Consider the following 57,671-nt stretch of genomic DNA (forward strand, 5'->3'; position numbering starts at 1 on the left):
TTTTTCAGAAAACTTAGAAATATTGGATTGGCTCTTGCAGCTGCAAGTGGGGCCATTTTGGCTGCCCCAATTGCATTGCCTGCTGCAGTGATTAGCATTGCAGGGTATGTAGCAGTTGCCGGAACGGTAGCCACTGCGGTCAGTCAAGCTGTGGTGTCAGATAAAAACTAAAAAGCTATGGGAAATCTTCAATTAAAATCAACTGTATTTGGAGGTACATTGTTTACCACCCTAGCGAATATCAAACTACACGATGTTTACTTCACTATCATCATGGCGGTGATTGGAGCGGTGGTCAGCTTTTTTGTCTCCCTCCTGTTACGTAAGATTTTTAAGAAGTAACTTCTAGTTGTTAGCCTTTAGCTATTGGCTTTTGGCAAAATATTAAAGTCTCCTGGTCTTTTAGATCAGGAGATTTTTTTATGTGTTTATTTCATTTTTCTTTTGAGAAAAACAAGATTGTATATAAGCTTGTTTTAGTTGGTCTATTTTAGAAAGCATTTGTGTAAGCCTGATTTGTTCTTGATTTAGGGTTTTAATGATTTGTATATGTTTAACAACCTCAGCACTCAAAGACAAACCATGTTTTAAGGTCTTAGAACAATCATTTATGCCTATAAATGGAATTACACTCCCTTTTAAATAATAGGCGAAAAAACCGCCTATTTGAAGCATTATTGATAAATGAAATAAAGTGTTTTTATCCTCTTCTGTTGTGGTGGTCACCACAAAGCAGTTCGGACAAGGATTGTAAAGCGGTTTACCGCTGTTCAGTCCTTTGTTTAAAATAAAAAAGTGTGGTTGGTCGTAGGTCATCCCTACTCGGTGGGTTTTGATTTCAAAAAAGTGCATAGCTATCCAATTAAAGTTGCTACACTGCGTTCCGCAACAATATTTTTTTGGAGAAAAAAGATGCCTATATCATTGTTGCTGTGGCAGATGCTGTCAAGGTTTTTGGTAAAAAGTTTGGTGTATTATGTTGGTTGATTAAGAAAATACTTTTCAAAGTTTTTTTCAAAACCCATAGGGCTTGACCTTGATAGTGTTGAGCGTTGGCTGGAGGAAAGCAACGATATTTGCATGCTTTTTTATTTAAATAATTTCTCTCTTTAAAAAGGCATAAAGCAAGTGGTTTGTAATGCAACGCAGTGGAGTGGAAAACCTCTTGCTGTGGGGTGCTGAGATGGGTAAATTTTAAACAATCCAATGATATTAAAAGTTAATACCGACCGCAAGCACATGGGAAATTCGAATTGTAAACTTTCGTTAAATTAAAAATGAGATTTCTTTTAATTAATGAATTTTCATTGGACTGTAATGAGGTAAAACAGCCTTGAGCCAAACGGTGGGCATTGGTTGCAATGAGAGAGGAACGAACGGTTTGCGAACACTGACCAAGCGATAGCGAGCCGCCTTGCGAGTGGAGCAACGGGTGGTGCAAAAAGAGCATGAGGTACGAATGTGGTTTGCAGCTATGTGTGGAGTTGAAAGGCAGGTTTTTGTATTTTTTCAAACAAAAACCTAGAGAGAAACGGAACAATACACAAGGGTACCGAATTCATTGCTAGAGCCTGTATGTTGGATGATGTGGTTGGCAAAAAGGCGGAGGCAACACAATCAAGTACCCGCAGCCCGTAGCGACCTGCAAGGCGAGCTAAAATTATGGCAATGGTTGGCTGTGTTGTGGCTGAACGAAATGAACCGAAGCCATGAGTGTGAATGAAGTTAAGTGACAAAAGCAGACAAAGGAATTGCCGTGAGGACTGATTGAGGAACGCAACAACCGTGACAAAGTGCCTTCAGGCACATGGAATGTAAAATAGCTCTTTTTTTAAACATTAAAATTAATAGAAGTGCTTAAAAAAAGTGCTATTTACTTTGGCGGGGTTGTTTGCTGACGATTGAAGGAGGAACACCGCTTTACCGTGTATAAATTCATCTATGTATAAAGATTATTTGACATTATTATATCTCTAATATCTTAAATTTTAATTTTTTATTAAAATACAATTGATCGATATACCTCTGTAAATGAAGGTCTTTGATTATAAAAACTTCTTCATCTGCACATAATTTTTTAAACTTCGTTTGATTTTTTAAATAAGTAGCACAAATATCTAACTCATCACTAGAAAAAACTCTTTCATTTAGTAGTTCTCGATACTCTAAATATTCTCTAAACTTCCTTTCGTGTAAATAGAGATTAAATTTTGAATCTCTTGTGATTTTTCTTCTATCTCAATTTTAATGAGTTTAAATTCTAAATATTAGGAATAACTCGATTTTAAGACTGTCTGCTATAAATAACAGGCTGTATTATTTTGAGATTTTATGAGGTTTAAATGGATGTTCCCATTTACCTGATATTAGGTATAATTCATAATAAACAAACCATTCTAAAGCCCAAGGAATAATAGTGTCATGAATGCTGTCTTTTTTTGAGTTCCAATAAAAATTATCTGTTTTGGGATGATATAAACATAAACAATTATCCTTTGGATACATATGAATGTCATCGTGATATTCTATCAAAGGATCTACAACAAACACTTTTGGACTAGATATAGCATCGTACACAATTTTAACAGTATATTCTGTTGAATACTCAGTAGGTTTTATTTTACCTATACATACTAATTTTCCTTGTTTTATTGAACAAGACAAAAAGCTATAAGCTGCTTCTATTATTTTTTTCTCTCTAATCAAAATAACTCTTAAAGGAAGGTTTTGATTTTGAGACTTAGCTCTGTTTTTATGAAACTTCATGACCTCCAAAGTTTGTATGAGGTTTGTTTTTCACCCCAGATGTATTTAAATTTAAATCCCCATCGCTTTGTGCATATACATTACCTGCTAAAATATTCGCTGAAACTGCTCTTAAAGCTGTTTCTTTAGCATTGGTATCCTCATCTGCTCCTAATGGAAAATTATCTCCTAGATGTTTTCTCCAAAGCTTGCTCGCTTTTAATTGATTTGACTCTTGATCAATAGCCTTTTTAGCATCTTCTATAAAGTTTTCTAAATTGGTTAAAAAATTATTTTTTCTAACACTATCATAACTATCAAATTAATCATCTCCTGGTGTTGCAGGAACTACACATGTAAAATCAGCTTCCAACACTTCTTGAATCTTCATCAATGTTTCTTTTAAAGAAATATCATCACGTTCATCCGTAATTAAATTTTCAGCAGCTAAAATTGTCATGGCTAAACCACTCGGCATTTTGTTTCTTTTGTGATCTCCCCAACCTTTTAGATATTTTACAATTCTATTCAATTGGTCACTTTTACTTTTCTCTTCTTTGTACCAATCCACTACCTCTTTTGGGTCACTTTCTTCAAAATCATTATTCTTAACAGCAATTGAAGGATGGTCATCCTCCTCTGGAAATATATAAACGGGAAAGTCTATATGGTAATCCTCTTTGTAAATGACTCTTAAACATTTTGCTCTATGCTCTACAGGGGTTGTTGTAGCACCGTCTAGTGCATCTTTCACCCATTTTTGAAGTGTGGTAGCAGTTACATCCGCTTCTCTTTTAAAATAGACTCCATCATCCAAATCACATTCATTGTCTTTGGTTAAAATAGTTGTCCCCATTTTGTAAGAACCTTGAATGTAAAATTCAGGTTTGTACTCTGGGTGTTTGTCTTTAAAATATTTACGAATTCTAGTCCTTAATACTTCCTTAGAATCCTTTAATTTATCACGTTTGGTCTTTTTAATCGTTAGATTTTCATTATAATCTAAAAATAGTTTGTTACAGTTTGCCATTCCTTTTTCTTTTAAAATTTATTTATTACTTAGATTTTCCTCACAAAAAAATTTCATTACCTCAGCACCTTCTATCTGAAATTTCCTTGCAGATTTTTCAGATAATGATTTTAATATCACTGGATCAGTATCATCCATTTCAACTTTAAAATTATGATTGAAGTCTATATCAATACGCTTGTATATAAAGTCTTCATGAAATTTATTTAAAATGTTCACAGAGTTATGAACCAACTGAGATTGACTTTGCATAAAAAGTTCTAAAATTCTTTTTTTATTGATCCAATACATTGTTGACCACATTTTTTTAGACTTTGCTTCTTCATACTTATATTGCCCCGTACCCAAAGACAGTAATTGGACATTTTCTAACTTTTGTTCTAGTCTAGTTGTGGCTTCAATAATTCCTAACATGCTTGGATTGTTTGCATATACCCCACCATCTACTTTATTAGAAAAATCTTCTACTATTTCTGAATCTATACGTTTAAACGTATTAGAATAGGCATTAAAATAAGTTGGTGCTGCAGCCGTTGCCATGGCTGCCATAAACATTGGTACATGTTTGTCTATCATTAAATCACTTGTATGTGGGGTTTTTAATACTTGTGTGCCACCATCTAACAAATTGTATATTGGTATTAATAATTTTACTTTTTTTAAAGCATCATTTATTCTAGGATCCTCATCCTTGTCATGGTACTTTTTAAAAATAGTTCTTATTAAATTTTCTAAAGCTCTATTATTATATTTAGGATTCTTAAAGCAATTATAGCTTTGAGAACCAAAAATTATTTTCGCATTTTCCTGATAAAGTTTTAATATTTCTTTTGCAGGAATTCCTAAAGACAATGCTAAAGCAATGATTCCTCCTGTGGATGTACCACATATTAAGTCAAAGTGTTTATGTATTTGTCCCTCACCTATTTCTTCTTCTAAACAGGTTAAAAACTTAGCAGGAAAAATTCCCTTAATACCACCTCCATCAATACTTAGTATTTTAAATTTCTTTTCAGACATCTTTGTGATTTTTTTAATTGAATAATTCCTCTGTGTTTTCTTGAACATTAAAATGTTGAATTACTTTTTGTTTGTCTAAAGCTTTGACAAATTCATCAATTTCATCCACTGAAGAGAATACCAATAAAAAACCTTTGGTATCCATAAATTGATTGCTACTAGATACCAATTCATTCTTATTTTGAATGATTAAGTACATTTGTCCATCGATAATTTTAGCTCTAAAAAGGTAATTTACGCTAAAATCGAACTGCCATTTTGAACCATAGTAAAAAGCAACAGGACTGTTGAATTTTATATGCTCCATTGTTTTGTCTAAAGAGGTAACGTTGTTCTCAATCGCTGTTTTGGACCAAGTACTCAGCTTGTCTTTGGCCATAGATAAAGAGGTAGTAAATTTATCAATGTCTTTAATGTCTATGCTTAAAGCTATACTTTTTGTATAACTCTCTCTAGAGTATACATCAATGTAGTAGGTGTAGTCTCCTTCTTTCTTCCCTTTAGAAGCGTTGATATCGAATTCTTTACCATCTAAATACGTAGAAGAATAACTACTTATTTTTTCTTGAGAAAATCCTGTGAAAGTAATTAGGATTGCTAAAATTGTCATTGTTTTTTTCATGTCAATATTTGTTTGAATTAATAATGACACAAAGAAAGGGCTTAGGTATGCAATCTATTTTCGCAACTGAAATAGACTTAAAAACCCTATACAGTAAACTGCATAGGGTTTTTAAATATCACTATTATTTTGTAATCTAAACAAACATTATTGTTATCATATTTTCAAGTAAGTCATCTCACAAGATTTACATTTTCTTCTATTTTGATCTACATCTGCTATGTTAAATCGTCCTTCTATTTTTTCAAAAATATCCAAGCCTCTACCTAAAGTAATCTTCCACCCATTATCAGCTGCAATAAAACGATCATGATGATGTTCTAATCTATATGTTAAGTGAATTCCTAATTCTTGAACCGTTTCTGCCAGTTCTTCTAAATAAGCGATTGAATCTTGTTGGTATTCTTCGTTATTCCATGTTATAACTTCTAAATTTATTTCTACTTCAGGATCTTTATTATACCCTAACATCACACAAAATTCTAATAAATTTTTAAATTGATAAGGCAATCGGATATAAGGATCTTGTAATGTAAGATTAAAAGCTCCTTTTAAATAGTTTGCAAACAATTTTTTATAAGAAATTCCCGTTTGGTTGTCCTTTAGAATTTGTTGATGTGGTTTTAAATTTAAAATAGGTTCTTGACTAGTTTCTTGTGTTGTTTGTTCTTCTTCCTCTTCTTGTACCTGGAGCTCTGCCTTATAATTTAAATTTTCTAAAGTTTCAGAAATCACTACTTTACCAGAACTATTGATTTTATAAGAAAACTCCACTGGCTCTGCCTTGAACGTTTCATCTATAATATACAATTGATCTTTGACACGTTTACGTCCTTCCATACAAAAATCAAGCACTACCAAAGCTTCTTCTTCTGAAACTTGTTTATGAGGGTACAATAACTTCATCATTCCAGAGAATGATTTACGAATAGCTGTTTTATCACGGGTTGTTAAAGAACCGTCTAAGATTACATATTCATCTAAAATGGTTGCATAATCATACTTTCTAAGTTCACGGAGCAATTCTGCTATGTAATCCACAATAAAACCATACTCATTAGAAAACACGTTACTTTTTAAAATACGCACTTCCCAACCTGGTACATACATGTGCATACGATCTAAAAAAGCTCCTTTTATATAGCCTTCAGGAATAGATTCGAACAGGTGTGAGTTTTTTAACATGTAAGGAACATTGTGTTTGGTGTTTCCTACAAAGGCCATAGAAGCTGTTGCTTGGTAGGTTTCTTTACCACGGTTAAAGCTTTGATTCGCCATGTAGTTCTGCATGATTTTTACCAAATCTCCATCCGTTCTTTTAGAACCTTTTTCTTGTTCAAACTCATCCAAGGCAACTACATCCCAATACCCCACTAAACCAATAGCTCCTCTTCCTGTATTGTTTACAAACAAACGAGCTTTGGATACATCTCCTCCAGAAACCAACACACCATGTGGAGATAATTCAGAAAAGATATGTGACTTTCCTGTACCTTTAGGTCCTAGTTCTATAAAATTGTAATTATTTTCTACATGAGGAATCAAACGAGACAATTGAATAAACTTATCTCGTTGATTGAAATATTCAGGTTTTAACCCAATACTGTGCATCAATAAATCCGTCCATTCACTTGCTGTAAAAGCTGCTCTTTTATCTATATATTCTTCCAAGTTAACATTGGCAACTTGTATTGGTTTTAAATCAACTACTAACCAACGGACAGATGCTTCTTCATCATGAGAATAAGCCATGGTTAAAATACACCATACTCCTCCTCCACTTAATAACTTAGGATTGTTGGAAACCATGTTTTCTGCAATAGGAATTTTACTAATCCCTAAATTGGCAAACTGAGCTTCATACACATTAGCAGCACCATCATTAAGATGAACATTTATTTTGTCTATAATTTTGTAGGTTCCTTGAGATCTAATTTTGTGTTTTACTGTTTCAGCATCGGAACGGTGTACGTAATTATCTTTAATTACGGTACGTACTTTATCAACCCCTTGTTTAATGATTTCTTCATCATCAATGGCACAGTACTGTCCTAATAAAAACTCTAATACATAAGCAGGCACAGGGTTATTTCCTTTGACCAATGCCGTTAAATCTTTACGTACTACCTTTCCTTCAAAATGAAGAATTATTTTTTCTTTTAATTCCATAGTCTAAAAATCTTGTGCTATCGAAGTGTTGTTTTGAACCCATTCCTCAATCAATGGATTTAGTTCATCCTCAACATCAAATACTTTTAATTTTAACATATTCGTTTCAGCTGCTACTGCCGTAATAATCAACAACACATTGAATAATCTTTCTGAAGGAGATTCTGATACTTTATTTAACTCTAAGATTATTTCGTTAGAAACTAACTGATTGTCTTTGTATAATGCTACTCTTACACTACGTTCTTTTTCTAATTTAGAAATCTCATTTTCTTGTAAAATATTAAATTTCAACACATTAGAAACTATCGATAATTTTCCTTTATTTAAAATCGTAGGCATTACTTTTTTAGCAAACTCCACGCGTTTTCTACTACTCACAATTACAGGAGTTACCAATTCCTGTAAACTAGCACCGCCATGTACAAATTGATGTCCCACTCCTGATTTTCGATATCTATTTACAGAAAAAGGTGTGGTAACATACACCTCATCATCAAAAGCTGTTGTTAATTTTAGTGGAAATGTGTACCCTAACTCCTGGTTATGATCTTCTTCGGTTATAAAAAATCTATTATGAGAACTCAAAATATTTTTAGGCAATGCTTCTAGAGCTTTGTCTTCTATTTTTTCATCTGTATATAAAAAACCATGATCTGCCGTTATTAGCACATTGGTTACATTGTAAGAACTATGAAGCATCTTTACAAATTTAGCTAGTTCATCTTTAGCACTTTCTACTGCTTCAAACGTCCTACGTTCAGATACTCGTTTGTCTCCCGTAGCATCAATTACATCGTGGTAAATATACACTAGGTTGTTTTTAAACAATTCTCTTGCTTCTTTCTGAGATAAACTATCTACTTCGGTATATTGAATTGCTATCGCTTTTTCTTTGTAAGCCTGTAAAATTTTGGTTCGATTATCTGTTCCAGATGTTGACAAATCATCACTCAACACCTCTCCATTGTTAAATGATTTGATTCCTGGTAATAATTGAGCCATACCTATATTCGTTTTAGAAGGAATTGAGGCTAATTGATATTTTATTTCTGCTGTGTTTTTAGAATCCCCATGCATTATGGCTAACAAGTCTACTGCAGCTTCGTAACGCAATGCATCTGAAATGATCACTACTAGTTTTTGATTTACAGTAGCCACTTCATTTTTATAAAAATCATACTGTTTGGGTACTTTTAATTCTTTGTAATCAAAATGTATTTGATTTAAAGATTGTAACCAAGTCCTATTTTGTAGATCTATATGTTTTTGATATGTTTCATTTACTGTTCTAAAAATATCTTCTGTTGCAACACTCTTTGGTACTTCAGCCAGGTCTATTTTTTTGTAAGCCAAAATAGATTTTCTATACAAACTGTCTATTTTGTATCCTGTTTCTGTGTATGCATGGATATAATCTTCCGTGTTATTGTAATGGTAACTTTCTATTTGTTGAATTTCTTGCGAAAATTTTAACACATGACGTAACCAAACAATAGTTTGTCTTTCAGTATTTTTAATTTCCTGCTGTAAACTTAACCTGTTGATGATTTCTAATACTTCTGATGTTTGGGTATTTAATTGCAACGTAATTACCTTTAATACTTCCCACACTAATTGTGGTGTATAATATTGAAATTTGGTTTCTACTCCATAACACTTAACCAGTTGTTGACTTTGAATATCTTTATCTAAATGCAACAACAGAGTTTTGAATGGTTTTTCTAAACTTTCATTATTCTCTATTTCTTGCCACCATTGGTTCGTCTTAATAATACTTGTAGCATCATTTATTTTTAATTTTTGGTAAGGATCTTCTTTGGCTAGGTTGCTGTTTTGAGTAGTATAATTGTACCATAAACTACATATTGCCTGTCTGCATATAGTTTTACAAAATTCTGTAGCATACAAGTTGGTATACTTATTTATTTGCTCCAAAAGGATCTCTTCTAAACCATTAGCTTTTATTTTATTCTCAACCGTTTTAAACTGCTCTTGATATTCTTCTTGAGACCAAATACCCAATTTGGTAATGATTGAATACCAATTTTCTGTTTTTTTAAACTTTAGAAATGCAGATAACAAAGCTCTTTGCAAGTCTTTTTCTTGAAAACTACCTGATGTTAACACCGGTTTGCAAATGTTTTGTACAGAACTGTATTTTAGCTCTTTGATGTATTTGCTCACCAACCTTTTTTGATTGCGTTGCAAACCAAATTCTTCCATAAACGTACCCACGTTATCTAACTGTAACTCTTTGTTAGCCAACAATAAGCCCATTAAAGGAAACGCATGATAAGCTTCTTGGGTATTGGGTTGTGCTAAAGGTACATACAAGAATATTTTTTCATGTTGCATTTCTTGAGTTAACTGATATTTTAATACAAAAGGATTGTTTTCCCAGTACACCACCTTAAACACATTGGTTGACAGTTTCTGTACTTCTTCCAAAAACTCTTTTTGTTCATCAAAAAAGAACAGAATTTTTAGATCTGGGAAATTATTAAAATAGGTAAGTGCTTTCTCTTCTATCATACTACTTTATCTTAGCCACTACAGTTTCAAACTTTTTGTAATTTACAGTTACACCATCGTCTAGATCTAAGACAATTTGTGCATCTGCCATGTCTTTTAATTCCACATCATAGTTTTCACATTCTATCAATTGTTTGCGCAACAGGTCTAACTTTTTATTTTCTGCTGTGCTTAAATTGGCTGAATTCTTTTCTAACACCGTTATTTCGGATGTTATATGATTGATGTGTTCTAACAAATAATTGGCACGTATTTTTTCTACGGTAAAAGCATTCATACGGTGCATGTATACCAATACTTGAAACGCTCCTTTGGGTGAACTAAACAACCAATAAATAGGTTTCTTTTTATATCTGCTACAATGATCTTTGTAAAAGTCTTTTACCAAATATTTTTCTAAGTCTTTGTTTAAACAATCTTGTATAAAGTTGCTGTTTTCTATACGTGTTTCTGCTCCCCACAAGGTATCTAATAAGTGGTTTATTTGTTGCAAGGCATCGTCTGGAAAATTGCAAGCGGTTCCCATTATAGGTATGATAGCATCTTCGTCTATGATGATTTCTTGCTCATTATAACTGTAACTAGCCAATTCTTCTTTGGTAGGATTTGGATGTGCAATGTTTAACCCTGGTTTGTCTAAACGGTAACGACCCATAAATACACCCATAGCATAAGAAATAAACTGAGCTATGACTTCTGCTTTATTAATAGGTAGTGCTATAGCTTCTGCACCTTGTTCTTTAAAAGTGACTTCTAACTTTTCTAAATCTTTAGCATTTAGTTCTTCTTGTAAAATGGTAATGTCTTTTAAGGCTACTTCTGGAGTTAACTCCTCTTGCAAGCCATAAATATCTATAAAAATACGGTTGAGTTCTTCTTCATTGGCATGTAACTGAAAAAAGTCTTTGGTTACATTTTTTTGCCAAGCTTTATAACTTGCTTCTAAATTGGTTTGGTTGTTTAATAAAGGAGACTGTTCAAAATCCCATGAGGTTTCTTTTGAGTCCCAGTCTTTTTTTGATACATTAATATTCTTTACTACCAAACCTTTAACCCAATTTTCTTTAAAATGTAATATTGGTATTTTCTTTAAATCACCTACTAAAAAATTAAAAGTTGGATTAAATACTAATAAAAAATATGAGACAATTTTACTATTCAAAAGTCCCATTAGATATTCATCAATTATAGATTTTGTAAACAAAGCACTACCTCCTCCTCCAAAAATAGAATTATTCATAAACCTTACTGCAAAGGATCCACTACTTATACTAGACCAAGTAATACCTTTTTTGAAATAATATTTAATATTTTGGGGACGAGATTTAATTGAGCCATCAGGATTTCTATAGTTCTTAATTTCATCTCCATTATTTTCCCATAATACTATTTCATCAAAATAGCCATACCACTTTTTCTGACCACCACCTTTCAAATACGGAAACCACTTGTAATCAGTATTATCTCCTTTTGAAAAAAAACTTATTTTATTCTTAACTACTTCATGCCATAATCTGACAAATCTTTCATTATTACATGTATCTAACCCTTTTACCGCATTTCCAGTATCATTTAATAATTTTTCATTCTTAAATTGATTATAAATATTCTCACTCACCCAATACGCAATAGGGCTGCCTGGTATTTTGGAAAAGTTGGTTTGGGGGATGTTTGGATAAAACAACTTTTTACCATCTAAAGTTCCATTTTTTGGAATCTCTGTAATACCTTCTTCACCACGGTAGAGATTGAAATCGTATTTATATTTTTCTTTTCCATTGCTATATAAAAATAGCTTTTCAATGTCTTTGTATTGAATGTGTTGAAAATTACGTTCGTGTAATCTAAAGTAACTACCCAAAGCATTTTCAGACTTAGTTTTTTTAATAGCAAACGCTACAGAACCAAAGTCAATTCCAAAAATACCACGCCCCATATGTAGTAAACTATCAAAAGTGAAATTATCTAAATAGTTCTTTCTGATTTTTTCGAAAGAAGATAAAAATAACCAAGAAGGTAAATTAATCAATGCAAAACGAGAATTATCTTTAGTCATGTTTGGTATCACCTCCATAAAAATCGTCATTAAATCAGATTTTGTTGTTGGATAATGCGTATTTACATAATTTTTTAAATCCGCATTCATACTCTTTTGTCCCATGTAAGGTGGGTTTGCTACTACAGACGTATATTTTTTTGTTAAAGCCAACAATACAGGTATGTAAGCTTTGGCTTTTTGCAAAATAGCTTCTAGGTTAAAGTCTATAAACTCTTGCTTGGTTAGTGTAACATAACGTTTTGTTATAAAGTCTCTGGCTTCTGTACTTAGGTTGAACTGCATTACAGAACCTAAGTTTTTGGCCTCTTTCATTATTTGTAAAGCTGTTGCCAACTCATCCGTATAAACCTCTCCTTGTTCCCCTAAAAAGTCACGAATTTCTTCGTAGCTAAAATTTTCAGCCTCGGGCATGGCATGCACATTGGGTAGCCATGTAGTTTCCCAAACTTTAGGATATACTTTGGCCGCTTTTAGTAAAATGGCAAAATTGGCTAGTTGGGCTGCTCTATCATCTATGTCTAAACCAAATAAATTGTTTTTAAAAATGGCTTCTACAGCCTCTTCAGGCTCGTAGTATTCCTCCATGTACATTTGGTAAATTAGGCTAAAACCTTCTACTAAAATGTGACCAGAACCACAAGCTGGGTCTATTAGGGTTAGGTCTTCTACGGAGTTTATGATTGGTGTGTTCTCGATACGCTTCGCACTCGAACTGACAATATTTTGAGATGCATTCTCTGAGTTCTCGATACGCTCCGCACTCGAACTGACATTTTGCAATTCGAGTACACTTCGACTACGCTCAGTGGCCTCAGTGTCATTACTGTTCTGAGATTCTGAAACAAGTTCAGAATGACGGGAACCGTCTACCAAATATTTCATGCTGTCCTTTAATGGACTGTTAGGGTTTTTGTCTAACCAAATTTTACCAGCTGTGTTTTCTACCATGTATTTTACAATCCAATTGGGTGTAAAAATTTGTGTGGCTGCTGGTATGTCTTTCGCTTCGGCTTTTTTGTTTTTTTTAAAAGAAGCAAAAACTTCATCTTTCTTTTCAGAAATATAAAACTGATACAACCAACCAATCAATTCTACCTTTTGGTAGTCTTCATCAGCAATGGCATCTGTGGTATTTAGTAAGTGTAAAAAACCATCGTTTTGCAACATGTTGTCTGGCAACAATAGCTCGGTATAATCATCTATTCTACCAAATACACGCTGTAATGTTGGGTGGCTGTGGCAGTAGCCTTTTAACAAAAGGGCAAAAATTTCTTGATCTTTGCTGTAGTCTGTCAATATTTTTTGCAAACGAACTTGTTCCTCAGCTTTTAAAAAACTGTATTTCCCCTGACGAGCTCTTTGTAATAATAATGGTGTATGTTCTAAACCAGGAGTGTTTTCTAATTGTGGTTCTTCGTAGCCATTTTTTGCCAAAATACGCAATGCCATGATGCGGTTGAACCAAGTATAAGCAGCTTCTTCTACCACTGCCTCTACCCCTTTTTTATCTATGGCTTTTGCCAAAGCATGCCACAAGGCAGGTACCGATGCATCATCAAAAGCTTGTCCTCTAAATATATATCCTCCAGATACTTTTTGTGGTTGTTCTAGTAGGTCTCCTTTTTCTGTAAAGCCCCAATACAACAATTGTTTGGCTACACCACGCATTAAAATTTTACGAGCTTCTTGAGCAAATGTTTTGGTATTCATAGCTTATTTAATGATGATGTTTTTATTCTTTTGTAACAACTGTAACATTTCTCTACGGAGTTTTAACAAATAAGCCTCTAGTTCTTTTTCGTTGGTAATTACTGATGCTCCTTTGCTTACATAATAGTTTTCAGTTTCTGCAACCTTATCACCTACGGCTACAGGAGTGGCTTGTACTATTTTTTTTAATTCTGTTGACTTAAAGTTATTAGCCTCTAAATATTTGTTTTTTAAGGCACCAAGACTCGTTGTATTTTGAATTCCTTTTAATATGTATTCTTCCTCAGCATAGTGTTGTGTAGACACTTTTCTTTTTTCTGCTTCAGAATGCAATTCTTTAAACAATTCTTGGTAGGCATCTATTGTTTGTTTCTGTAACTCTTGTGCTCTTTGTTCTAAAGCCGCTTTTAATTCTTCAGCAGCCTTTACAATGTGTCTAAATTCTTTACGAGGATCTTCTAAAATAAAAAAGTGGTTTATTTTTTTAACTTTTTCTATTTCCTCATTTGTCAATAATTTGAAATTTTCATTATTCTCGCGAACAAAATGTTGAATATCTATGTACTTTGCTATTTTACTTTGGGCAAATTCTTCAATGGATTTGGCCTGATCCATTTGCTCTTTTAGCAAAGTCTGCTCTTCAATTATATTTTTGAATAATTTTTTAAGATCTGTTATATGTACCCATTGCTGAAGCGTACTATTTACTTTTGAAAAGATGTTGCTAAACGGATATTTGGCATATTTGCTATATAAATTTGTATTCCTTTTTTCTTGAATTCTAAGTGCTGCAATTAGATCATCGTACAATTTATTTTGATCTGTAGTAACCTGCTCACCTCCCAATACTTGATTAAAGATGTTTTTATAAGCATTTACAACCTCTACTAAGGTTTGTTGATCTATCTCTTCACTAGAAATCACTTCACAAGAAGTTCTTTCTGCTGTTGAAACCGCTTTATTGATAAAATCTACACGATTGTAACGCTCCTGTCCCTTGTATTTAAACTCACGTTTTTTCTTTTTCTCTAAATGTACTAATATGTCTAAAACGGCTTCAAAACGCCAACCAAAAGGTTCTTTTTGAAAATAGTTGATTAGATCATATACTGTAATTTGGTTGTTGTGTTGCGTAATAAAATCATTGACCAATTGCTCTGCAGGATCTAAAGTATCAAACAAAACCTGTGCATCTGCTACTGACTTTTTTAACTCTTGCTGTGTACGTGCATACTGAGTAGATAAAAGATGTTTGTTGTATATACCCCCTAAATGTAATTGAATGACATTGCTAATACGGTCTGCAACCACAGTTCCATTTACTTCACTACTCTCTACGAGTCTATTTTGAGATACAAAACGAGTTTCTGTTAATTTATCCTTAAAAATTAAGGTTAGTTTTTTTAGCAAGTCATTGTTACGTTCCTTAAACTTTTCGTTAGTTCTGTTTCTATCTCCTGTTCCACCACCAGGGTTTGTTAAAAAGTATTTTTCAGTTTGGCAGTACCAATCAAACTCTTTACGCAAGGTTTTATCGTTGGCAAACCATTCATTTGCAGCAATAACTAAGTCTTTTTTGTTAACATCTAAGGCTTTTTGCTCTAAGGGAGTGTTGTCTAACATTAAAACGGATATGTTAAAATCTCCATTCCTCAAAAACTCTTTCCCTTCAACTCCATAACCTACTTTAAAATCATTTTGTCCAAATGTTACTTTCGCAGAAATACTCATTAACGGCCTGATCAGTTTGTCAAAAGTTGTTAAGCGATCCTCTAATACTAGAATTTGACCACTAATGATTTTTTGCACATCCATTTCGTCTTCGTTAAAAAAGAAGAAACTTCCTTTTTCTTCACGAATAATGCTTTCCTCTACCAAATGAGACAATACTTGATTGATATTTTTTTGGAGTTCTTTTTTATTTTGATCCAAAGTATCCATTAACAGCACTCCCAGGTTTTCTACATTAGAAGGGAATGTTTGTCTTTGGTTTTCTAACAAATTAGAAATCATAAACAATACTTTTACTACACGTTTGGCAAAAGGATTCTTTTGGACATACGGTAATTGCATGGCATTTTCTATTGCCTTAGCACCTCTATTGGTTAAGTTGGTTTCTAAAGATTTATTGTAAAACGCATCAAAAGGCATAAAACCACCTACAGGATCATTGGCATGTTCCTTGGCAGTAAAATGGGTAATCCCTAAAATAGAACGCTCGTTGTCTTTTACTTGTTTGATAACAAATTGTAACTGTTGAAAAGCTTCGAATACATGAGCTATCAACTTAAATTGATAAGGAATAAAAGGATAACCAATAATGAATTCATCTTCTGATCTATACCCTTTGTACAAATCGTGATTGATCTTGAATTGGTTTTCTATATAATCCTTGTTCTGATGAAACAAGTCTGTTAAATACTCAATCCCATTACTATTTTTATCTAATACCCTACGTTGTGTTATGTAAGAAGCATCGTTACTCTGTAAAGAAATACGAGTATCAAAACGACCTAAAATCTTCCCAAATTCATCATTCACATCCGTTACACCCTCAGAACTTTCAGAAACTTCGTCTAAGGTTTGTTGTGCTGTACAGGCAATCCAAACTTGGTTGTTACAGTCGTTACTTACACGCTCTATGATGTTCTGAAAATTTAACAGAATTTCTTTATTAGTTCCTACATATTGAGAAACTTCATCTACTAAAAACAGCAAACGGTAGTCTTTGTCTTTTGTTTTTAAAAACTCTTGAAGTTCTGGGATTAAACTAGCTTTGATCCCAATTTTAAATGTTTCGGGATTAGATAATTTTGTATGCAAAGCCACTTTGTCTATTTCTGGGCATAAATCTTTTGCAATGTCTAAAATATCTTCTAACTGAAAAGCAGCCGCTTGAGCAGCATCTTCCTCCCAATTAAAACCCGTTTCTTCTTCCACCTTAATTTTAAACTCCTTAAATACTCCTTTTTTGTCTAGCTGCTTTTCCAACAACAAAGCCAAAGGAATATCATTAGAATTGTAGCCTCTAAAACGATTGAACATGTTTAGGAAAATACGTGTTAAACGCTCTTGATCTCCATCGTCTGTTTCATCCTCAACATTAAACATGATATTGTCTGCACTGGTAGACAATACTTTTTTCTTTAACAAACGAAGATTGCTAACCGTAATATCTTGATTGGCATCTACAGCCATCTCATCATATTCATCATTCACCGCTTTTTCAAAAGCTGTAAATGCTATTTCTGTAGTTTCCTTATCTAACAAGTAATGTACATATTTGATAAAGTGTGATTTCCCCGAACCATAATACCCATTGATCCAAATACCAGTTTTTCCAGATTTTTGATTCAATACTGTATTGATCATTATATACAGTTTTTCAATCAACTCTTTGGTAAACACATATTCTTTGATCTCAGCATCAATAGTACTTTGATCTTTATTACTTACTACAACCGCAGGATTGATTTCTCTATCAATGCTTCTAGCATATATTTCTTTTAATAACATCTTTTTCTTATTCGTTTATTAGCTTGATTGCTCTGTATAAATTTTCATCTTTTAACAATCCAAAAAGAGAATAGTATTCTTTTGCCTCTCCGGGATAAAACATAATCAGTTTGTAACCTTTCACATATTTTTCAAAATTGTTAAAGAACCTACTTGTGCGTATGTATGGGAATGCATTTCCAAAACCTTTTAAAAAAACATAAGATCTTTGAAAATTATCTTCAATTGCTAAATGCTTTTTAATTTTAGTATTTAAATATTCTAAAAACTTGGGGTCGTAGGCATCTTTAAACAGAGACTTTTCTACAGCATCCTGTTTGTCTTTTTCACGTTGCATGTAAAATTCAAACTTGTTGGTTTTTGCCATTTTAGCCTGTTTTAAATACTCCAAAAATTCTTCATAAATATCTAAAATCATCACATCTAAATAATTTGTAGGACGATGTAATCTGTTTTTGATATCCTCTATTTCTTGATTTATATGATATTCTTCTTCAGCTTTGTACACGTACATATAGGCAGGAAAAAATAAATTTCCTGTTTCAAAATCTTTGAAACCATCATCAGCTAGCTTGTCGTATAATTCTGATATTGTCATCTATTAATTGTTAAAACAGGCTTCTATGAACCAAGATTCATTATTTGCATTAAAATAAGTCCAAAAAGATTCCGAAACTCCATAAGGTTTGATAAGCTGTTTGTCTTTTAACAACTCGGCATCTTTTAAAGCTTTTCTGTATTGAGTGTTTATTTTTTTTAACGTGGATGCAGACCAAGAAGCAACCTCTTCAGAAGTTGTTGTTAATTCGTCTAATCTCATTTGAATTTTATAATCATCTATAAATTCTCCCAACTTTTGCATACGAACTGTTGTATTAAAATGTAAGTCTAATACAATTGGATATGTTTTTAAACATACGTAAAACAATGCAAGTTTGGTTTCTTGTGTATTTAAATTTTGGAAAAACTCCCAAAAACCTTGAGGCATTGTTTTATATCTACGGATGATTTCAGAAACAATCCTTTTTCTAGCAGATAAAGTATTAACACTTAATATTTTATTCTCTTCAATATCACTCTTCAACAACTCTATAAAATCCTCATGTAGCAAATATGCTCTAAGTGAGGAAAATTCATTAAAGAATATTCCCCCAGCTGTAAAATTTGCATCAAATACTATTGTCTTGTTCACTTTTGTATTTTAATCGATATTAACTATTACTATAACTCGTAAATATACAAAGTACCTCAAAAATAAGCGCTGTTATTTGATGCTAATTACGTAGATCTAAACTCAATTCCACACAAAAACAGCTAAATAAAAGAATCCAAGAGGTTTATAAAAGAAAACCCCTTGGATTTATATATACTAATGATCTACTCAATTACTAACGTTTCCTCTGAATTCAATTCCAAAGCCGCAATACTTTGAATGGCATTCCCGGCAATCCCTTTAATAGAAGCATGCATGTTAATTGAATTGTCTGTTACTTTTTCGATTTGTTTTTCACGCTGTTTCCAAATGCGTTTCATTGCATTTTTTTCACTATCCAAATCTTTTTTCATCTGAGTAAAACCTTCAACAATTCCCTCCATTTGTAAACGGAATTCATTACTGGTTAAAAAGCTATATAACAAACTCATTTTATCACCTTTGTTTTCTTGATTTTGAAGCACTCTACTCCACTGAACTATAGATTGTCTAAGGACTGAGCACAAACCTTTAAATTCTTCAAAAGAACAAATCCAAATCCCTTCTTTCATCCCCATTCTATCCATATCTGCAGGCATTACTTCTGTAACCAATACACCTATATTGGCCCCCTTATCTCTAATATCATTTTTAAACTTTTCTATCCAAGCAGGTTGAAAAGCTTTGGTGCGTTTGCTTTCATAATAAATGGTTCCGCAATTTACTAGCTCTCTAGTATTTACGGTTTGAATACAATCTGCACCGTTTGCTCCTTTTTTAATTTCATCAATACTATCTAAAGGAAATTGGCTAGACAACCACTCCTCAATAGCTAGTTCCATGACCTCCCCTTGTAATTGCATAGATCCTTGCTCTTGCTTACGTTTCATTTCCTCCGTAAGCTTTTTTTGATCTGCTAACTGCTTTTCTAGCTCTTTCATTTTCAACTCATTTTCCTCAGAAGCCAACCTTTTAATTTTTTCTTTTTCAGCTATCAGAGTTTCAGAAAGTTGTTTTTCAGCTTCAAGCTTTGCCTGTTCTTTGGCTTCATCCTTTTCGCGTTTTAACTTTTCTATCTCTGCTTTAGAACGGTTTAGTTCTTTTACTTGTTCAGACTTTTCTGCCAATTCCTTTTGCATGCTTTTTAAACGTTCTTCATTTTCATCGGCTAGTTTTTTAGACAATTTCACTTCTAACTCCCTTCTAGTTTTCTTTTCAGCTACCTCTAAACGCTCTTTAAACAATTCGTTCTCACGTTGTTTCTTTGCTTCGAATTCATCTTTTTCTTTTTCCAAAGCCTCCTCCTTGGCTTTTTGATCTTTTACCAATTTTGCTTGCTTTTCCTGAAACTCTCCACGAATCACTTCTTCTAATTGATGTTTTAAGATGTCATTTACATCTATTTGACTCCCACAATCTGGACACTGAATACTAGTATTGTTACTCATAACATATGATTTTTAATGATTACCCTACAAAGATGAGATGTAGGCATGAAATGTAATTGCGTATCAAAACTATTTACTTTCTAAAAGTTCCTTCTTTATAAAATCAGGCTCAATAACCTCTACATCATTTCCAAAAGAAAGTAAGGTTTGATATAATTCCCGGTTAGGGATTACGTTAATAATAATGGTTCTGTTTTCAGGATCAGTTTTGTCCATTCGTTGGCTTGCACCATGTATGGGTTTTGTGGACACATATTGAATTCTTGAAGAAGAAAAACGAAGTTTGATGTCTATGGGTTCAATATCATTAGGTTTGGACACCCCTATGATTTCGTCAAAATAATCTCCCCAATCTATTGTATTTGGCAAACTATTCTCTGTAGTTTCAGTAATTGAAACAATTCGATCTAATGCTAAGTTGGTGATTCCCGTATAGTTTTCACCCTCTTCGTAACCAAACAAAAACCAACGGCTATTGTATTGTTTTAAATGATAAGGATGTACTTTTCTGATATAACTAGTTTCACTAGCAAAGGTTTTATATTCTATATTTAATATTTTTCCTTTGACTAGTTGATTGTACAATTTCCCTACCCAAGATTGTCCTGTGTAATCTCTATTAGTTTCGTAGCTAATTAGTCCACTATAATCTTCGTGCACCAACTCAAAAGCCGATTGGATTCTAGGAAATAATTCATCTAACCAGTTAAATTCTTCTCTATTTCTATACCTGGCTAAAATCGCTAAAGTGTCTTCTAATTGTTCCTGGTCTGATTTTGATAATAATTGATTTCCTAAAGCATACTCAGCTTTAGCATACCGAAAGACTTTCTTTTTCCCTTCATACAACCCTGTTTGAAAAACAGGATACTGATCTACATCTATATCTTTGGCAATGTCATTTTCTATGATATCACGAATAGAGTCGATATCATTTTGAATTGTTCTTTTAGATACTTTTATTTCTAATTTTTCTAAAATTACTTGTTCTAGTTTCTCAAGTGTATACAATCCTGTTCTACTTGCAAAACATTCGTCTAGAACCGTTATCCTTTTTTGGTAATTTTTGTTTTTTGGCATATCTCTCTACAGCTCATGTACGGAAATGTACAACTGACCACAATTTTAGCTAAATATACAAAGTCATTCCCATAGATTGATTGGTTTTGTTGATAATTGATAAGGATTTTTATGATTTGTGTGGGTAGGGTGTATTTTTGGTAGTTTGTAGTTGGTAAAAGGACTGTGAGTAGTGAGTAGTGAGTGGTGAGAAAAATTAGATTTTCTTTACACTATAATTCATCTATTATCTTCTTTTGCCTTGTATGTGAACTTGTAATTGTAAGTATTATCTCTTCATTTCGTCTTGATACTTCGTCAAGCTAGAAATGAAATGAAGAACTATCTTGTAGCTAGTATCAAGTAGTTAGTGAAAAATAGAAGGATTGAATAATTAGTAAATTCATAATATCTTTGAAAACCTATCTTCTAACAATTCTATGTATTTCTTTTTCATCTCCTCACTTAAAAAAGATTGATGAATCAAGTCTGTCGCTATAGATTTCTTTTTAGAAAAACGTTTGAATACTCCAGAGACTTGTTTGGGTGTTAGTAACAGATTTTCGCCAATTTTTTCAAAATCAGATTTATTTAAATTACTTTTTTTACCACAGATCGTTAAGGCAGATTCTTCTTTGTCTGCTGGATTTACAATGGCTACATTTAACAAATCATAAGCTGGAGCTAATTTCCAACTCCCTTGCTGCTCTATCATGGAAAAGTTTTTTAGATGCATGTCGTTGTTTCCTGTTAGGTAAGAAAATACCACCATTTCAAAAAAGAACAATTTGTCTAATTGGGTGTTGGTTGCATGGGTATGTAAAGCTTTTCCTATGCGTTCTATGGAACTTCTGTATTTATCAAAAGCTTCTGTGATTTGGAAAAAATCTAACATATGAATTTTATCTCCCTCCACAGTTCTGTCTATACGTTTTGTGATGTACGACAATTCTCCAGACTTTAAACGAATCAAACTAGAAGGTACTACCTGAATTCCGAAAGCTTCCGCTATTCGCATGGTGACATGCTCGTTTTCGGGCATTTCTTGGTAATCTTTGTTTGGAGGTTTGAATATATAATTCCCACCCAAAGCCCCTACTACTGTTAAACGAGAAGTTGTACTGTTAAAATCCATCGATAATTTAGGCTGGACTCCTGGTACGGAAATGTTTCGCTGTATAGTTTCTTTGGCTAAACTTTCCATTTCTTCAAAAGAATACTCCAATACTGGTGAAGTCTTGGTTCCGAAAAACTCAAGACTACAAGTGTTATGAAAATCTTTTTCCTCTTTGTCTAATTCTTGATAACAATACAAACACTTATTCATCTGTTTTACTGTTTAAAGGATGAATACTTACCGCTCCAATACAATTGGAACAACAAGTTAATAATAAACCCATTCTATCATTTGGATTGATTTTCCAATTCTTTGTGGCTATTTCTAACAACCAGCCTTCGGGAATTAAACCTTCGAAAAAAGGAAACAATCGTTTTTCTTTGTAAATGGTTTCTTTTACCGGAAAAGAAAAAGAAATGAATTGTTGAGGATATTGAGTTATGTAATTTTTATCGTACTCAAACCAATATTCTCCTTCGTCTGTTTCTGTTAACACACCCGCATGTATTTCTTTGTATAAAACGTTTGCTTGCCTCATGAGTTTGTTATTTTAGTTGGCGTTAGTTCATGTCCAAACATAGCCAAAACAAGGTTTACCTTGTCTAGGTTTAAATTTGTTTTCCCTTGTTCTATTTTACGAATTACCGTTAAAGCCACCCCTACTCTATCCGCAAACTCTTCTTGAGTTAACCCGACTTCTTTACGTTTCTCTTTGACAAATTCAGCAAGCATGATTATATGTTTTTAGATATACTATTGATACAAATATAATAATTATATGTAAATGAATATAATTAATATTTCAGGAGTGTTTTTATATGTAAATAAGTATAGTTTTTGAACAATTAATAATTAGCAATATGCAGTTTGCCTAAGGTTAGTGGCTATTTTCAAAAACCAATTTTCTTTATTCATTAGTAGTTATTGGCGAGTTGTTATTTATATTAATAAGGACTGTATTCTTTAAAATTAAAAAGTTTGTTGTATTTATGCCATTTGTTCAAACTTATTTTTTAATTAACTAAATCACTCTGCACTAGAAGTAAAGAGGTTTGTTTCACTAAGGATTATAAAATCCCTATTATATATCAAAATTAACTGGAGCCATTAATAACAAGCCCAAGGATATAACATTTTTTATAGCACTAAAGTGTTACAATGAAATTGCAGGGTTTTAACCCCTAATCTGAAACCTATAAACTGTTTGAATAAGATTTGTGACTTAGTAAATTGGACAAAACTCAGCATACCTTACGTTTGACGGTAAGCTATGAAGTAGTAATTACTTATCCCCATTGTTGTATACCCTTTTTATTTTTTCAATTTCTGTTATTATTTCATTTATTTCGTATCCTTTTTCAACATAAATCAAATGACATTTATGTTTCTCGCAAAGTTGTTTTTTTCTTTTATCCCTTTCTACAGTTTTTTCAAATGCTTCTTGTCCACCAAAAAACTCAATTGGTTCATAATGTTGAACACCTTGATATTCAATTCCGATATTTAATTTTGGGAAATAAATATCCAAATGTTGGCGACCAAGCCATTTTGGTGAGGCGTGATGTATAACTTCATCGTTTTTAAAATAATCCGATATTTTATAAAACAACTCTGTTTCACTTATCCAACCTTCTCCAACTTTTGGCATTCCAATAGTTTCTCTATATAAATCTTCAGCTTGTTTTAAAATTAATCTACATTGATTAAAGATTGATTTCTCAACTACGTGAGGAAATAATTTTTCATAACCTGATTCAGCTTGAAAATCATCTATTGCTTTGTAATGTTTATATTCTGCTTTTGACAAGAAAAAATCTTCGTAATATACCGAATTGTATTCCGATATGGTTTGTGTATTTGGCTTTTTAAAAAAACCAAATAATGATTTTTTGTTGGCAATCTCAACTGTTTTTGTGGTTGTTATTGGTTTGCTATTTTTAACAAATAGATTGAAAAATTTAGTTCCTTTTTCTAGTTTATATTTTTCAAGTTGTTGGTTGGCAAAAGGTTTTATTTCGTTTATGTTTTTTTGTCCAAACTCGGTTAAATGACTAAATCCACCTAGTTTTACAATTAGGTCGCCATTTAATAATTCTCGGTTTAGTTTATTTTCATATTCAATGATTTTTTGAACATTGATACAATCTTTTTGTGAAATTAAATCCCAAGCTTTTTCATAATTGCCTGACTTTTCTAATTTTTCTATTATCGCAGATTCTCCATATGTTTTTGTTTTAGGATAATATTTTGCAAGATTTTTTAAATGGATTTGCAATTCTTTTGTGTCTGAATTATGATTTTCTAACAAGTCATAAAATAGAATGTACGAATAATTATCGTTTCCTTTTATGTCAATGTATTTTTCGTTTAGAAAATGGTTTTTGTAAACTCTATAAAATGCTAATTGTGCCGAATTTGCTTCTCCAATTTCTCTAAATGAATAAACGTATTTGTGGTTCCAATGAGGGACTGGGTTATCACAATCGAAATATCCCATTTCACTTTTTGGTAAAACTTTATCTCTTGTTTTACTGTCGTTCCAAAACTTAATTTTACCTTTTACAATCAGATTAGATAGGTCAATTTCTTTTTCTACTCTTTTTGGCAAAAACAGGTCACCACCAACAAATTCTAATGAACCTAAATTCTTGATATTAGTATCTCTCAAACTTAATTTTCCGCCAACTTTTTTTAATGCACCTAAATCTTTAACGTTCGAGTATCTTAAAATTAAATCTCCACCAACAAATTCTAGGTTGTCTAACGACTTGATATTTGAGAATACAGTATTTGTGCTAATAAATAGGTTTCCTTTGACCTCTTTTAAAGTCCCAAAACTTTCAATAGTTGAATCACTAACTCCAAGGAATCCATTTACTTTTTCAACATTCTCAAGCTTTTTAATACTGTCTCCCCTAATTATTATATCAGAATGAATTTCATTTTCGGTAATGATTTTCTTTAAATCAGTAATTGTAAATATGTCTGTCGGATTATAGTTCAATGTTTTTCGTCAAATGGAGTAAAGTTAGTAATATGCTTTAAAAAGGTAATAGTTATATAAATAATAAAGGCAACCAGTACTATTTAAGTTTTTATCTCTAGTATTTGTAAAGAACAAAAGTAAGGTTTTAAGTAAAAAAAATGGCCATCACAACCTTTTATCCTTACAATTCTTATCAAAAGCTACTAAATTAAAAAGCTCTCTCATTCTAGAGCGGACTCTAGAACCGTAACGTTCATCAATTTCTTCTGCGTTGAGGTTGGTTGTAGCAAATGTTAGTTTTTTGTTTTGGAGGAATAAATCGTACCTGGAGAGTAAAACTTCTCCCATGACATTGCAATCTTGTCCAAAGTGTTTTCCATCAGGTTCAACACCAATATCATCAAAACAATAGGAGTTTGTAGAACCATACAATTCAATAATCGGATATCCTTTTCCGTTGAATTGAAAAGTAACATATCTGCTTGGGACTACCTGATAAGAATTTGTTGAAGGTGTAATGTTTTTTAATAATTTCATCCAACTTGTTTTTCCACAACCTACGGGACCAGAAAGTAAAATTCCTTTGTGGGGATCTAGCCCGTATTTTTCACAGTTTTTATAATCTCTGATAAAATACAAGCAAAGCTTGTAAAGTAAAAACATGTCATCTTCGTAGATTTTAAAGTTTTTTCCAAAGGTTAATCTGCCTTTATAGTTGAGGTAGGCTACAACTTTATCAAAATCGTAGTGAATGATGTTGTTTTCTATGGTTCCTAATTCGAATAGGGTTTCTTTTTCGTGTATGATGTGTGGGTGCATGGAGTTTTATTTTTTTTATTCCCATACTTTTTCTTGATAAAAAGTATGCAAAAATCAAGAAGATTCCTATGAAATTACTTCGTACCAGTCACTACATCATTCCATGCTCCTTTTCTTCGAAACGCACTTCCATGATTACATGACTTATTTCTTGGAACTTTCAAATTCTTTTTATTTTTTGAGTTTTAAAATCGGCAGGAACTTATATTATTTTCATCTCGACTCCGCTCGATGACCATCAAAGTGGTTGGCTATAATCCTTGTCATTTTCAACTTTTAAATAATCAGAATTTTGATTTTCCTGTTTATAATGTTTATTACGTTTTATATGTTTATTATGTTTATAATAAGATACCAGTGCTTGTCCCACAGGTTGTTCCACTACTTGTCCCACATCTTGTCCCAGTACTTGTCCATTACTAGTCCAAAAATTGTACATGTTGACTTCGCTACTTTTAAATGGATTTTGTGAAGGTTTGTATTTTATGAATTTCCATTTATTTAGATCACGAATACATTTGTGATAAGTTGTTTTTGAACCTATTTTGGCCATAATCATGACTTCGTTTCTGTTTACATAAAAAGGAGTTTGAAACCTATTCACATTCCATAATTGAAACAAAGCCATGTAGAGACTAATGTGGGTTGGATTAAAGCGTTGGTCATCAATTATTTTATCATAAAAAACTTTTAAGTGTTTTATATAATTGACTTCTGACATAAACTCTAGTGTTTCACTTTGTTTTCTTCCATTACTTTTTGAATTTCTTCAGCATCGTAATAAATAATACCTCCAATTTTGGTGTAGGGTAACGTTCCGTTGATGCGTAATGTTTGAAGTGTTCCTGGACTCACTTGGAGTAATTCCATAATCTCATTAGATTTTAAATACTTCTTTGATTTAGGAGAAGTATGAGATTTAAATATTTTTTTAAACTCTTCTAACATTTCTAATTTAAACTCTCTTAAATCATCTGTGGTAATAATTTCTTTTGGCATAATTTGCAATTTTAATGGTTCACTAATAGTTTGATTTGACTTTCGTTTTTCAAAATTGCAATGCTTTGATGGATTTTATTCGGTAGTTGTTCGTACTACCGAAAAATATTTTTGTGAAATTAAAAACCTCAACGTTTATATGGGTTGAGGTTTTTTAAATAAGAATATTTCTAAATAAATATTTTAGAAATGCCGTTTTCGGTAGTTCCATCAACTACCGATTTTAGATATCATCGATTTCTATTTTTTTAACAAGATTTAATGCTAATTTATTAATGAATTTAGTTTGGTTGTTAGCTCTGTTTCTTATTTCAGAAAATGTTTTATAAAAATTACCTAATTCAATATTAAATATGTCACTTAAAACCTCTATTAATTCCTTAATTTGATAATCTCCATTATTGATAACACCAGAAGTTTTAAGAGCATAAATTAACTCTACTAAATCTGTTTTGGAGCCTGTCCAATGCAAATGATTATTAGTAGCTGGTCTATTTAATGACGTATCATAAAAACCTGCTTCCACATTTGAAATACAATGAAGTTCTTGTTTGTAGAACTCACATAAAACATCATAGGTTTTTACTTCACATGCTAATTGATCATGTGAAGTTGTAAAGTCAATATCTGTATCATTAAAATCCGAAAAAGGAAACAATTCTAGACGTTCTTTTTCTCTTGAGAAATACAATTCATCATAAGCTGTTTCCTCCAGTTTCATATACCTGTAAAACTTTAGATGTTTCTTCTTTTTGACTTCTAATTCTCGTAGCTTTTTTTGGATGTATTTTTTCTGTTTTTCTAGACTTATGAATGGCTTTTCTTGATTATAAGCCAATTGATGATTGTAGAGTTTTATGTCTGCTGTAATTTTAGGTTTGATGGTTTTAAAAAAGGTGATTTCTTCGTTCAAATCTTTGAATTTCATGTCACGAACATAGACCCTTATTTGATGTGAATATCTTTTTGAAGCTTCTATTTTGTACTTTAATTGTTTGTGTTTGGCAAGATTTTTAGATTCAATTTTTTTTAGTGATGCATGATATGCCTCAATTAATTTAGTAATGTTTTTCATAATAACTTTTTAAAAATAGCAGTCATGAATGTATGGAAACACCTTTATTTGTAATATCTACCTACGTATAAACACAGTCGTATAGGTGTACTGAAACTAAAAAAACACTCAAGATGAGTGTTTTAAAATCAGTGAATTACGAGATTTAGAACTGAATTTGTTTTTCAAAATCCGCATATCTTCACTTACTTTTTTATCTACAATTTTTGCATAAATCTGGGTAGTGGTAAGTTTGGTATGTCCTAACATTTTTGATACAGTTTCAATAGGAATTCCATTAGACAAAGTAACCGTTGTAGCAAAAGTATGACGTGCCATGTGAAAAGTTAAATTCTTTGTAATTCCACAAGCATCAGCAATTTCTTTTAAGTAGCTATTTACCTTTTGATTAGAGATGGTTGGAAAGATTTTATTGAAATCAATTTTTCGGTAGTTCTCGGTAGTAGAAAAAATCAGGTTTTCGGCAGGTTCCAACAACGGAACTTTTACAGAAGTTCCTGTTTTTTGTCTTTTGGTCATAATCCAATTCTCTCCATCAATTCCTTTTACAATATTATCTGGAGATAAATTTCTGATATCGATGTAAGATAAACCTGTATAACAACTAAATAAAAACAAGTCTTTTACCAAACGTAATCTTGGAATGTTTGAATAATAGTTTTGAATTTTATCCAATTCGTTTTCTGTTAAATATTCTCTATTTGTTTTTTCTAATGATAGTTTATAATTGACAAAAGGATTTTTAAGGAGCCAATCTAGGTTGATGGCTATATTGATCATTTTATTAATACGTTGTATGTGTTTTACAATCGTATTATTTCCTATGGGTTTATTATTCCCTTTTGAAATATAATTTCGCAAGAACAATTCAAAACCAGAGATGAACTTATAATCTAATTCTTTTAAAAAGACATCTGTGGTTTTATACCTACTTTCAATATACTCAAGTATATAGTTTTGTGTTGTGAGATAGTGATTTAAAGTGTCTTTGGTTACTTTGTCTTTGGTAATAAGATTGTGATATTTAAAGAGGTCAGTAAAAGAATAGTTTTGAGTATCTAAACCTAAATATCTTGCTTTTACTAGTTGTGAAGTGATTAATTTTCCTTCAAGCTCTAACTCTCTATAAGCATTGGCTACTTTAGCTTCTTCTTCTTTTATAAACTGATTAAGAATTCTAGCTTCGTTGGAATTTCCTTTGATTTTAGACTTAGAATTATCCCAAGAATCAATTTTAATTTTCTTATTTAAACTAATGTTAGCTCGTTTAGAATTGATGGTAATTCTAAAATAAATAATTGCGAATCCTGGTTCAACTTTTTGTGTGTACAACCAGGTAAGTAATGAATAAGTATTTGATGATACCATAGTAATCGTCTTTTGTGGTGAAACATTGGACGAAAGTCAAATCAAACTATAAGTATCTATAAATTGTAAATAGGTTAGTAAAATTGGCTTAAAAAAAGTACTAACCGAATTACTGACCTAATATATGAAATATTTTGGTTTTCATTCAAATCAACACAAATAAAAAAACCTTATAAACATAGCGTTTATAAGGTTTTGGGCACTTTTGTGATAAAAGTTGCGGAGAAATTGGGGATCAAACTTTTACGACCCATATTACAATTGGGGGTGGAATTATCCTTTTTACGGATACATAAATCCTTATAATAGTTGGTATGGTTACGGATATTATAACTGGAACTGGGGAAGACCTATTTATTACGGAAATAGCCAAAGAAATCAAACCTATAGAAACAATAGTAATTCCTATAGAACAAATCGTTCATCTAACAACAAATACTACAATACAAACAGTAATAACTCCAACAACAGTAATAGCAAATATTACAATAATAACAATACAAATTCAACAAGATCATACAGAAGAACTAGTAGTTCACAAAACTCAAACAATACCCAAGCAAAAAGATCTTACACCCCAACACAAACAAGTACTCCTAGTTACAACAGAAGCTCAAATTCATCAAGCAACAATCGTAGTAACAGCTCAAGTGGATCATACAGAAGCAATAGCAATAGCTATAGGAGACGTTAAAAACAAATCTTATGAAAAAACACTTATACTTTTGCCTGCTTTGCCTTTTAGGTTATCAAGCACAGGCACAGACCTATAATTATACGGATTTAGGAGTTTTATTCTCCCAAGACAATAATACCGGAACAGCAAGAGCTACAGGACTAAACGGAGCTTTAGGAGCTGTAGGTGGTGATTTGAGTAGTATCAACATCAACCCAGCAGGAATAGCCATTTATAACAATAATGAATTAAACTTCACTTTAGGATCGTACAATTACGACAACAGTACAGATTATTATAATTCAAGTATGAATAATAAATCTACCGTTTTTAACACAGACCAAGTAGGAGCTGTTTTTGTTTTTAGAGATGCCATCACCACTAATGATTGGTCTAAAGTTAGCTTTGCTGTGAATTATCAAAAAACAGCAAATTTTCATACTCGAAATTCTTTTTATGGAAATAGCGGATTTGCTAGTTTTAACAAACACCCTAACGACCCTGACACTAATAACGAATACAATAATGCTATAAGTCAAGACTTCTATAATTATATAGACGGTAAAGCTTCTAAAATTAATTTGGCTTTGGCAGGACAATATGGACATAATTTTTATGCTGGATTTAGCATCAACATTCATCATATTGATTTTTCGCAATCCACCACATTAAATGAATTAAGTACCGACAACAACAATAATACACTAGATGTATTGGCTACTGAAGATTTAAATGAAAATGCCGATGGTTTTTCTATCAACCTTGGATTTATTTATAAACCTATCCAATCAGTTCGTTTAGGGTTAGCCTATCAATCACCTACTTGGTATCGTTTTGCGGAGAACTTTAGTTCTAAAGAATTAATCGCTAGCATTCCCTCAGAAAACATTGATGCAGCAGATCCATTCATAGATAATTCTTATTTAGAATATCAATTAAGAACTCCTGGAAAACTGACTGCCAGTGGTGCTTTTGTTATTGGTAAAATGGGATTCATCAACCTAGATTATAGATATGATGTATACAACTCTTTAAACCTAAACGGAAGTAACAGTTTTAGAAATGACAACCAATACTACACAAATGTTTTACAAAACACAAACAATGTAAACATTGGTGGAGAATTGCGCTTACAAAATATAAGTCTAAGAGGAGGTTTTGGATACCAAGAAAGTCCTTATAAAACAAATTTAGACCCTAGAAATACTGATGTTTTAAAATTAGGAGATCAATACAGTGGTTCTTTAGGTGCTGGGATTCGTTTTGGAGCTTCAAGATTAGATATTGCCTATAGAAAAACCATGCAAGACAATGAATATGACTTTAATGATGCCAACCAACAATTTCAGTATATTCAGTCAGGAACAATAGACAATAATAACTCTAGAATCATCGCAACCTATACTTATTCCTTTTAATGAAAAAATACTTTCTAATGGAAGATCCAACTGTTAAATTAGAGCTCAATTAAATTTAAATAAACTACTTTTGTATAAATTTTTTTGAGGAATGAATACACATCGTATAAGTATAGAAGGAACTAACAATGCTTCTATTGTAAAGTTTGTTAGTAATGAGCAGGTAACTAAAGGAGGAAGCTATCAATTTAACAATATTGATGAAGCTAAAGAATCCCCTATTTCTCAACAATTGTTTAAACTTCCATTTGTTAGCAAGGTATTTATTAGCGCTAATTTTATCGCCATAGAAAAATACGATATCGTTGAATGGAGTGATATACAAAATGATATTAGAGAGCTAATAGAAATCTATTTAAACGAAGGGAACACCATTGTGACAGACAAAGCTGAAACAAGAAAAGTTGCCATCGAAATTTATGCAGAAAGCACCCCTAACCCAATGGTTATGAAGTTTGGATGTAATAAAATGTTGACGCCAGATGATCATGAATACAAATCTGCTGAAGAGACAAAAAACTCTCCATTAGCTCAAGTTTTATTTGAATTCCCTTTTGTAAAAGAGGTCTATATTTCAGAAAACTATGTATCCATCACCAAAAATGATTTGATTGAGTGGGGAGAAATCAACGTACAAATAAGAAGTTTTTTAAAGGAATATATCCAATCTGGAAAAACCATTATTGATACCTCCATTGCAAAACCAAAAGTAGAAATCCCTACTACTCCTATCCAAGATTTAGCAGGAGTTCCTTTGGAAATTGCCAATATATTAGAAGAATATGTTAAGCCTGCCGTTGCCAATGATGGAGGAAACATCGTTTTTCAATCTTATGATGAAGAAACCCAAGATGTATATGTTATTTTACAAGGTGCTTGTAGCGGATGTCCATCTTCTACCATTACTTTAAAAAATGGAATTGAAACCATGCTTAAAGAAATGTTACCTAATAAAGTAAATAACGTAATTGCTGTTAACGGATAATCTTGCCATGTCAAAAATCATCAAACCCTACAAAGACTCAGACGCTACTAAAAAAACACAAGTAGCAGACATGTTTAACAATATCTCTGGAAATTATGATGGCCTAAATAGGGTCATGACTTTTGGAATAGATATTCAATGGCGAAAAAAAGTAATAGCAATCGTCAAAGAGAGTCAACCCAAAAAAATACTTGATATTGCTACGGGTACCGGAGATTTGGCTATTATGCACAGCCAAGAAATGCCAGATGCACAAGTTATTGGTTTAGATATTTCTTCTGGAATGCTAGAAGTTGGTAAAGAAAAAATTAAAGGTCTGGGCTTAGAATCTAATATTGAAATGGTGTTAGGCGATTCTGAAAACATTCCTTATGAAGATGATTTTTTTGATGCTATTACCGTTTCTTATGGTGTTAGAAATTTTGAAGACTTAAATAAAGGTTTACAAGAAATTAACAGGGTTTTAAAACCTGGAGGAACTTTTGTGGTTTTAGAAACTTCGGTACCTACTAAGTTTCCATTTAAACAAGGATATCAATTCCATAGTAAAGTACTTTTACCTTTAATTGGAGGTTTGTTTTCTAAAGACAAAACAGCCTATTCTTATTTATCAGAATCTGCCAATTCTTTTCCTTATGGAGAAAAATTTAATGCTATTTTAAAAGAAAACAAATTTAATAACGTTGTAGATATACCTGTAACTTTTGGAGTTTCTACCATTTATAAAGCCATTAAGTAAAATGAAAAAGCTAGTTGTATTTTTATTCTTTTGTATTTGTACCATTTCTTATGGACAAACTGAAAGGGTATTACAGCTACAAAACTTTGATAAAAAACCTATCCGTTATGGATTTTATCTAGGATTACATCAAAAAGGATATGCTTTAGAGGCCTCTAACAATGTTACTTTATCAAACGGAGCAGGATTTCATTTAGGAGTTTTAGCCGACTTAAAAACATCTGAATTTATAAGCTTCTTAACAGAACCAGGTATTATTAGTAGCACCAACAGTCTTACCTTTGATGGTATAAAAACTGAAGTTCCTGCTACTTATTTCCATCTTCCGATATCTATAAAACTTCGTACCCGAAGACTTAATAACACTAGAGGATTTATCATAGGAGGAGTTTCATACAACTATAATTTCACTGCTAAGAAAAATAACAATGACAATGGTGCTAACCCAAGAGATTTTGAACTGAAGCAACACACTTTCATGGGAGAATTCGGAATTGGAGCTAGTTTTTACTTTCCTTACTTTAAATTTTCTCCATCTATTAGGGGAGTTTACGGATTTCAAAATGAATTTATTGGCTTAGGATCTATTGCAAAAGCTAATGTTAGCGAATTAAGAACTAGAGGCGTTTTTCTTACTTTAACTTTCCAGTAGCACGCCTAAACTCATTCAACAAAATAGCCGTAGCTGTCGCTACATTTAAACTTTCAGTAGCTTGAAGTTCTCCAAACCTAGGAATGGTTAGTTTTCGAGAAATTAATTGTTTTATTTCACTACTCACACCATTGGCCTCATTTCCCATGATAATAATTCCATTTTCTGGTAAAGTAGCAGCGTACACATTCTCCCCTTCCATATCTGTAATATAAACAGGTTGTTGAGTATCTTTTAAATACGGAATCAAATCTACATATTTTACCACTACCCTTGTTAAAGACCCCATGGTAGATTGAACCACTTTTGTGTTATAACAATCCACAGTATCTTTGCTACAAATTAATTCTTTTACACCAAACCAATCACACAACCTTATAATGGTTCCTAAATTCCCTGGATCATTAATTGTATCTAACACTACTTTTAATCCGTTGTCTTGAGAAGTTTTTTCTGATGGAATTTTAAAAAGCCCTAATACTTTGTTAGGCGATTTTAATACACTTATTTTTTTTAATTCATTTTCCGTAATGCTTACACAAGCATAATTTTTGTAATCCCCCAGTACTTCATCAACACAAAACAAAGTCTGTAACTCTATTTCAGAATTTAAAAATTCATTCACTACTTTTATTCCTTCAGCAACAAAAAGTCCTTCTTTTACACGGTACTTTTTTTGTTGTAAACTCGTTATCAATTTAATTTGATTCTTAGATATTGGCATGTAATGAAATTTTGGATTCAAATTTAAACTAAAAATCAACAAGCATTACTTCTAAACGTATTTAATGCTTATTTTTGAAACATCAATTCATTATTTTTTTGAGAGTAACATCGCATTTTTTTCTATTATACCTTATACTCAGTTTTTTATTAACTGCATGTAGCATGACTAAATATGTAAAAGAAAACGAATATTTACTTAGTAAAAACACCATTAAAATCAATGATAAAAAAACAACCGACTACACGATTACTGACTATTTAATTCAAAGACCCAATAACAGAGCTTTAACCATGCCTGTAGGATTGTTGATTTATAATTTAGGAAATTTAAACTACGACTCTATTCACCAACAAAAACTTAAAGATTTTGAGAACAGAAATAATTTCTGGGATCGCTTGCTATCAAAAAAGCAAACTCTTAAAAGTATTTACAGAAAAAAGAAATTTAACGATTGGCTTTTAACAAAAGGAGAAGCTCCCGTGATTGTAGATGCTAAGAAAACAACCAACACTGCAGAAAACTTAAGAATTCATTTTTTTAACAAGGGATATTTTGACGCTACTGTTAAAACTGAAATGATTACCAACGTTAAAAAAGCAGATATTTATTATAACATTAGTAAAAGAGATCCGTACTTTATTGGTGATATTGAATACTTTATTAAAAATAAAACTGTTGATTCTATTGTTCAACAAAACAAAGATCAAGTTTTTGTAAAAAAAGGAGATCAATACAATCAGGAAAAATTTCAAGAAACTGTAAGTGCCATTACGCGTGTTTTGCGTAATAATGGATTTTATCATTTTACAGAAAGCTTAATTAGCTTTAGAAACATAGACACACTGGCCCAAGATCATATTACTCCTATTGACATCCATATAGATCACAGAAAAATCAAAAAAGGAAATGTAATTGAAGAAATCCCAACAAACATTCAAACCATTAAAAAAGTAAGTGTTTTTACAGATTATAGTTACGACACTAGAAATAATGTATATGACACTAAGAAGAACTATAATAATGTTGAATTTTACGCTCATGAAAAATTAAAATATAGAGTAAAAACTTTAGCCAACTCAATTTTTATAGAACCTAACCAAATTTATAACGATGATGCTATAGAGGCCACAAGAAGACACCTAAGATCTTTAAACAATTTTAGGGTGGTAAAAATTAGTCAAAAAGAGCTACCCAATAATGAGTTAGCTACTACTATTATATTAACTCCCATGAAAAAATATGGAGTTGGAATCAATTCAGAAATTATCCACTCCAACATCAAACAAGTAGGTTTATCTGGAGGATTTAGTTTTATCAACAGAAATCTTTTTAGAGGTGCTGAAATCTTTAAACTTTCTTTACAAGGAAGTATTTTTGACACAGCTACTAAAGTAAACAGTTCTAATACCGGTAATTTTGATGCCTATGAATTAGGAATTGATGCTTCTTTAGAATTCCCTAAATTTATTTTCCCTTTACTTAGCAACTTAATTCCAAGAACCATGACTCCTAGAACCAAAGTTACCTTAGGTACCAGTTTTCAAAAAAATATAGGTCTAGACAAGCAAAAGGTTACTGGAGTTATTGATTACACTTGGAAATCTTCTTTAAAAAACAAACACACAGTTGAGTTATTAAATGTTCAATACATTAAAAACTTAAATATCAATTCTTATTTTAATATTTATAGCTCGGAATACAATCAAATCAAAAGCATCCAAGAAGCAGAATTTCCTTTTTACAATCTAAACAAAAACAATGCTTCTAATTTTATACAAAGCATTCCTTCTAGTTTTGAGAGCAGTAATCCAACTGACTACAAAACACTTAAAAACATAGAAAAAAGGAGGAGTATTATTACGAGTAACAACATTATTCCTTCGGCCTCTTATGCTTTTGAACACAATAGCAAACAAGGACTTTCAGATACTCGATACAATTATTTTAAAGCCAAAGTTACTTCTGCAGGAAACGCCAATGCTTTTTTATTCGACACTCAAGAAGATCAAAAAGTTTTTGAGAACATTCCAGTTTCACAATTTATAAAATTTGATGTTGATTTTAGAAAATTCTGGAGTAACTCTACAAACAATTCACTAGCTTTTAGAACGTTTGTTGGGGTTGCCATTCCTACTGGAAAAAATAAAGATATTCCTTTTATCAGCAGCTATTTTGCCGGAGGATCTAACGATATTAGAGCTTGGAAAACTTATGAACTTGGACCTGGTAGTTCTAACTCCGGACTAGAATTTAATATTGGTAACCTTAAAATCCTTTCTAGTTTAGAATATCGATTTAAAATTTTTAACAGTATCCATGGAGCTATTTTTATGGATGCAGGTAATATTTGGAACTTGCCAAACGCCTCTTCTACAGCTTCTGAAGAAGAACTCTTTTCAGGATTTAAATCTTTTGAAAATATAGCTATTGGTACAGGAACTGGAATTAGGTATGATTTTAACTTTTTGGTACTCCGTTTAGATTTGGCTTTTAAAACATATGAACCTTATTTAACTGAAAATAAATGGTTCAGCAATTACAGCTTAAGTCAATCTGTTCTTAACATCGGAATCAACTATCCTTTTTAGTACGATATCGTTTTCGTATAAACTAGTTCAATTCCCCCCCAATCATTATATAAAAATGACTATTTTTGTTGTGATTAATTCAATAAACTAATTATAAAATGAGTTACAATATCAAACCAGGAGTTGCTACAGGAGATGCAGTTCAAGAAATTTTCAAACTAGCAAAAGAGAAACAATTTGCATTACCAGCTGTTAACGTAACAGGTAGTAACACAATTAATACAGTTTTAGAAACTGCTAAAGAATTAAACTCACCAGTAATTATTCAATTTTCTAACGGTGGAGCTATTTTTAATGCAGGAAAAGGATTATCTAACGATGGTCAAGCTGCTGCTATTGCTGGAGCTGTTGCTGGAGCTAAACACGTACATGAATTATCTGTAGCTTATGGAGTGCCTGTAATTTTACACACAGACCACGCTGCTAAAAACTTATTACCTTGGATTGATGGATTATTAGATGCTTCTGAAAAACACTTTGCAGAAACTGGAGCTCCATTATTCTCTTCTCACATGATTGATTTATCTGAAGAGCCTATTGAAGAAAATATCGCTATTTGTAAAGAATACTTAAAGCGTATGGACAAAATGGGTATGACTTTAGAAATTGAATTAGGTATTACAGGAGGTGAAGAAGATGGTGTTGACAACTCTAACGTTGATGAATCTAAATTATATACTCAACCTGAAGAAGTAAACTACTGTTACGAAGAATTATCTCAAGTATCACCTAGATTTACTGTAGCTGCTGCTTTTGGAAACGTTCATGGTGTATACAAGCCAGGAAACGTAAAATTAACTCCAAAAATCTTAGACAACTCTCAGAAATTTATCGAAGAAAAACACGGATTAGATCACAACCCAATTGATTTCGTATTCCACGGAGGATCTGGTTCTTCTGTAGAAGAAATTAGAGAAGCTATTGGATATGGTGCTATTAAAATGAATATTGATACTGACTTACAGTATGCTTTTATGGAAGGAATTAGAGACTATATGGCTTCTAACGCAGACTTCTTACAATCTCAAATCGGAAACCCTACTGGAGCTGATGCACCTAACAAGAAATACTACGACCCAAGAGTTTGGTTACGTAAAGGAGAAGAAACATTAAAAACTCGTTTGAAACAAGCTTTTGCTGACTTAAACAACGTAAACACTTTATAATCAACAAGATTATATTTGTTTTATCATACAGAATAGAGAAACTGATTTTATGCAGTTTCTCTATTTTTTTTAGTAAATTGCCCCTCTATTTAAATGAATAATTATGACAGCTTGGTTTAAAAGAAGTGATAAAGGAATTCAAACACCTACAGAAGCAAAGAAAGATGTACCTAAAGGATTATGGTACAAAACTCCTAGCGGAAAAATCATCGATACAGATGAATTAAAAGAGAATTTATATGTAAGTCCAGAAGACGGATACCACGTAAGAATTGGTAGTAATGAATATTTTGAAATATTATTCGATAACAATAAGTACACTGAGCTAGACAAGGATTTAGCACCTGTAGATTCTTTAAATTTTGAAGACACCAAACCTTATTCTGAAAAAATTAAAGAAGCACAAAGCAAAACCAATTTAAAAGATGCTGTAAGAACAGCTGTTGGTAATTCTTATGGAAAACCAATCGTTATAGCTGCTATGGATTTTGCTTTTATTGGTGGTTCTATGGGATCTGTAGTAGGAGAAAAAATAGCAAGAGCTATTGATTATGCTAGAGAAAACAACACTCCTTTTTTAATGATTTCAAAATCTGGTGGAGCACGTATGCAAGAAGCTCCATTGTCTTTAATGCAAATGGTAAAAACCTCTGCCAAATTAACACAATTGGCAGCAGCTAAAATTCCTTATATCTCTTTATGTACAGACCCTACTACAGGAGGTACTACTGCCTCTTATGCTATGTTAGGAGATATTAATATTGCTGAACCAAATGCTTTGATCGCTTTCGCGGGACCTCGTGTGGTTAGAGATACTACAGGTCAAGATTTACCAGAAGGCTTCCAACGTTCAGAATTTTTGTTAGAACACGGTTTCTTAGATGCCATTTACGAACGTAAAAACTTAAAAAAACAAATCAACTTATATATTGATTTGATTCAAAATAACAAGATTAGAACTAAAGCAGTTATCTAAATCTTTTTTACACATTATAATAAAAGCCTTTCTTTAAATTAAAGAAAGGCTTTTTTCATCATCTACTATATATTCTTATTTTATACAATAAAAAACCTCCAAAACATATAAGTATTGGAGGTTTTTTATTGTATAAACATCTAATCTTTAATAGATATTATCTTTTCTCAATTTCTACATATGGTCTTAATGTTTCCCCAACATACAATTGGCGAGGGCGACCAATAGGTTCTTTATTTTCTCTCATTTCTTTCCATTGAGCAATCCATCCTGGTAAACGTCCCATTGCGAATAACACAGTAAACATTTCTACAGGAATCCCTAATGCACGATAAATAATTCCTGAGTAGAAATCTACGTTAGGATATAAATTTCTTGATTTAAAATATTCATCATTTAATGCCGCTTCAGACAAACCTCTTGCAATATCTAACACAGGATCTTCAATCTCTAAATCTTTAAGAATTTCTTCCGCAGCAACTTTAATAATTTTTGCACGAGGATCAAAGTTCTTATATACTCTATGTCCAAATCCCATCAAACGGAAAGGATCATTTTTATCTTTGGCTTTTTCTAAATATTTTTCAAAACCACCACCATCAGCTTTAATTTCTTCTAACATTTCAATTACCGCTTGGTTAGCCCCACCATGTAATGGACCCCATAAAGCAGAAATACCTGCAGAAATTGAAGCAAATAACCCAGCATGAGAAGATCCAACCACTCTTACTGTAGAAGTAGAACAATTTTGCTCATGATCTGCATGTAAGATTAATAATTTATCCAAAGCATCAATAATTGTTGGATTAAACTTATACTCCTTATTTGCCTTTTTGAACATCATTTTAGCAAAGTTCTCTGTATATGTTAAATCCACATCTCCATAATCCAAAGGTTCTCCCTTCATCTTGCGCATACACCATGACACTAATACAGGGAATTTTCCCATTAAAATAACGATGGCATTATACATATCTTCTTGTGAAGCAATATCTACAGCTTTTGGATTAAATGCTGTTAAGGCACTTGTTAAAGAAGATAATACTCCCATTGGATGTGCATTCTTAGGAAAAGCATCCAAAATTTTGTGAATATCTTCATCTACCATTGAATTATCTTTGATGTCCTGATCAAACTTACTCAATTGTTCAGCCGTTGGTAATTCTCCAAAAATCAGCAAATAAGAAACCTCTAAAAAAGAAGCTTTTTCTGCCAATTCTTCAATTGCATATCCTCTATATCTTAAAATTCCTTTCTCACCATCTAAAAAGGTAATAGCACTTTTACATGAACCTGTATTTTTAAAACCTGGATCAATCGTCGTAACACCTCCTGTTGCTGCCCTAAGCTGTTTGATATCAATTGCTACTTCGTTCTCTGAACCACGCTCTAATGGAAGCTCGTACTTTTTTCCTTCTATTTCTAGTATTGCTGTGTTTGACATATAAAATTTAATATTTCCTTAATATTTTTATTTGAGATTCACAAATCTACAAATAAATCCCTTTTTTTAAAAGATATAACTACTTAATTATACTACGTAAAAATACTTAGTTTAACAAAACTGTTCTTTTCTTTACAATATATAACAACTATTTCACTTTTTAATAAATTAAATAAAGAGATTATAAACAGGTTAACATCATTATTTAAAAAATACAAAAAACTGATTTACAGTGTTTTAAAAAATATACATCCAACTGAACAACGTAAGTTTTTTAGGATTTTTTTTTTATCCTTAATTACTATTCTAATTTTGTGTGTTCATTGAGAAAATTTCGAAATAAAGACCTTTAAAAATGGCATTAAATAAACACAGTAAAAGACTTACCCAAGATCCATCTCAACCTGCTTCACAAGCAATGTTGTATGCAGTAGGATTAACAGATGAAGACATGAACAAACCTCAAATTGGTATCGCAAGTACTGGTTATGATGGAAACCCATGTAACATGCATTTGAACAACTTAGCTCAAGAAATTAAGAAATATACAAATCTTAACGATCAAGTTGGATTGACTTTTAACACTATTGGTGTGAGTGATGGTATTTCAATGGGAACTTCTGGAATGAATTATTCATTGGCATCAAGAGATATTATTGCAGATTCTATGGAAACTGTCGTAAACGCTCAAAGCTATGATGGTTTGGTAGGAGTTGTTGGTTGTGATAAAAATATGCCAGGAGCTATTATTGCGATGTTACGTTTAAATCGCCCTTCTTTAATGGTTTACGGAGGAAGTATTGCTTCAGGAAAATACAAAGGACGTAAATTAAATATCGTTTCTGCTTTTGAAGCTTTAGGGCAAAAAGTAGCGGGTGAAATTGACGAAACAGAATATAGAGAAATTATTAAATCTGCTATTCCAGGAGCTGGTGCTTGTGGAGGTATGTACACTGCTAATACCATGGCATCTTCTATAGAATGTATGGGAATGGCATTGCCATACAACTCATCAATTCCTGCAGAAAACCCTAATAAATTATCAGAAGCTGAGCGCACCGCAAAAGCCATGAAAAACTTATTAGAGTTAGACTTAAAACCAAAAGATATTGTTACTAAAAAATCAATAGAAAACGCTGTTGCATTGGTAAATGCATTAGGGGGATCTACCAATGCAGTATTACACTATTTAGCCATTGCTTATGCTGGTGATATTGAATTTACTTTGGAAGATTTCCAAAGAGTATCTGACAGAACTCCATTAATTGCAGATTTAAAACCATCAGGTAAATATTTAATGGAAGACGTACACGGTATTGGTGGTACTCCAGCCATTATGAAATATTTATTAGAGAAAGGATATTTACATGGTGACTGTATGACTATTACAGGAAAAACTTTGGCTGAAAACTTAGCTGATGTTGAAGCTATGGAGTTTGAAGATCAAGATGTGATTCATCCTACAGACAAGGCTTTAAAATCATCAGGTAACTTACAAATATTATATGGAAACCTTGCTGAAAAAGGTGCCGTAGCAAAAATATCTGGAAACGAAGGATTGAAGTTTGAAGGAAGAGCTGTTGTTTACGATGGTGAACAAGCTGCCAATACTGGTATTTCAAATGGAGAAGTTAATAGAGGAGACGTCGTCGTTATTCGTTATGTTGGACCTAAAGGTGGACCTGGAATGCCAGAGATGCTAAAACCAACATCATTAATTATGGGAGCCGGTTTAGGTAAATCAGTTGCTTTAATTACTGACGGACGTTTTTCTGGTGGAACTCACGGGTTTGTGGTAGGTCACATAACGCCCGAAGCACAAGACGGTGGATTAATTGGATTGGTAGAAACGGGAGATACCATAACCATTAGCGCAGAGGACAATTCTATCACTTTACAAGTTTCAGATGAAGAAATTGCCACTCGTAAAGCAAAATGGATCCAACCACCTTTAAAACACAGTAAAGGAATTTTATTCAAGTACGCAAGATCAGTAGCTTCTGCTTCTGAAGGATGTGTAACTGATAAATATTAAATTTTAGTACGCAGTACTAAGTACAAAGTAAACAGTTTTATGCTTTGTACTTAATACTTTGTACTTTATACTACACGAAGTATGAAAAAAACAGAAAAAATCATAGGAGCCGAAGCAGTAGTAAGATGTCTTATTGCAGAAGGTGTTGATGTTGCATATGGATACCCAGGAGGAGCCATTATGCCCATTTACGATGAACTATATAAATACCAAGACCAATTACATCATGTATTAACTAGACATGAACAAGGTGCTGCACATGCAGCGCAAGGTTATGCTAGAACTTCGGGTAGAGTTGGTGTTGCCTTGGCTACGTCAGGACCTGGAGCTACCAACTTAATTACAGGAATTGCAGATGCTCAAATAGACTCTACTCCAATGGTATGTATTACCGGACAAGTAGCCTCACATTTATTAGGTACCGATGCATTTCAAGAAACAGATGTCATTAGTATTTCATCTCCTATTACTAAATGGAACTGTCAAGTAACCAAATCAGAAGATATTCCTGCTGCCATTGCCAAAGCATTTTATATTGCTAAATCTGGTAGACCAGGACCTGTATTAATTGACATTACCAAAGATGCACAACAAGGGGTACTTGATTACAATGGCTACGAAAAATGCTCACATGTAAGAAGCTACAAACCTGTTCCAGAAACCAACATTGAAAAAGTAAAAGAAGCTGCTGAAATTATCAACGCTGCTAAAAAACCAATGATTATTTTTGGTCAAGGAGTTATTTTAGGAAGCGCTGAAGCTGAATTGAAAGCATTTGTTGAAAAATCTGGAATTCCATCAGCATGGACGGTTTTAGGATTGTCTGCAATGCCTACTAACCATCCTTTAAATGTAGGTATGGTTGGAATGCATGGAAACTATGGTCCTAATAAATTAACCAATGAATGCGACGTGTTAATTGCTATTGGAATGCGTTTTGATGACCGTGTTACTGGAAAATTAGATGTATACGCTAAGCAAGCAAAGGTCATTCATTTTGATATTGATCCTGCCGAAATTGATAAGAATGTAAAAACTGATGTTGCTGTTATAGGTGATGCTAAAGATACTTTGGCTAAAGTTTTAGAATATACAAATCAAAAAGATCATTCAGCTTGGTTAAATGAGTTCAGAGCTTTTGATAAAATAGAATACGAAAAAGTTATTGACAGTCAATTAAATCCTACCAAAGAAGGATTAACTATGGGGGAAGTATTACAAGGAGTTAACAAAGCAGCAAAAGACAATGCTGTAATTGTTTCTGATGTAGGACAACACCAAATGATGGCAGTTCGTTACGCTAACTTTACCAACACTAGAAGTAATGTAACTTCTGGTGGTTTAGGTACTATGGGATTTGCTTTACCAGCGGCTATTGGTGCAAAAATGGGAGCTCCAGCTAGAGATGTTGTTGCTATTATTGGCGATGGAGGTTTCCAAATGACTTGTCAAGAATTAGGTACTATTTTACAAACAGGAACTGCTGTTAAAATTGTAGTCTTGAATAATGAATTCTTAGGAATGGTACGTCAGTGGCAACAATTATTTTTTGACAAACGTTATGCTTCTACAGAAATGATTAATCCTGACTTTATTAAGTTGGCTGAAGCTTATAGCATTCCTGCTAAAAAAGTAACCCAACGTGAAAACTTACAAGCTGCGATAGACGAAATGATTGCTTGCGAAACTTCATACTTCTTGGAAGTAATGGTAGAAAAAGAAGACAATGTATTTCCAATGGTACCTACAGGTGCTAGTGTATCAGATGTAAGATTAAGCTAGAAAACAAAAGACATGGAAAAAAAATTATATACCATATCCGTTTATTCTGAAAACAACTTAGGCTTGTTAAACAGAATCTCTACCATTTTTGTTAAAAGACATATAAACATAGAAAGCTTAACCGTTTCTGCTTCAGAAATTGAAAATGTATCTAGATTTATTGTTGTTGTTAACATGACTGAAGAAGCGGTAAAGAAAATTATTGGTCAGTTAGAAAAGCAAGTAGAAGTAATACAAGCTTATTATCATACTGATGATGAAATTATATTTACTGAGACTGCAATGTTTAAATTTAAATCTGATTTGCTGTTTGAAAATCCACAAATTCAAAACATCATCAAAGAGAGCAATATGAATATTGTAACTGTTAATAGAAACTTCTTTGTTGTTGAAAAAGCAGGCAGAAGACATGAAATAGATGCTATATATGAATCTTTTAAACCTTTTGGGATTGCTCAATTTGTTCGTTCAGGTAGAGTAGCCATTTCAAAAGAAGCTATGAATATTCGTAAATTTTTAGGAGAGATAGTTCAATAGAATTCCCTAAATTTGGCAACGCAATAAAAAATATTGAGCTTGATGGTTTTTAATTCCATCAAGCTCATTTTTAGCAAAATAACAAATAAACAATTAGAATAAAAATAAAAGCAAAATGGCAAATTATTTTAACACACTTTCTTTAAGAGAGCAATTAGAGCAATTAGGACAGTGTGAATTTATGGACAGAAGCGAATTCAACAATGGTGTTGAAGCGTTAAAAGGTAAGAAAATTGTAATCATTGGATGTGGTGCACAAGGATTAAACCAAGGATTAAACATGCGTGATTCTGGATTAGATGTATCTTACACTTTAAGAGGAGCTGCTATTGAAGAAAAAAGACAATCTTACCTTAATGCTACTGAAAATAACTTTGCTGTAGGTACTTATGAGGAAATGATTCCTACTGCTGATTTACTAATCAACTTGACTCCAGACAAACAACATACTGCTGTTGTTACTGCTGTGATGCCATTGATGAAAAAAGGAGCTACATTATCTTACTCTCACGGTTTTAACATCGTAGAAGAAGGAATGCAAATCCGTAAAGATATTACTGTAATTATGGTGGCACCTAAGTCTCCAGGATCTGAGGTTCGTGAAGAATTTAAAAGAGGATTTGGAGTACCTACTTTAATTGCTGTACACCCTGAAAACGATCCAGAAGGAAAAGGATGGGATTATGCTAAAGCTTATGCTGTTGGTACAGGAGGACACACTGCAGGTGTATTAAAATCTTCTTTTGTTGCCGAAGTAAAGTCTGATTTAATGGGAGAGCAAACAATCTTATGTGGATTGTTACAAACTGGATCTATCTTATGTTTTGACAAAATGGTAGCTGAAGGAATTGATGCAGGATATGCTTCTAAATTAATCCAATATGGATGGGAAACTATTACTGAAGGTTTAAAATACGGTGGTATTACCAACATGATGGATAGATTATCTAATCCAGCTAAGATTGAAGCTTTTAAAGTTTCTGAAGAGTTAAAAGATATTATGAGACCATTGTTCCAAAAGCATATGGATGATATCATCTCTGGTGAATTTTCTTCTACTATGATGGCTGACTGGGCTAATGATGATATTAACTTATTAACTTGGCGTGCTGAAACTGGAGAAACTAACTTTGAAAAAACTCCTGCTGGAGATTTCCAAATTTCTGAGCAAGAATACTACGACAACGGTACCTTAATGGTTGCTATGGTAAAAGCTGGTGTTGAATTGGCTTTCGAAGCAATGGTTGACTCTGGAATTGTTGAAGAATCTGCTTACTACGAATCTTTACACGAAACTCCATTAATTGCAAACACAATTGCTCGTAAAAAATTATTTGAAATGAACCGTGTAATTTCTGATACTGCAGAGTACGGATGTTACTTATTTGACCACGCTTGTAAGCCTTTAATTGCTGAGTACGTTAAAAACGCACCTAGTAACTTAATTGGTAAGCCATTCTCTACAGGAAGCAATGGTGTTGACAACGCAGAATTAATTGCTGTAAACAAAGCTATTCGTGAACACGAAGTTGAGTATATTGGTGAAGAATTACGTGAGTCTATGACGGCAATGAAAAAAATCGTATCATAATTACGATCTTTTAATATTACAGAAAGCCGTTGCAAATGCAACGGCTTTTTTTATTTTTATCAAAGCAAACAATTCAACTATATGGTTACCTTAGAATCCATCATCAAAGCACAAATGAATATCAAAGGAGTTGTCCAAAACACTCCTTTATCCTACATGGATAACTTCTCTAAAAAGTTTGATGCTAACATTTATTTTAAAAGAGAAGATCTACAATTGGTGAGATCTTATAAAATTCGCGGGGCTTATAATAGAATTAAAAACCTCAGTAAAAAAGAGCTAGAAAACGGAGTTGTTTGTGCCAGTGCAGGGAATCATGCTCAAGGAGTTGCCTTTGCATGTAAAACTTTAAAAGTAAAGGGTGTTATTTTTATGCCAGTGACCACCCCAAAACAAAAAATATCTCAAGTTAAAATGTTTGGTGGCGAATTTACTACCGTTAAACTGATTGGAGATACTTTTGATGAAAGCTCTAAAGCAGCCGAAATTTATCAACAAGAAAACAAGGCTACTTATGTGCATCCTTTTAATGATTGGGATGTGATGTCTGGTCAAGGAACGGTTGCTCTTGAAATTTTAGATATTATAGACAAACCCATAGATTATTTATTTTTACCTATTGGTGGTGGTGGATTGGCCTCCGGGATGATTACTGTTTTTAAAAACTTAAGTCCTAACACCAAAATTATTGGTTTAGAACCCAAAGGAGCTCCTTCTTTAAAAACATCTTTAGAAAAAGGAGAGAATACCAAAATTAACAATATTGATAAATTTGTTGACGGAGCTGCTGTTCAAAAAATGGGAGACAACACTTACCCTATCTGTAAAGATTATTTAGAAGATGTTTCTTTGATTGACGAAGGTCATATTTGTAAAACCATTTTAAAGCTTTACAACGAAAATGCCATTGTTGCAGAACCTGCAGGAGCTCTTTCTATAGCTGCACTAGATAATTATGCTGATGAGATTAAAGGAAAAACCGTTGTATGTGTTTTAAGCGGAGGGAATAATGACATTACCCGAATGGAAGAAATGAAAGAACGCGCTTTGTTATACGATGGTTTAAAACACTATTTTATTGTTCGTTTTCCGCAAAGAGCTGGAGCGCTAAAAGAATTTGTAGGAGATGTATTATCAGAAACAGATGATATTGTTCATTTTGAATACACCAAAAAAAATAGTAGAAGTACTGCTTCTGCCATTGTTGGAATTGAATTGAGTCAGAAAGAAGACTTTGAACCTTTACTTTATCGAATGAAAGAAAAAGGATTTTTTGGAGAATATTTGAATGATAATCCTGAATTATTTAGTCAAATTGTATAATAAAAAACGCTCCAAAATATGGAGCGTTTTTTGTAGTTATAAATATAAGATTTAATAAAAATCTTCTATTACTTCTAATTCTGTTTGGAATGAAACTGTTTGTCCATTTTCAAATTTAGCTTGCATTTTTGCATTCATCTTAGAAGCATCTTCCATGTAAAATGCCTTAAAAGTATTTCTATCTTTTATTGCATATTGCACTGAATAGGTTTTCCCACCCATTTCTTCTTGAATCATGACCCTAGTCATTTTAGCTCCTGAAAATTTTCCTGTAGCTAACATTTGAGGAATATAAGATTCTTTCATCCACAACAACCAATCTTCATGAATTCCATCTGCTACATTTGTAGTTACATTATATATGTACATGTCTTAAAATTTGTGCAAAAATAAGTGTTTAACAGTCAAAGAGCAATGAACAATGAATAATTTTCCTTTAGTCTTAAACAATTACACACCTCTCTTTCTAAAAATTGGGTTTTCGTTTTTCTAAAAATGCAGTAACTCCTTCCTGAAATTCTTCGGTTCCAAAACAAGAACCAAACAACTCTATCTCTTTTAACAAACCAATATTACCATAAGTAGCATTGATTGCTTGAATGCTTTTTCTTACAGCTCTAGGAGAGTTTGCTGCAATTTTATTGGCAATTTCAATGGCTTTTAACATCAAGTCTTCTTGAGAAACTACATAATTCACCATTCCTATTTTTAAAGCTTCATTTGCTGAAATCATCTCCCCTGTTAAAATCAATTCCATTGCTTTTCCTTTTCCCACCAATTGGGTTAATCTTTGTGTACCTCCATAACCGGGAATTACTCCCAAAGTAACTTCAGGCTGTCCCATTTTTGCATTGTTTGAAGCAATTCTTATTTGTGCCGCCAAAGCCAATTCTAATCCCCCCCCTAAAGCGTATCCATTAATTGCTGCAATAACAGGTTTGGTATACGTTGCTATTTTATCAAACAACAATTCATGTCCAAAACGAGACAATTCTGTTCCTTCTCTCCTATTAAAACTTGCAAACTCTTTGATGTCTGCCCCCGCAACAAAAGCCTTATCACCTGATCCTGTAATAATTAAAACCCGAATACTATCATCTGATTCACACAAAGACAACACATGATTTAACTCTAAAATTGTTTTCTTATTTAATGCATTGAGGTACTTCTCACGGTTGATTGTGATATACATAATGGTTCCTTCTTGCTCAAATTGGATGTTCTCTATTTGCATAATCAATTTATTTAAAAGGTTTAGAATTAACACTGTACACGACTAGGTAAAACATCCTTAAGATAAAAAAAGTAATTCATAACCTACTGACATTCAGTTACAAATTTTGATAAAAATTCGGTTAGCCTTATAATTCTTTTGCTGAAGTCCAAATAACAGCATTTTTTAATTGATTTAAAAAACGAATGTCTGAAAAAGATTCTTTTGTATGTCCCATACCTGTGTAAAAAATTCTTGCTCCATGAAAAATTTGATACCAAATAATAGGATGACTTACCCCCATTTGCTCTCCAGTATAACTACTTTCATCTAAAGTTGCTAATACCTTTATCTTATTACTTACTGGAAGGTGGAAATTATACCATTCATCTAAGAACACTTCTTGATCCTTTAAATGAATTGTTGCCACATGCTGTTCTTTTTTATTTAGTTTTACGGTTGCTTTTTGAATTTTTGGATGATTCTTAAAAACAGCTCCCGTCATTTCTCCATACCATTCCCATTCCATTTCAGTATCTGTTGCTGCGTGAACTCCAACAAAACCATTTCCACTCTCAATAAACTTCTTCATGGCTTTTTGTTGACCTTCATTTAAAATATCACCTGTGGTATTTAAAAAGAGTAAGGTGTTAAAACTTGCTAAATCTTTGTTGTTAAAAATAGAGGCATCTTCTGAAAAAGTTATTTTCCACTTATTTTCCTCTGCCATCTTTTTTAAAGCCTCAATCCCCGTTTCAATAGATTCATGTCTATATCCTGCTGTTTTAGAAAAAACCAATACTGAAATTTGTTGAGCATTGACCAACATTGTTGTTAATAACAGCAACATTGCTAATAAGTGTTTTTTCATAAATTATTAATTTTTAGGAAACGTAATTTTAAACTCTGTTCCTAAACCTACTACAGAATTAAATTCAACTTCACCATTATAAGTTTCAACAATATTTTTCACCATAGGCAACCCTAATCCCATACCACTTGTTTTGGTTGTAAATTTAGGTTCAAAAATATGTTCTTTGTCAGTATCAGCAATTCCTCTACCGTTGTCTTTTACTGTTAAAACAACTTCTTTACTATTCTCTGTAATTTTTACCTCAATTTTAGGATCGTCTACCCCTTCAATTGCTTGGGTAGCATTTTTCACCAAATTATTAATTACCCTAGTGATTTGATTTTTATCAACATTCAAAAAAATCTCTTCCTGTTCAGAAAGAAAATCAATATCTGCTTCGTAAAAAATATCAATCGCAGACTTTATAGTCTTTACCATATCAACTCTTTCTATATTCTTTTGAGGCATTCTAGCAAAATCAGAAAATGAAGTTGCGATAGAAGACATAACATCTATTTGCTGAGTTAACATTAAAGAGTAATCTTTAACCCTTTCTCTAATTCCTTCGGCATTGGGGTCAAAATTTCTTTCAAAACTCTGTACCGTTAACTTCATAGGAGTCAATGGATTTTTAATTTCGTGAGCTACTTGTTTAGCCATTTCTCTCCAAGCTTGTTCTCTTTCACTCTTCGCTAATTTTTCGGCACTTTCTTCTAACTCATCAATCATTTGATTATAAGCGTCTACAATAGAAGCAATTTCTGATGCAGAATCTTTAACATCAATCTTTTGGTTCTTTTGTAACAATTTGGTCTCTTGAATTTTATCAGAAATAGATTTTAATGAACGAGTAATGTAACTAGATAAAAAATAGGCAAAGGCAACTGCTAATAACAACATCACTCCATATACCACAAAAAGTCTATTTAAAAAAGATGTTAATTCTTCTTCTTCTTGACTATTATCTTGTATGTATTCCATTTTAAGAATCCCTACTTTATTCATATTTCTATCGTGAATATAGGAATATGACACTTGCGATATTTTACCCGTATCTAAAGTTATAGACTCTCTATAAGAATCTCTTTTCTTTAAATATTCTAAAATTTGTATGGGCATTCTATCTTTAAAAACTCTAAACCAAGGATCAAAAGAATTTACTTGTAAGTTTCCGTTTAAATTATAAACACTCATTTTCATGTCATGCACCATCGCAATTTCATGAATTCGTTCTCTAAAGATATTCCCTAAATTAAATTGAAAAGCAGGGAAATAAGTGTTTTCTAACTGATAATTCACGTTTTTTTGTGCCGCAAGTTCCTTTCGTTCATATCTAGTATCAAGATATTCTTTATTCTGTCTTTTATATTGTTTTACTGTTACTAAGGCTATAAATATAGAAGCTAGTCCTACCAAAAGTAACATGGCTAAAAAGATTCTAATTCTCAAGGAAACTCTATTCATCTGAAAAACTATTAGTTAAGTTAGTTGATACGCATGGTTCTGTATTATCAAAAGCCAAGCCAATCTAAGAAATTGATTTTAGATAACCACATAAGCTTCCCAAAAACAACAAAGGCGATACCTATGCATCGCCTTTATTTATATAATATAATAGCTTTAAAACTATCCTACAATATTGATAATTTTTCCTGGAACAATAATTACTTTTTTAGGAGTCCTTCCTTGTAACTGATCTTGTGTTTTTTCATGAGCCATTACAATATTTTCTATTTCTTTGGCTGATAAATCTAACGGCAACTCTAATTTAAACCTCATTTTACCATTAAAAGAAACAGGATATTCTTTAGCGCTTTCTACCAAATGACTTGGCTCAAAAACGGGGAAAGGTGCTGTTGCAATAGATTGCTCGTTACCTAATTTAGACCACAATTCTTCTGTTATATGAGGTGCATATGGAGAAATTAAAATCAATAACGGTTCTAAAATTTCTTTTTTAGTACACTTTAAAGCTCCCAATTCATTTACCGCAATCATAAAAGTACTTACTGAAGTATTGAAAGAAAAATTCTCTATATCTTCTTGTACTTTTTTAATGGTTTTATGCAAAACTTTTAATTCCTCTTTACTTGGCTCTCCTGCATCTCCTTTAAAATTATTGGCGTTTGCATACAAACGCCATAATTTTTTTAAGAATGAGTGAACCCCACTAATTCCCGCAGTATTCCATGGTTTAGATTGCTCTAAAGGCCCCAAGAACATTTCGAACAAACGCAAACTATCTGCTCCATATTCTTCACAAATACTATCTGGGTTGACTACATTGTATTTAGATTTGGACATTTTTTCTACTTCACGTCCTACAATATATTTTTCCTCTCCTAAATCCTCTCCTGAGGAAAGGATTTTTCCACTCTCTGTTATAAATTCTGCTTTTTTATATTCTTCTCTCCAGTTTCTAAATGCTTCAATATCTAATTCATTCGAAGCGTTTACAAAAGATACATCTACGTGGATTGGTGTCAATTTAAACTCAATCTTCCAATTATCTTTATTTAACTCAATAACATTATTAGGTTGATTTTTAAGATAACCATCAAAAAAATCACTTATAACACTGTTATTATTTGTCACCCCTTTAGAAATGAATATAGATTTTTCATTTAAAAAAATTACGTCTCCATTTTTACCTCCATTAAAATCAAAACCATCAATTCTATACATAAACGCAGAAGTTCCCAAAATCATTCCTTGGTTGATAAGTTTTTTGGCAAATTCTTCAACAGGAACATAATTTAAATCATATAAGAATTTTTGCCAAAAACGAGCATACAATAAGTGTCCTGTAGCATGTTCTGAACCTCCTAAATATAAATCAACCTCTTTCCAGTAATCTAAAGCTTCTTTACTTGCAAACTCGTTTGGATTATTCGCATCCATATAACGATTAAAGTACCAAGAAGAACCTGCCCAACCTGGCATGGTGTTTAATTCCAATGGAAACACAGTCTTGTTATCAATCTTATCACAACTAACTACCTCTGCGGTTGCGCAGTCCCAAGCCCAAACCTCAGCATTTCCTAAAGGTGGTTGACCATCTTCTGTTGGCAAATATTTTTCTACCTCTGGTAATAAAATTGGCAAATGTTGCTTATCAATCATTTTTGGCATTCCATCTTTGTAATATACAGGAAATGGTTCTCCCCAATAACGTTGACGACTAAAAACGGCATCACGCAAACGATAATTAATTTTTCCTTTACCAAACCCACGTTGTTCCATTTCGTAAATAGCCAACTTGGTTGCTTTGTTTACATTTAAACCTGATAAAAAATCTGAATTGGCAATCTTGGCTGTTTTGTCTTCACAAGCTCCTTCAGAAATATCTACTCCTTCAAAAATATTTTTGATTTCAATATCAAAATGCTTGGCAAAATCATAATCACGTTGGTCTCCACATGGAACCGCCATTACCGCTCCTGTTCCGTAACTTGCCAATACATAATCTCCAATCCAAATTGGAATATTTTCTCCTGTAAACGGATGCACAGCATAAGCCCCTGTAAAAGCACCTGAAATGGTTTTTACATCAGCCATACGTTCTCTTTCAGAACGTTTTGCTGTTGCTTGAATATATGCCTCTACTTTTTCTTTTTGTTCTTCTGTTACAATTTTTGACACCAGTTCGTGTTCTGGAGCCAAAGTCATAAACGTTACTCCAAAAATAGTATCGGGGCGAGTGGTGAAGACTTCTATTTCAAAATCTTGCTTTTCGACTCCGCTCGAAGACCCATCTACTTTGAACTTTACACTAGCTCCTTGACTTCTCCCAATCCAATTGGTTTGAGCATCTTTTAATGGTTGTGGCCAATCAATAGTTTGCAATCCATCTAACAAACGCTGTGCATAAGCAGAAATTCGCATGGACCATTGCATCATTTTTTTACGAACCACAGGATGACCTCCACGTTCTGAAAATCCGTTGATGATTTCATCATTTGCCAAAACAGTTCCTAATGCAGGACACCAGTTTACTTCTGTTTCAGACAAATAAGTCAATCTATATTTTGACAGCACTTGCTGTTTTTTTAACTCAGAAAAAGCACTCCATTCCGATGCTGTAAAATCAACTACATCTTCATCACAAACTGCTTGTATATTTTCAGTTCCGTTCGCTTCGAACAAAGCAACTAAAGTTTCAATTTTTTCTGCTTTGTCTGCTGCTTTGTTATACCAAGCATTAAACAATTCTGTAAAAATCCACTGTGTATGTTTATAATACTCTGGTGTTGAAGTTCTAATTTCACGAGACCAATCAAAAGAAAAACCAATTTTATCTAATTGTTTTCTATAGGTATTGACATTGGTTTCTGTAGTTACTGCAGGATGTTGTCCTGTTTGAATGGCATATTGTTCCGCTGGTAATCCAAAAGAATCGTATCCCTGTGGATGCAATACATTAAACCCTTTATGACGCTTGTAACGTGAAAAAATATCTGAAGCAATATATCCTAACGGATGTCCCACATGCAACCCTGCTCCAGATGGATAAGGAAACATATCTAAAGCATAAAACTTAGGTTTGTCAGAAGTATTCTCTGCTTTAAAAGTTTGGTTCTTTGCCCAATATTTTTGCCATTTGGCTTCAATCTCGTTAAAATTATATTCCATTTTTTAGCTTATTGTCTATTTAGTTGTTAACTAATGACTATTTTCAAGGGGCAAAAATACAGTTCTTATGCGAGAGTTGAAAGCTATCCTTTGGCTAAAATTTAGGCATAAAAAAACAGCCTATTATAAAGGCTGTTTCATTTATACAATTATATCTTTTATTCTTCGCTCATAGGAACGGTTACAATTTCGTTCCCCCATGCTAGATATAGATTCATTTTATTATCAAATGCAATGGTAAAAGCCTCAATTTGCATTTCGCTTTCAGATACTTCTCCCTTAACTCTTACTACATCATGTTCTTCGTTGTAAGAATAAGATCCCCATACATCTGTATCACTATTTAAAATAATAGTCCATTCTTTTTCTCCTGGTATTGCAAATAAAGAATAAAGTCCTGCCTCTACTTTTTTTCCTCCAAAAATTATATCTTTATACAATCTAATTTCTGTCGCTTCATTTGCTCCCACTCTCCAAACCTCTCCTGGTTTTGCTAAACTAGCAACCTTTCTACCTTTTAACTGAGGTCTACTGTATATAATTTTAATTATTTTGTCAGAAGTTTTATAACTCATTGGATAAGAAACTGCATCCATAGGACTAGCATCTAATCCTTTAAAATTTTGAGCATTTACAATAAAACAACTCAACACCAACGCTAATAAAATAAGTCCTTTTTTCATTATTATTTTTTTTTATGATTTACTTTTTTTCAGCTAATATACAAATCTCTTAGCTTTAATGAAGGAATTTATTTAGAGGCGATAATTATCCCAACTGAATACTATATCTTTGCGAGTTGAACAAGTTAGTATTTTTAGGATAAATGAAGAACATTAGAAACTTTTGCATTATTGCACATATTGATCACGGTAAAAGTACTTTAGCCGATAGGCTTTTAGGTTTTACTGGTGCTGTAACCCAACGTGAAGAACAAGCACAATTGTTAGACAATATGGATTTGGAAAGAGAACGTGGTATTACCATTAAGTCTCATGCCATTCAAATGGATTACCATTACGAAGGAGAAGATTATGTTTTAAACTTAATTGACACTCCTGGACACGTAGATTTTTCTTACGAAGTCTCTAGATCTATTGCTGCTTGTGAAGGTGCTTTATTAATTGTTGATGCTGCACAAAGTATACAAGCACAAACTATTTCTAACCTGTACTTGGCTCTAGAAAATGATTTGGAAATCATACCTGTATTAAACAAGGTTGATTTGCCAAGTGCTAATCCAGAAGAAGTAACGGATGATATTGTAGATCTTTTAGGCTGTGATCCAGAAGAAGTAATTCATGCAAGTGGAAAAACAGGTTTTGGTGTTGAAAATATTTTAAAAGCTATTATTGAACGAGTTCCAGCTCCGCAAGGTAACCCTGATGCTCCTTTAAAAGCTTTGATTTTTGACTCTGTTTACAATTCATACAGAGGTATTGAAACTTATTTTAGAATTATTGATGGTTCTATTAAAAAAGGAGAAAAAATTAAATTTATGGCCACAGGTAAAGATTACTTTGCCGATGAAGTGGGAACCCTAAATTTACGTCAAAGTCCTAAAAAAGAAATCAAAACAGGAGATGTTGGATACTTAATTACAGGTATTAAAACTGCTTCTGAAGTAAAAGTTGGTGATACCATTACTAGCTTGGTAAATCCAACTGCTGAAAGAATTGATGGATTTGAGAATGTAAAACCAATGGTTTATGCAGGTATTTATCCTGTAGATACAGAAGATTATGAGGAACTAAGAGCTTCTATGGAAAAATTACAACTAAACGATGCTTCGTTGGTTTTTCAACCAGAAAGTTCAGCTGCTCTAGGGTTTGGTTTCCGTTGTGGATTCTTAGGAATGTTACATATGGAAATTATTCAGGAACGTTTAGAACGTGAGTTTGACATGACGGTAATTACCACAGTACCTAACGTATCTTACCATGCTTTTACAAAAAAACATCCTGAAAACATCATTTTAGTTAATAACCCTACTGATTTACCTGATCCATCTAGTATGGATAGAGTTGAAGAACCTTACATTAGAGCTTCTATCATTACAAAGTCAGATTTTGTGGGACAAGTAATGAGTTTATGTATAGAAAAACGTGGAGAAATTGTTAACCAAACTTATTTAACTACTGAAAGAGTTGAATTGATCTTTGACATGCCATTGGCTGAAATTGTTTTTGACTTTTATGATAGATTAAAAACAGTATCAAAAGGATATGCTTCTTTTGACTATCACCCAACAGGAATGAGAGCCTCTAAATTGGTTAAAGTAGATATTTTATTAAACGGAAGTTCTGTAGATGCTTTATCGGCCTTAATTCACGCAGACAATGCACACCAGATTGGTAAAAAAATGTGTGAAAAGTTAAAAGAATTAATTCCACGTCAACAATTTGATATTCCAATTCAAGCTGCTATTGGTGCAAAAATCATCTCAAGAGAAACCACCAAAGCCTTAAGAAAAGACGTTACCGCCAAGTGTTATGGTGGAGATATTTCTAGAAAACGTAAGCTTTTAGAAAAACAAAAGAAGGGTAAAAAGAGAATGAGACAAGTAGGAAATGTTGAAATCCCACAAGAAGCATTTATGGCTGTTTTAAAACTAAACGACTAGTTATCAAAGACCTTGCAAAGCAGGGTCTTTTTTTATTCTTCATTTTTAAGCGCTATTTAATCTACTTCCTCTGAAAACACTATTAATATTTTATTAATTTACCCAAGAATTAATATATGTTAACAGATTTTTTTATTAAGTTTAGGATGTGAATTAAATGGATTTTTTATGAAAGTAATACACGTTAGTGCGGAATGTTATCCTGCAGCTAAAGTCGGAGGTCTTGCAGATGTTGTCGGAGC

46 protein-coding genes (2 of these 46 only partly in view) are annotated in these 57,671 nt (G+C 32.5%); 16 read left to right on the forward strand and 30 right to left on the reverse strand.

What is annotated here, in order from left to right; all coding sequences use genetic code 11:
- Positions 1-171 carry the 3' portion of a hypothetical protein gene (locus BUB70_RS00690; RefSeq protein ID WP_073117765.1) on the forward strand. Its footprint begins 39 nt before the window's first position, so 171 of the gene's 210 nt are visible here — the last part of the coding sequence; the start codon falls outside the window, past its left edge; the stop codon is at positions 169-171.
- Positions 172-420: 249 nt separating this feature from the next.
- Here the strand turns inward: BUB70_RS00690 and BUB70_RS00695 are convergent, their stop codons facing one another.
- The 22 genes from BUB70_RS00695 to BUB70_RS00800 all read right to left on the reverse strand — a co-directional run bounded on the left by BUB70_RS00695 (position 421) and on the right by BUB70_RS00800 (position 29,469).
- Complete coding sequence (locus BUB70_RS00695; protein WP_073117766.1) at positions 421-852, reverse strand: DUF6943 family protein; 432 nt, start codon at positions 850-852, stop codon at positions 421-423.
- 1,464 nt (positions 853-2,316) lie between these two features.
- Positions 2,317-2,766, reverse strand: a complete 450-nt coding sequence (locus tag BUB70_RS00700; RefSeq protein ID WP_084730125.1) for a type II CBASS E2 protein — start codon at positions 2,764-2,766, stop codon at positions 2,317-2,319.
- 301 nt (positions 2,767-3,067) lie between these two features.
- The gene (locus BUB70_RS00705) at positions 3,068-3,775 is read right to left on the reverse strand and encodes a cyclic GMP-AMP synthase DncV-like nucleotidyltransferase (RefSeq protein WP_143155212.1); all 708 of its coding nucleotides are present in this window, start codon (positions 3,773-3,775) and stop codon (positions 3,068-3,070) included.
- A gap of 18 nt (positions 3,776-3,793) precedes the next feature.
- Positions 3,794-4,795 (reverse strand): CBASS cGAMP-activated phospholipase, encoded by a 1,002-nt coding sequence (locus BUB70_RS00710; protein ID WP_159431400.1) that lies wholly within the window; start codon positions 4,793-4,795, stop codon positions 3,794-3,796.
- A gap of 13 nt (positions 4,796-4,808) precedes the next feature.
- Positions 4,809-5,417, reverse strand: a complete 609-nt coding sequence (locus BUB70_RS00715) for a hypothetical protein (RefSeq protein WP_073117768.1) — start codon at positions 5,415-5,417, stop codon at positions 4,809-4,811.
- Between the two features lie 156 nt (positions 5,418-5,573).
- Positions 5,574-7,586, reverse strand: coding sequence for a BREX system Lon protease-like protein BrxL (gene brxL, locus BUB70_RS00720; protein WP_073117769.1), 2,013 nt, complete (start codon positions 7,584-7,586; stop codon positions 5,574-5,576).
- Positions 7,587-7,589: 3 nt separating this feature from the next.
- Positions 7,590-10,121, reverse strand: coding sequence for a BREX-1 system phosphatase PglZ type A (gene pglZ, locus BUB70_RS00725; RefSeq protein ID WP_073117770.1), 2,532 nt, complete (start codon positions 10,119-10,121; stop codon positions 7,590-7,592).
- Position 10,122: 1 nt separating this feature from the next.
- Positions 10,123-13,890 (reverse strand): BREX-1 system adenine-specific DNA-methyltransferase PglX, encoded by a 3,768-nt coding sequence (pglX, locus tag BUB70_RS00730; protein WP_073117771.1) that lies wholly within the window; start codon positions 13,888-13,890, stop codon positions 10,123-10,125.
- 3 nt (positions 13,891-13,893) lie between these two features.
- Complete coding sequence (brxC, locus tag BUB70_RS00735) at positions 13,894-17,406, reverse strand: BREX system P-loop protein BrxC (RefSeq protein ID WP_073117772.1); 3,513 nt, start codon at positions 17,404-17,406, stop codon at positions 13,894-13,896.
- A 7-nt stretch (positions 17,407-17,413) separates the two neighbouring features.
- A complete protein-coding gene (locus BUB70_RS00740) occupies positions 17,414-18,004 on the reverse strand; it encodes a BREX protein BrxB domain-containing protein (protein ID WP_073117773.1) in 591 nt (196 codons plus the stop codon).
- A 3-nt stretch (positions 18,005-18,007) separates the two neighbouring features.
- Complete coding sequence (locus BUB70_RS00745) at positions 18,008-18,598, reverse strand: BrxA family protein (RefSeq protein WP_073117774.1); 591 nt, start codon at positions 18,596-18,598, stop codon at positions 18,008-18,010.
- 185 nt (positions 18,599-18,783) lie between these two features.
- Complete coding sequence (locus tag BUB70_RS00750; RefSeq protein ID WP_073117775.1) at positions 18,784-20,046, reverse strand: DUF2130 domain-containing protein; 1,263 nt, start codon at positions 20,044-20,046, stop codon at positions 18,784-18,786.
- Between the two features lie 69 nt (positions 20,047-20,115).
- Positions 20,116-21,126 carry a helix-turn-helix transcriptional regulator gene (locus BUB70_RS00755; RefSeq protein WP_073117776.1) on the reverse strand — a complete coding sequence of 337 codons (1,011 nt, stop codon included), beginning with the start codon at positions 21,124-21,126 and terminating at the stop codon, positions 20,116-20,118.
- 382 nt (positions 21,127-21,508) lie between these two features.
- Entirely contained in the window at positions 21,509-22,432 is a 924-nt protein-coding gene (locus BUB70_RS00760; RefSeq protein ID WP_073117777.1) for a HipA domain-containing protein, read from the reverse strand.
- The gene (locus tag BUB70_RS00765; protein ID WP_073117778.1) at positions 22,425-22,760 is read right to left on the reverse strand and encodes a HipA N-terminal domain-containing protein; all 336 of its coding nucleotides are present in this window, start codon (positions 22,758-22,760) and stop codon (positions 22,425-22,427) included. Before BUB70_RS00765 ends, BUB70_RS00760 begins: the two co-directional genes overlap by 8 nt.
- Positions 22,757-22,954 carry a type II toxin-antitoxin system Y4mF family antitoxin gene (locus tag BUB70_RS00770; RefSeq protein ID WP_073117779.1) on the reverse strand — a complete coding sequence of 66 codons (198 nt, stop codon included), beginning with the start codon at positions 22,952-22,954 and terminating at the stop codon, positions 22,757-22,759. Before BUB70_RS00770 ends, BUB70_RS00765 begins: the two co-directional genes overlap by 4 nt.
- 550 nt (positions 22,955-23,504) lie before the next feature.
- On the reverse strand, positions 23,505-25,226 hold the full coding sequence (locus BUB70_RS00775) for a hypothetical protein (RefSeq protein WP_073117780.1): 1,722 nt from the start codon (positions 25,224-25,226) through the stop codon (positions 23,505-23,507).
- A gap of 147 nt (positions 25,227-25,373) precedes the next feature.
- On the reverse strand, positions 25,374-26,027 hold the full coding sequence (locus tag BUB70_RS00780) for a P-loop NTPase family protein (protein WP_073117781.1): 654 nt from the start codon (positions 26,025-26,027) through the stop codon (positions 25,374-25,376).
- A 238-nt stretch (positions 26,028-26,265) separates the two neighbouring features.
- Entirely contained in the window at positions 26,266-26,748 is a 483-nt protein-coding gene (locus BUB70_RS00785) for a hypothetical protein (protein ID WP_073117782.1), read from the reverse strand.
- Positions 26,749-26,753: 5 nt separating this feature from the next.
- Positions 26,754-27,026: a helix-turn-helix domain-containing protein gene (locus BUB70_RS00790; RefSeq protein ID WP_073117783.1), complete on the reverse strand. Its 273-nt coding sequence runs from the start codon at positions 27,024-27,026 to the stop codon at positions 26,754-26,756.
- A 223-nt stretch (positions 27,027-27,249) separates the two neighbouring features.
- Positions 27,250-28,101, reverse strand: coding sequence for an RteC domain-containing protein (locus BUB70_RS00795; protein ID WP_073117784.1), 852 nt, complete (start codon positions 28,099-28,101; stop codon positions 27,250-27,252).
- Between the two features lie 108 nt (positions 28,102-28,209).
- A complete protein-coding gene (locus tag BUB70_RS00800) occupies positions 28,210-29,469 on the reverse strand; it encodes a site-specific integrase (RefSeq protein WP_073117785.1) in 1,260 nt (419 codons plus the stop codon).
- A gap of 314 nt (positions 29,470-29,783) precedes the next feature.
- Between BUB70_RS00800 and BUB70_RS00805 the strand changes: the two genes are divergently transcribed.
- The 5 genes from BUB70_RS00805 (at position 29,784) to porT (ending at position 33,939) form a co-directional block, all read left to right on the forward strand.
- Positions 29,784-30,242: a hypothetical protein gene (locus tag BUB70_RS00805; RefSeq protein ID WP_073117786.1), complete on the forward strand. Its 459-nt coding sequence runs from the start codon at positions 29,784-29,786 to the stop codon at positions 30,240-30,242.
- Positions 30,175-31,563, forward strand: coding sequence for an OmpP1/FadL family transporter (locus BUB70_RS00810; protein WP_073117787.1), 1,389 nt, complete (start codon positions 30,175-30,177; stop codon positions 31,561-31,563). Before BUB70_RS00805 ends, BUB70_RS00810 begins: the two co-directional genes overlap by 68 nt.
- Before the next feature lie 91 nt (positions 31,564-31,654).
- A complete protein-coding gene (locus BUB70_RS00815) occupies positions 31,655-32,548 on the forward strand; it encodes a NifU family protein (protein WP_073117788.1) in 894 nt (297 codons plus the stop codon).
- A gap of 7 nt (positions 32,549-32,555) precedes the next feature.
- On the forward strand, positions 32,556-33,287 hold the full coding sequence (ubiE, locus tag BUB70_RS00820) for a bifunctional demethylmenaquinone methyltransferase/2-methoxy-6-polyprenyl-1,4-benzoquinol methylase UbiE (protein WP_073117789.1): 732 nt from the start codon (positions 32,556-32,558) through the stop codon (positions 33,285-33,287).
- Between the two features lies 1 nt (position 33,288).
- Entirely contained in the window at positions 33,289-33,939 is a 651-nt protein-coding gene (porT, locus tag BUB70_RS00825) for a type IX secretion/gliding motility protein PorT/SprT (RefSeq protein ID WP_073117790.1), read from the forward strand.
- Here the strand turns inward: porT and BUB70_RS00830 are convergent.
- Positions 33,920-34,663, reverse strand: a complete 744-nt coding sequence (locus BUB70_RS00830) for a TrmH family RNA methyltransferase (protein WP_073117791.1) — start codon at positions 34,661-34,663, stop codon at positions 33,920-33,922. The genes porT and BUB70_RS00830 overlap by 20 nt on opposite strands.
- 98 nt (positions 34,664-34,761) lie before the next feature.
- On the opposite strand from BUB70_RS00830, the gene tamL reads away from it, so the two are divergent.
- From tamL to accD, 3 genes are all read left to right on the forward strand, one after another.
- On the forward strand, positions 34,762-37,254 hold the full coding sequence (gene tamL, locus BUB70_RS00835) for a translocation and assembly module lipoprotein TamL (RefSeq protein WP_073117792.1): 2,493 nt from the start codon (positions 34,762-34,764) through the stop codon (positions 37,252-37,254).
- Between the two features lie 98 nt (positions 37,255-37,352).
- The gene (fbaA, locus tag BUB70_RS00840) at positions 37,353-38,420 is read left to right on the forward strand and encodes a class II fructose-bisphosphate aldolase (RefSeq protein WP_073117793.1); all 1,068 of its coding nucleotides are present in this window, start codon (positions 37,353-37,355) and stop codon (positions 38,418-38,420) included.
- A gap of 103 nt (positions 38,421-38,523) precedes the next feature.
- On the forward strand, positions 38,524-39,396 hold the full coding sequence (gene accD, locus BUB70_RS00845) for an acetyl-CoA carboxylase, carboxyltransferase subunit beta (RefSeq protein WP_073117794.1): 873 nt from the start codon (positions 38,524-38,526) through the stop codon (positions 39,394-39,396).
- A 157-nt stretch (positions 39,397-39,553) separates the two neighbouring features.
- Here the strand turns inward: accD and BUB70_RS00850 are convergent, their stop codons facing one another.
- A complete protein-coding gene (locus BUB70_RS00850; protein ID WP_073117795.1) occupies positions 39,554-40,840 on the reverse strand; it encodes a citrate synthase in 1,287 nt (428 codons plus the stop codon).
- Between the two features lie 355 nt (positions 40,841-41,195).
- Between BUB70_RS00850 and ilvD the strand changes: the two genes are divergently transcribed.
- From ilvD to ilvA, 5 genes are all read left to right on the forward strand, one after another.
- Entirely contained in the window at positions 41,196-42,875 is a 1,680-nt protein-coding gene (ilvD, locus tag BUB70_RS00855) for a dihydroxy-acid dehydratase (RefSeq protein ID WP_073117796.1), read from the forward strand.
- An 81-nt stretch (positions 42,876-42,956) separates the two neighbouring features.
- Entirely contained in the window at positions 42,957-44,657 is a 1,701-nt protein-coding gene (gene ilvB, locus BUB70_RS00860) for a biosynthetic-type acetolactate synthase large subunit (RefSeq protein WP_073117797.1), read from the forward strand.
- Positions 44,658-44,669: 12 nt separating this feature from the next.
- The gene (ilvN, locus tag BUB70_RS00865; RefSeq protein WP_073117798.1) at positions 44,670-45,194 is read left to right on the forward strand and encodes an acetolactate synthase small subunit; all 525 of its coding nucleotides are present in this window, start codon (positions 44,670-44,672) and stop codon (positions 45,192-45,194) included.
- Between the two features lie 115 nt (positions 45,195-45,309).
- The gene (gene ilvC, locus BUB70_RS00870) at positions 45,310-46,785 is read left to right on the forward strand and encodes a ketol-acid reductoisomerase (protein WP_073117799.1); all 1,476 of its coding nucleotides are present in this window, start codon (positions 45,310-45,312) and stop codon (positions 46,783-46,785) included.
- Between the two features lie 81 nt (positions 46,786-46,866).
- A complete protein-coding gene (ilvA, locus tag BUB70_RS00875; RefSeq protein ID WP_073117800.1) occupies positions 46,867-48,108 on the forward strand; it encodes a threonine ammonia-lyase IlvA in 1,242 nt (413 codons plus the stop codon).
- Between the two features lie 51 nt (positions 48,109-48,159).
- Here the strand turns inward: ilvA and BUB70_RS00880 are convergent, their stop codons facing one another.
- From BUB70_RS00880 to BUB70_RS00905, 6 genes are all read right to left on the reverse strand, one after another.
- The gene (locus BUB70_RS00880; RefSeq protein WP_073117801.1) at positions 48,160-48,477 is read right to left on the reverse strand and encodes a DUF4286 family protein; all 318 of its coding nucleotides are present in this window, start codon (positions 48,475-48,477) and stop codon (positions 48,160-48,162) included.
- Positions 48,478-48,574: 97 nt separating this feature from the next.
- Positions 48,575-49,342: an enoyl-CoA hydratase/isomerase family protein gene (locus BUB70_RS00885; RefSeq protein ID WP_073117802.1), complete on the reverse strand. Its 768-nt coding sequence runs from the start codon at positions 49,340-49,342 to the stop codon at positions 48,575-48,577.
- A 127-nt stretch (positions 49,343-49,469) separates the two neighbouring features.
- Positions 49,470-50,192, reverse strand: coding sequence for a ThuA domain-containing protein (locus BUB70_RS00890; RefSeq protein ID WP_084730127.1), 723 nt, complete (start codon positions 50,190-50,192; stop codon positions 49,470-49,472).
- A gap of 6 nt (positions 50,193-50,198) precedes the next feature.
- The gene (locus BUB70_RS00895; RefSeq protein ID WP_229742945.1) at positions 50,199-51,638 is read right to left on the reverse strand and encodes a sensor histidine kinase; all 1,440 of its coding nucleotides are present in this window, start codon (positions 51,636-51,638) and stop codon (positions 50,199-50,201) included.
- A gap of 162 nt (positions 51,639-51,800) precedes the next feature.
- Positions 51,801-54,806 carry a leucine--tRNA ligase gene (locus tag BUB70_RS00900; RefSeq protein WP_073117803.1) on the reverse strand — a complete coding sequence of 1,002 codons (3,006 nt, stop codon included), beginning with the start codon at positions 54,804-54,806 and terminating at the stop codon, positions 51,801-51,803.
- A gap of 158 nt (positions 54,807-54,964) precedes the next feature.
- A complete protein-coding gene (locus BUB70_RS00905) occupies positions 54,965-55,489 on the reverse strand; it encodes a DUF2911 domain-containing protein (RefSeq protein ID WP_073117804.1) in 525 nt (174 codons plus the stop codon).
- Between the two features lie 143 nt (positions 55,490-55,632).
- Between BUB70_RS00905 and lepA the strand changes: the two genes are divergently transcribed.
- Together lepA and BUB70_RS00915 are read left to right on the forward strand one after the other, a co-directional pair.
- A complete protein-coding gene (lepA, locus tag BUB70_RS00910) occupies positions 55,633-57,429 on the forward strand; it encodes a translation elongation factor 4 (RefSeq protein ID WP_073117805.1) in 1,797 nt (598 codons plus the stop codon).
- A gap of 168 nt (positions 57,430-57,597) precedes the next feature.
- Positions 57,598-57,671, forward strand: partial view of a glycogen synthase gene (locus BUB70_RS00915; protein WP_073117806.1) — the start only. Its footprint extends 1,345 nt past the window's final position; 74 of the gene's 1,419 nt are visible here — the first part of the coding sequence; the start codon lies at positions 57,598-57,600; its stop codon lies beyond the right edge, outside the window.

This window comes from Wenyingzhuangia marina, assembly GCF_900130035.1.
GTDB classification, from domain to species: Bacteria; Bacteroidota; Bacteroidia; order Flavobacteriales; family Flavobacteriaceae; genus Wenyingzhuangia; species Wenyingzhuangia marina.

What these genes read in the sequence shown, in the direction of transcription:
- BUB70_RS00710 (WP_159431400.1), bottom strand. Translation starts at nt 4,795, where the DNA reads ATGTCTGAAAAGAAATTTAAAATACTAAGTATTGATGGAGGTGGTATT.
- BUB70_RS00850 (WP_073117795.1), bottom strand. Translation starts at nt 40,840, where the DNA reads ATGTCAAACACAGCAATACTAGAAATAGAAGGAAAAAAGTACGAGCTT.
- ilvC (WP_073117799.1), top strand. Translation starts at nt 45,310, where the DNA reads ATGGCAAATTATTTTAACACACTTTCTTTAAGAGAGCAATTAGAGCAA.
- pglZ (WP_073117770.1), bottom strand. Translation starts at nt 10,121, where the DNA reads ATGATAGAAGAGAAAGCACTTACCTATTTTAATAATTTCCCAGATCTA.
- BUB70_RS00810 (WP_073117787.1), top strand. Translation starts at nt 30,175, where the DNA reads ATGAAAAAACACTTATACTTTTGCCTGCTTTGCCTTTTAGGTTATCAA.
- lepA (WP_073117805.1), top strand. Translation starts at nt 55,633, where the DNA reads ATGAAGAACATTAGAAACTTTTGCATTATTGCACATATTGATCACGGT.
- BUB70_RS00795 (WP_073117784.1), bottom strand. Translation starts at nt 28,101, where the DNA reads ATGAAAAACATTACTAAATTAATTGAGGCATATCATGCATCACTAAAA.
- accD (WP_073117794.1), top strand. Translation starts at nt 38,524, where the DNA reads ATGACAGCTTGGTTTAAAAGAAGTGATAAAGGAATTCAAACACCTACA.
- BUB70_RS00705 (WP_143155212.1), bottom strand. Translation starts at nt 3,775, where the DNA reads ATGGCAAACTGTAACAAACTATTTTTAGATTATAATGAAAATCTAACG.
- BUB70_RS00715 (WP_073117768.1), bottom strand. Translation starts at nt 5,417, where the DNA reads ATGAAAAAAACAATGACAATTTTAGCAATCCTAATTACTTTCACAGGA.
- brxC (WP_073117772.1), bottom strand. Translation starts at nt 17,406, where the DNA reads ATGTTATTAAAAGAAATATATGCTAGAAGCATTGATAGAGAAATCAAT.
- pglX (WP_073117771.1), bottom strand. Translation starts at nt 13,890, where the DNA reads ATGAATACCAAAACATTTGCTCAAGAAGCTCGTAAAATTTTAATGCGT.
- BUB70_RS00895 (WP_229742945.1), bottom strand. Translation starts at nt 51,638, where the DNA reads ATGAATAGAGTTTCCTTGAGAATTAGAATCTTTTTAGCCATGTTACTT.
- BUB70_RS00785 (WP_073117782.1), bottom strand. Translation starts at nt 26,748, where the DNA reads ATGTCAGAAGTCAATTATATAAAACACTTAAAAGTTTTTTATGATAAA.
- BUB70_RS00885 (WP_073117802.1), bottom strand. Translation starts at nt 49,342, where the DNA reads ATGCAAATAGAGAACATCCAATTTGAGCAAGAAGGAACCATTATGTAT.
- ilvD (WP_073117796.1), top strand. Translation starts at nt 41,196, where the DNA reads ATGGCATTAAATAAACACAGTAAAAGACTTACCCAAGATCCATCTCAA.
- BUB70_RS00805 (WP_073117786.1), top strand. Translation starts at nt 29,784, where the DNA reads ATGGTTACGGATATTATAACTGGAACTGGGGAAGACCTATTTATTACG.
- BUB70_RS00815 (WP_073117788.1), top strand. Translation starts at nt 31,655, where the DNA reads ATGAATACACATCGTATAAGTATAGAAGGAACTAACAATGCTTCTATT.
- ilvA (WP_073117800.1), top strand. Translation starts at nt 46,867, where the DNA reads ATGGTTACCTTAGAATCCATCATCAAAGCACAAATGAATATCAAAGGA.
- ilvN (WP_073117798.1), top strand. Translation starts at nt 44,670, where the DNA reads ATGGAAAAAAAATTATATACCATATCCGTTTATTCTGAAAACAACTTA.
- BUB70_RS00900 (WP_073117803.1), bottom strand. Translation starts at nt 54,806, where the DNA reads ATGGAATATAATTTTAACGAGATTGAAGCCAAATGGCAAAAATATTGG.
- BUB70_RS00760 (WP_073117777.1), bottom strand. Translation starts at nt 22,432, where the DNA reads ATGAATAAGTGTTTGTATTGTTATCAAGAATTAGACAAAGAGGAAAAA.
- BUB70_RS00880 (WP_073117801.1), bottom strand. Translation starts at nt 48,477, where the DNA reads ATGTACATATATAATGTAACTACAAATGTAGCAGATGGAATTCATGAA.
- BUB70_RS00905 (WP_073117804.1), bottom strand. Translation starts at nt 55,489, where the DNA reads ATGAAAAAAGGACTTATTTTATTAGCGTTGGTGTTGAGTTGTTTTATT.
- brxL (WP_073117769.1), bottom strand. Translation starts at nt 7,586, where the DNA reads ATGGAATTAAAAGAAAAAATAATTCTTCATTTTGAAGGAAAGGTAGTA.
- BUB70_RS00765 (WP_073117778.1), bottom strand. Translation starts at nt 22,760, where the DNA reads ATGAGGCAAGCAAACGTTTTATACAAAGAAATACATGCGGGTGTGTTA.
- porT (WP_073117790.1), top strand. Translation starts at nt 33,289, where the DNA reads ATGAAAAAGCTAGTTGTATTTTTATTCTTTTGTATTTGTACCATTTCT.
- BUB70_RS00770 (WP_073117779.1), bottom strand. Translation starts at nt 22,954, where the DNA reads ATGCTTGCTGAATTTGTCAAAGAGAAACGTAAAGAAGTCGGGTTAACT.
- BUB70_RS00755 (WP_073117776.1), bottom strand. Translation starts at nt 21,126, where the DNA reads ATGCCAAAAAACAAAAATTACCAAAAAAGGATAACGGTTCTAGACGAA.
- BUB70_RS00750 (WP_073117775.1), bottom strand. Translation starts at nt 20,046, where the DNA reads ATGAGTAACAATACTAGTATTCAGTGTCCAGATTGTGGGAGTCAAATA.
- BUB70_RS00830 (WP_073117791.1), bottom strand. Translation starts at nt 34,663, where the DNA reads ATGCCAATATCTAAGAATCAAATTAAATTGATAACGAGTTTACAACAA.
- BUB70_RS00740 (WP_073117773.1), bottom strand. Translation starts at nt 18,004, where the DNA reads ATGACAATATCAGAATTATACGACAAGCTAGCTGATGATGGTTTCAAA.
- BUB70_RS00790 (WP_073117783.1), bottom strand. Translation starts at nt 27,026, where the DNA reads ATGCCAAAAGAAATTATTACCACAGATGATTTAAGAGAGTTTAAATTA.
- BUB70_RS00695 (WP_073117766.1), bottom strand. Translation starts at nt 852, where the DNA reads ATGCACTTTTTTGAAATCAAAACCCACCGAGTAGGGATGACCTACGAC.
- BUB70_RS00780 (WP_073117781.1), bottom strand. Translation starts at nt 26,027, where the DNA reads ATGCACCCACACATCATACACGAAAAAGAAACCCTATTCGAATTAGGA.
- fbaA (WP_073117793.1), top strand. Translation starts at nt 37,353, where the DNA reads ATGAGTTACAATATCAAACCAGGAGTTGCTACAGGAGATGCAGTTCAA.
- ilvB (WP_073117797.1), top strand. Translation starts at nt 42,957, where the DNA reads ATGAAAAAAACAGAAAAAATCATAGGAGCCGAAGCAGTAGTAAGATGT.
- ubiE (WP_073117789.1), top strand. Translation starts at nt 32,556, where the DNA reads ATGTCAAAAATCATCAAACCCTACAAAGACTCAGACGCTACTAAAAAA.
- BUB70_RS00800 (WP_073117785.1), bottom strand. Translation starts at nt 29,469, where the DNA reads ATGGTATCATCAAATACTTATTCATTACTTACCTGGTTGTACACACAA.
- BUB70_RS00700 (WP_084730125.1), bottom strand. Translation starts at nt 2,766, where the DNA reads ATGAAGTTTCATAAAAACAGAGCTAAGTCTCAAAATCAAAACCTTCCT.
- BUB70_RS00890 (WP_084730127.1), bottom strand. Translation starts at nt 50,192, where the DNA reads ATGAAAAAACACTTATTAGCAATGTTGCTGTTATTAACAACAATGTTG.